42 protein-coding genes and 1 tRNA gene are annotated in these 44,966 nt (G+C 68.4%); 28 read left to right on the top strand and 15 right to left on the bottom strand.

The window, feature by feature from the left end; all coding sequences use genetic code 11:
- The first annotated feature begins 79 nt into the window (after nucleotides 1-79).
- Nucleotides 80-781, top strand: coding sequence for a CDP-alcohol phosphatidyltransferase family protein (locus FAB82_RS24610; RefSeq protein ID WP_136537213.1), 702 nt, complete (start codon nucleotides 80-82; stop codon nucleotides 779-781).
- Nucleotides 782-817: 36 nt separating this feature from the next.
- On the opposite strand, the gene FAB82_RS24605 is transcribed toward FAB82_RS24610, so the two are convergent.
- The gene (locus tag FAB82_RS24605) at nucleotides 818-1,978 is read right to left on the bottom strand and encodes a glycosyltransferase family 4 protein (protein ID WP_136537212.1); all 1,161 of its coding nucleotides are present in this window, start codon (nucleotides 1,976-1,978) and stop codon (nucleotides 818-820) included.
- Between the two features lie 357 nt (nucleotides 1,979-2,335).
- Here FAB82_RS24605 and FAB82_RS24600 point away from each other — a divergent pair, with 357 nt between their 5' ends.
- From FAB82_RS24600 to FAB82_RS24585, 4 genes are all read left to right on the top strand, one after another.
- Nucleotides 2,336-3,829, top strand: a complete 1,494-nt coding sequence (locus FAB82_RS24600) for a sugar transferase (protein ID WP_136537211.1) — start codon at nucleotides 2,336-2,338, stop codon at nucleotides 3,827-3,829.
- Nucleotides 3,830-3,889: 60 nt separating this feature from the next.
- On the top strand, nucleotides 3,890-4,873 hold the full coding sequence (locus tag FAB82_RS24595; RefSeq protein ID WP_136537210.1) for a UDP-glucuronic acid decarboxylase family protein: 984 nt from the start codon (nucleotides 3,890-3,892) through the stop codon (nucleotides 4,871-4,873).
- A gap of 69 nt (nucleotides 4,874-4,942) precedes the next feature.
- On the top strand, nucleotides 4,943-6,076 hold the full coding sequence (locus FAB82_RS24590) for an LCP family protein (RefSeq protein WP_136537209.1): 1,134 nt from the start codon (nucleotides 4,943-4,945) through the stop codon (nucleotides 6,074-6,076).
- Nucleotides 6,077-6,265: 189 nt separating this feature from the next.
- The gene (locus FAB82_RS24585; RefSeq protein WP_136537208.1) at nucleotides 6,266-7,108 is read left to right on the top strand and encodes an SAM-dependent methyltransferase; all 843 of its coding nucleotides are present in this window, start codon (nucleotides 6,266-6,268) and stop codon (nucleotides 7,106-7,108) included.
- A 130-nt stretch (nucleotides 7,109-7,238) separates the two neighbouring features.
- On the opposite strand, the gene FAB82_RS24580 is transcribed toward FAB82_RS24585, so the two are convergent.
- On the bottom strand, nucleotides 7,239-8,135 hold the full coding sequence (locus FAB82_RS24580) for a helix-turn-helix domain-containing protein (protein WP_136537207.1): 897 nt from the start codon (nucleotides 8,133-8,135) through the stop codon (nucleotides 7,239-7,241).
- Nucleotides 8,136-8,267: 132 nt separating this feature from the next.
- Nucleotides 8,268-8,510 (bottom strand): DUF397 domain-containing protein, encoded by a 243-nt coding sequence (locus FAB82_RS24575; protein WP_136537206.1) that lies wholly within the window; start codon nucleotides 8,508-8,510, stop codon nucleotides 8,268-8,270.
- 492 nt (nucleotides 8,511-9,002) lie between these two features.
- On the opposite strand from FAB82_RS24575, the gene FAB82_RS24570 reads away from it, so the two are divergent.
- Complete coding sequence (locus FAB82_RS24570) at nucleotides 9,003-9,317, top strand: hypothetical protein (protein WP_136537205.1); 315 nt, start codon at nucleotides 9,003-9,005, stop codon at nucleotides 9,315-9,317.
- 206 nt (nucleotides 9,318-9,523) lie between these two features.
- On the opposite strand, the gene FAB82_RS24565 is transcribed toward FAB82_RS24570, so the two are convergent.
- From FAB82_RS24565 to FAB82_RS24550, 4 genes are read right to left on the bottom strand one after another with little or no spacing between them, the layout of a single operon-like run.
- Complete coding sequence (locus tag FAB82_RS24565; protein WP_136537204.1) at nucleotides 9,524-9,946, bottom strand: hypothetical protein; 423 nt, start codon at nucleotides 9,944-9,946, stop codon at nucleotides 9,524-9,526.
- Entirely contained in the window at nucleotides 9,943-11,631 is a 1,689-nt protein-coding gene (locus tag FAB82_RS24560) for a hypothetical protein (RefSeq protein ID WP_136537203.1), read from the bottom strand. The genes FAB82_RS24565 and FAB82_RS24560 overlap by 4 nt, the downstream gene beginning before the upstream one ends.
- A gap of 17 nt (nucleotides 11,632-11,648) precedes the next feature.
- Nucleotides 11,649-13,697, bottom strand: coding sequence for a trypsin-like serine peptidase (locus FAB82_RS24555; RefSeq protein WP_136537202.1), 2,049 nt, complete (start codon nucleotides 13,695-13,697; stop codon nucleotides 11,649-11,651).
- A complete protein-coding gene (locus tag FAB82_RS24550) occupies nucleotides 13,694-14,668 on the bottom strand; it encodes a 5'-methylthioadenosine/S-adenosylhomocysteine nucleosidase family protein (RefSeq protein WP_168801757.1) in 975 nt (324 codons plus the stop codon). The genes FAB82_RS24555 and FAB82_RS24550 overlap by 4 nt, the downstream gene beginning before the upstream one ends.
- Nucleotides 14,669-14,845: 177 nt before the next feature.
- On the opposite strand from FAB82_RS24550, the gene FAB82_RS24545 reads away from it, so the two are divergent.
- Nucleotides 14,846-15,532, top strand: coding sequence for an NUDIX hydrolase (locus FAB82_RS24545; RefSeq protein ID WP_136537215.1), 687 nt, complete (start codon nucleotides 14,846-14,848; stop codon nucleotides 15,530-15,532).
- 65 nt (nucleotides 15,533-15,597) lie between these two features.
- Here the strand turns inward: FAB82_RS24545 and FAB82_RS24540 are convergent.
- Together FAB82_RS24540 and FAB82_RS24535 are read right to left on the bottom strand one after the other, a co-directional pair.
- A tRNA-Arg gene (locus FAB82_RS24540) sits at nucleotides 15,598-15,673 on the bottom strand.
- A 72-nt stretch (nucleotides 15,674-15,745) separates the two neighbouring features.
- A complete protein-coding gene (locus FAB82_RS24535) occupies nucleotides 15,746-17,503 on the bottom strand; it encodes a glycerol-3-phosphate dehydrogenase/oxidase (RefSeq protein ID WP_136537200.1) in 1,758 nt (585 codons plus the stop codon).
- Nucleotides 17,504-17,566: 63 nt separating this feature from the next.
- Here FAB82_RS24535 and FAB82_RS24530 point away from each other — a divergent pair, with 63 nt between their 5' ends.
- From FAB82_RS24530 to FAB82_RS24490, 9 genes are all read left to right on the top strand, one after another.
- Nucleotides 17,567-18,208, top strand: a complete 642-nt coding sequence (locus FAB82_RS24530; protein ID WP_136537199.1) for a hypothetical protein — start codon at nucleotides 17,567-17,569, stop codon at nucleotides 18,206-18,208.
- A 15-nt stretch (nucleotides 18,209-18,223) separates the two neighbouring features.
- Nucleotides 18,224-18,589: a dihydroneopterin aldolase gene (folB, locus tag FAB82_RS24525; RefSeq protein ID WP_136537198.1), complete on the top strand. Its 366-nt coding sequence runs from the start codon at nucleotides 18,224-18,226 to the stop codon at nucleotides 18,587-18,589.
- Nucleotides 18,586-19,104, top strand: a complete 519-nt coding sequence (folK, locus tag FAB82_RS24520) for a 2-amino-4-hydroxy-6-hydroxymethyldihydropteridine diphosphokinase (protein WP_136537197.1) — start codon at nucleotides 18,586-18,588, stop codon at nucleotides 19,102-19,104. The genes folB and folK overlap by 4 nt, the downstream gene beginning before the upstream one ends.
- A complete protein-coding gene (locus FAB82_RS24515; protein WP_168801756.1) occupies nucleotides 19,101-19,682 on the top strand; it encodes a DUF3180 domain-containing protein in 582 nt (193 codons plus the stop codon). The genes folK and FAB82_RS24515 overlap by 4 nt, the downstream gene beginning before the upstream one ends.
- 101 nt (nucleotides 19,683-19,783) lie before the next feature.
- Nucleotides 19,784-21,046 (top strand): hypothetical protein, encoded by a 1,263-nt coding sequence (locus FAB82_RS27310; RefSeq protein WP_168801755.1) that lies wholly within the window; start codon nucleotides 19,784-19,786, stop codon nucleotides 21,044-21,046.
- 42 nt (nucleotides 21,047-21,088) lie between these two features.
- Complete coding sequence (locus tag FAB82_RS24505; protein WP_136537195.1) at nucleotides 21,089-22,408, top strand: hypothetical protein; 1,320 nt, start codon at nucleotides 21,089-21,091, stop codon at nucleotides 22,406-22,408.
- 215 nt (nucleotides 22,409-22,623) lie between these two features.
- Nucleotides 22,624-23,088 (top strand): hypothetical protein, encoded by a 465-nt coding sequence (locus tag FAB82_RS24500; protein ID WP_136537194.1) that lies wholly within the window; start codon nucleotides 22,624-22,626, stop codon nucleotides 23,086-23,088.
- A 1-nt stretch (nucleotide 23,089) separates the two neighbouring features.
- On the top strand, nucleotides 23,090-24,307 hold the full coding sequence (locus FAB82_RS24495; RefSeq protein WP_136537193.1) for a hypothetical protein: 1,218 nt from the start codon (nucleotides 23,090-23,092) through the stop codon (nucleotides 24,305-24,307).
- Nucleotides 24,304-25,089, top strand: a complete 786-nt coding sequence (locus FAB82_RS24490; RefSeq protein WP_136537192.1) for a hypothetical protein — start codon at nucleotides 24,304-24,306, stop codon at nucleotides 25,087-25,089. The genes FAB82_RS24495 and FAB82_RS24490 overlap by 4 nt, the downstream gene beginning before the upstream one ends.
- Nucleotides 25,090-25,182: 93 nt before the next feature.
- Here the strand turns inward: FAB82_RS24490 and FAB82_RS24485 are convergent, their stop codons facing one another.
- The 3 genes from FAB82_RS24485 to FAB82_RS24475 all read right to left on the bottom strand — a co-directional run bounded on the left by FAB82_RS24485 (nucleotide 25,183) and on the right by FAB82_RS24475 (nucleotide 27,130).
- Complete coding sequence (locus tag FAB82_RS24485) at nucleotides 25,183-25,509, bottom strand: hypothetical protein (protein WP_136537191.1); 327 nt, start codon at nucleotides 25,507-25,509, stop codon at nucleotides 25,183-25,185.
- Nucleotides 25,506-26,114 (bottom strand): hypothetical protein, encoded by a 609-nt coding sequence (locus FAB82_RS24480; RefSeq protein ID WP_136537190.1) that lies wholly within the window; start codon nucleotides 26,112-26,114, stop codon nucleotides 25,506-25,508. The genes FAB82_RS24485 and FAB82_RS24480 overlap by 4 nt, the downstream gene beginning before the upstream one ends.
- Nucleotides 26,115-26,332: 218 nt before the next feature.
- Nucleotides 26,333-27,130, bottom strand: coding sequence for a DeoR/GlpR family DNA-binding transcription regulator (locus FAB82_RS24475; protein ID WP_136537189.1), 798 nt, complete (start codon nucleotides 27,128-27,130; stop codon nucleotides 26,333-26,335).
- A 140-nt stretch (nucleotides 27,131-27,270) separates the two neighbouring features.
- Here FAB82_RS24475 and nagA point away from each other — a divergent pair, with 140 nt between their 5' ends.
- Nucleotides 27,271-28,374, top strand: coding sequence for an N-acetylglucosamine-6-phosphate deacetylase (gene nagA / locus FAB82_RS24470; protein WP_136537214.1), 1,104 nt, complete (start codon nucleotides 27,271-27,273; stop codon nucleotides 28,372-28,374).
- Nucleotide 28,375: 1 nt separating this feature from the next.
- Here nagA and FAB82_RS24465 read toward each other — a convergent pair whose 3' ends face one another.
- Nucleotides 28,376-28,885: a DUF4190 domain-containing protein gene (locus tag FAB82_RS24465; RefSeq protein WP_136537188.1), complete on the bottom strand. Its 510-nt coding sequence runs from the start codon at nucleotides 28,883-28,885 to the stop codon at nucleotides 28,376-28,378.
- Between the two features lie 556 nt (nucleotides 28,886-29,441).
- On the opposite strand from FAB82_RS24465, the gene FAB82_RS24460 reads away from it, so the two are divergent.
- The 10 genes from FAB82_RS24460 (at nucleotide 29,442) to FAB82_RS28960 (ending at nucleotide 41,692) form a co-directional block, all read left to right on the top strand.
- Nucleotides 29,442-30,323: an RDD family protein gene (locus FAB82_RS24460; RefSeq protein ID WP_136537187.1), complete on the top strand. Its 882-nt coding sequence runs from the start codon at nucleotides 29,442-29,444 to the stop codon at nucleotides 30,321-30,323.
- Nucleotides 30,320-31,384: a histidinol-phosphate transaminase gene (locus FAB82_RS24455; protein ID WP_136537186.1), complete on the top strand. Its 1,065-nt coding sequence runs from the start codon at nucleotides 30,320-30,322 to the stop codon at nucleotides 31,382-31,384. Before FAB82_RS24460 ends, FAB82_RS24455 begins: the two co-directional genes overlap by 4 nt.
- 532 nt (nucleotides 31,385-31,916) lie before the next feature.
- The gene (locus tag FAB82_RS24445) at nucleotides 31,917-32,639 is read left to right on the top strand and encodes an FHA domain-containing protein (RefSeq protein WP_136537185.1); all 723 of its coding nucleotides are present in this window, start codon (nucleotides 31,917-31,919) and stop codon (nucleotides 32,637-32,639) included.
- 183 nt (nucleotides 32,640-32,822) lie between these two features.
- Nucleotides 32,823-33,308, top strand: a complete 486-nt coding sequence (locus tag FAB82_RS24440; protein WP_136537184.1) for an FHA domain-containing protein FhaB/FipA — start codon at nucleotides 32,823-32,825, stop codon at nucleotides 33,306-33,308.
- A 22-nt stretch (nucleotides 33,309-33,330) separates the two neighbouring features.
- Nucleotides 33,331-34,599, top strand: a complete 1,269-nt coding sequence (locus FAB82_RS24435; protein ID WP_168801754.1) for a PP2C family serine/threonine-protein phosphatase — start codon at nucleotides 33,331-33,333, stop codon at nucleotides 34,597-34,599.
- 57 nt (nucleotides 34,600-34,656) lie between these two features.
- Nucleotides 34,657-36,525 (top strand): FtsW/RodA/SpoVE family cell cycle protein, encoded by a 1,869-nt coding sequence (locus FAB82_RS24430; protein WP_136537182.1) that lies wholly within the window; start codon nucleotides 34,657-34,659, stop codon nucleotides 36,523-36,525.
- Entirely contained in the window at nucleotides 36,522-37,997 is a 1,476-nt protein-coding gene (locus FAB82_RS24425) for a penicillin-binding transpeptidase domain-containing protein (protein WP_136537181.1), read from the top strand. The genes FAB82_RS24430 and FAB82_RS24425 overlap by 4 nt, the downstream gene beginning before the upstream one ends.
- 96 nt (nucleotides 37,998-38,093) lie before the next feature.
- Complete coding sequence (locus FAB82_RS24420) at nucleotides 38,094-39,377, top strand: serine/threonine-protein kinase (RefSeq protein ID WP_136537180.1); 1,284 nt, start codon at nucleotides 38,094-38,096, stop codon at nucleotides 39,375-39,377.
- 69 nt (nucleotides 39,378-39,446) lie between these two features.
- On the top strand, nucleotides 39,447-41,360 hold the full coding sequence (gene pknB, locus FAB82_RS24415; protein ID WP_136537179.1) for a Stk1 family PASTA domain-containing Ser/Thr kinase: 1,914 nt from the start codon (nucleotides 39,447-39,449) through the stop codon (nucleotides 41,358-41,360).
- 47 nt (nucleotides 41,361-41,407) lie between these two features.
- Nucleotides 41,408-41,692 carry a hypothetical protein gene (locus FAB82_RS28960; RefSeq protein WP_136537178.1) on the top strand — a complete coding sequence of 95 codons (285 nt, stop codon included), beginning with the start codon at nucleotides 41,408-41,410 and terminating at the stop codon, nucleotides 41,690-41,692.
- 320 nt (nucleotides 41,693-42,012) lie between these two features.
- On the opposite strand, the gene FAB82_RS24405 is transcribed toward FAB82_RS28960, so the two are convergent.
- Both FAB82_RS24405 and FAB82_RS24400 read right to left on the bottom strand, forming a co-directional pair.
- Nucleotides 42,013-42,912, bottom strand: coding sequence for a phosphotransferase (locus FAB82_RS24405; RefSeq protein WP_136537177.1), 900 nt, complete (start codon nucleotides 42,910-42,912; stop codon nucleotides 42,013-42,015).
- 3 nt (nucleotides 42,913-42,915) lie between these two features.
- Nucleotides 42,916-43,392: a glycine-rich domain-containing protein gene (locus FAB82_RS24400; RefSeq protein WP_136537176.1), complete on the bottom strand. Its 477-nt coding sequence runs from the start codon at nucleotides 43,390-43,392 to the stop codon at nucleotides 42,916-42,918.
- Nucleotides 43,393-43,544: 152 nt separating this feature from the next.
- Here FAB82_RS24400 and FAB82_RS24395 point away from each other — a divergent pair, with 152 nt between their 5' ends.
- A complete protein-coding gene (locus FAB82_RS24395) occupies nucleotides 43,545-44,843 on the top strand; it encodes a helix-turn-helix domain-containing protein (RefSeq protein WP_136537175.1) in 1,299 nt (432 codons plus the stop codon).
- Nucleotides 44,844-44,966: the final 123 nt, after the last annotated feature.

Genomic DNA, 44,966 nt, shown 5'->3' with positions numbered 1-44,966 from the left:
GAACGCGCAAGCGAACCGCAAGCCGGGAATCCCCGCCCACAGCGGGGAGGAGGTCAACAGGTCGTAATAGGATCGGCGCGTGACCGAATCGAGCCCGAATCCGAGCCCCGCCGACTTCCTCGCCGCCCACCGCGGAGGCGGTCTGATCACGCTGATCGATCAGCGCGGCGGTGCGCGATTCGCCTACCTCGCATGGCGATCGGGCCTCAAGCCGACCCATCTGACGCTGCTGAACCTGCTCCTCGGGCTCGTCGCCTCGGCCGGTGTCATCGCTTACATTCCGTTCGCACAGGACGGCGCTGCGTGGTGGCCGGTGGCGCTCGCGGCCCTGATTCTGTGGCAGGTCGCCTACATGCTCGACTGCGCGGACGGACAGCTCGCCCGAGTCACCAAGACCGGCTCCGACGCCGGCGCGCGCGTCGACATCCTCTGCGACGTAGCCATTCAGGCTTCGGTCGTCGCCGTCGTCGTCGCGGTCCAGGCCGCCTACACGCCCGAGATCCCGGCCTGGTGCGGCGCGGCCTTCGCGGCACTGTGGATGACCAACCTGGTCACCGCCGTCATGGCCAAAGAGGACTCCGGCTCTTCCCTCGTCACCAGCACCGGCCTCATCGTGCGGCTCATCAAACTGGTGCGCGACTACGGATTCATCATCATCGTCATCGCGCTGGCGCTGCTGTGGCCTGAGTCGATGGCCTTCGTAATGCTGTTCTTCGGTGCGGTGAACGCCCTGTTCCTGCTCGCCAGCATCGTCGCCGCCGCGCGCATCACGCTCCGCTGATTCCCATAGGATATATCCTATAGGATTTTGATCTCATCAGGACGCGAGCAGTTCCTCGTAGATCTCGATGAGCCGCCGCAGGGTCACCTCGGGCGCGAAGGTCGATTCGTAACGGGCCCGGGCGTTCGCGGCATAGGACGGGTCCATCGCCACCGTCTCCAGGCCGTGCGCGAGGGCTGCGGGGGTCGGGTCGGTCGCCAGGCCCGCCGGCGCATCGGTCTCGACTCCGGCGATGAACGGCGCGCCGCCCATCTTCGTCACCACCACCGCCCGGCCGCTGGCCAGGGCCTCCAGGCCCGTGGTCGGCAGGATGTCCTGCCAGATCGAGGGGATGACCACGGCCGCCGAGGCGGCCACCGCCGCGTCCCGCTCGACCGGGCCGAGCTGGCCCAGGTATTCGACGCTCTCATCCGATGCCGCCGCTTCCTCCACAAGGGATCGAAGCGGGCCGTCCCCGGCGATCCGCAGCTTCTGGCCCGGCAGGTCCGCGAGCTTCCAAGCGTCCAGCAGCAGCTCGACGCCCTTCTCCGGAACCAGCCTGGCCCCGAACAGGAAGCCCTCGCCCAGCGGCACCGGGCCGGGGTCTGCCACCGCGTTCGGTTTGACGCGGATCCGCTCGTCCGCGATGCCGATGGAGCGCAGGTACCCGGCCATCGCATCGGTCAGCGCCACGAAGCGGTCCACCGTCTTCCACGTGCCCTGGTGCGTGCCCAGCGCCACGGCCATGATGGCGCTCTGCGGGCGCGAGCCCCGGTAGCAGGCGTGCAGGACTCCCGGTCCGTTCCACCGCTTCCCGTGGCAGTCGTGGCAGTCGTGACCGTCCCTGAAGTACAGCCCATTGACGCAGTCGTGCCGGTAATTGTGGATGGTCTGCACCACTTTCACCCCGTGCGAATGCGCGGTCCGAACCACCGAAGGCGACAGCAGCGGATAGGGATTGTGCAGATGCAGCAGGTCCGGCTTCTCCCTTTCCAGCACGGCCGCGAGCTCCCGCTGGGTCCGCCCGGCATGGATCGGCGACGTCACCAGTGCCGCCTTCTGATGCGGTGCGAGGGAAGCGATCTCGTCGGACGAACGCAGGAACGGCACCACCTTGATGCCCGCCTGTCGCAAGGCGTCGATCTCGTAATCGACGATTGTGTTCTCGCCCGAAGGCTGCGCCGACGAATACCGGTTGTGCGCTATGACGATCTTCATGCGCGATCCACCTCAGAGGTGCCGCAAAGGGCCGCATACCGCTTGCGGTCGATGACGATCTTCACAGGTTTTCCCTCACTAGGTCTCCGGGTGGCGCGCACGGCTTTCAGCTCGGCCGAAGATACCTCAGCCTGGGAATAGGTGTAGGTTGTCGGGTATCGTGTCGGCGGGCCGCCCGGCCCGGATCGGAAGCTATGACGCTTCGATCCGCCCCCGCAGACGCTCACCTCCACCGTAAGCTGACGACCGCAGGGATGTGCAGTGGCTACGAGCCTGGAACGCCCAGCAAAGGATCTCCACGGACGTGGAGGTGTTCCGCAGTACCCAGCCGGGGAGTTCGAACGGACGGGGACCTACGTGACCGGCACTCGCGAAGGCGGCGACCCCAAGCTCGTCACCAACGGCGTCACCCGCTCGGCGTGGCGCCGCCTCGTGCGCGCCTCCAACTGGCACCGCTACTACCAGGCGGCCGTCGTCGGCGTCGACCTGTTCGCGGCCCTGATGGCCTCGGTCATCGCTGTCAACCTCACCCCCACCCCCTACGCCGGGTTCCACTCGACCGACCAGATGAGCTTCTACTACCTCACGGTGTGGCTGCTCCTGCCGACCGCGTGGCTCCTCACCCTCTGGGGGACCGGCGCCTATGACCGCCGCTACTTCGGCCTCGGCAACGAGGAGTTCAAGCGCGTCATCCGGGCCTCCATGTTCATGCTCGCGCTCGTCTCCTTCCTCGCCCTGACATTCAAGGCCGACGTCTTGCGTGCCACCGTCGCCCTCCTCCTGCTCGCGGCCGCCGTCCTCATCATGAGCCTGCGCTTCGCCGCCCGCATCGGCCTGCACAAGATGCGCCAGGCCGGACGCGGCGTCCAGCGGGTCCTCCTCATCGGCGCCTACCCCGAGGCCCTGGAGGTCTACCGGACCGTCCGCCGCGCCCCCGCCGCCGGACTCGTCCCCGTCGGCATCTACGTCACGGAGGGCGCCTCCTCCGTCCGCAACCTCGACACCCCCGTGCCCGTCTTCGCCGGCACCGACGTCGTCACCTGCGCCGAACAGCTCGAAGCCGACACCCTCGCCGTCTGCGGCTCCGCCTCCGCCGCCTCCGCCGACCTGCGCCGCCTCGCCTGGCAGCTCGAAGGCACCGGCCGCGACCTGGTCGTCGCCCCCCAGCTCACCGACATCGCCGGCCCCCGCGTCCACATCCGGCCCGTCGAAGGACTCCCCCTCCTCCACGTCGAAGAGCCCAAGATCTCCGGCATCGGCTGGCTCATCAAGAACATCCTCGACATCACCTCCTCGGTGCTCGGTCTCGTCGTGCTCTCCCCGCTGCTGCTGGCCGTGGCCATCGCCATCAGGGTCGACAGCCCCGGCCCCGTGTTCTTCCGCCAGGCCCGCGTCGGCCGCGACGGCGAGACCTTCCGCTGCTGGAAGTTCCGCACCATGTACATCGACGCCGAAGAACGCCAGGCCGCGCTCATGATGCACAACGAGACCGACGGACTGCTGTTCAAGATGAAGGACGACCCCCGCATCACCCGCGTCGGCAAATTCCTCCGCCGCACCTCCATCGACGAGTTCGCCCAACTCATCAACGTCGTCCGGGGTGAGATGAGCCTCGTCGGGCCCCGCCCGCTCCCCGCCGAGAACGGCGACTTCCTCGGCGACGTCCGCCGCCGCCTGCTCGTGCGACCCGGCATCACCGGCCTCTGGCAGGTCTCCGGCCGCTCCGACCTCTCCTGGGACGACGCCGTCCGCCTGGACCTCTACTACGTCGACAACTGGTCATTGACGACCGACCTTCAGATCCTGTTCCGCACCGTCGCTGTAGTGTTGCGCCGAAAAGGCGCGTACTGAGGAAAAACACAGGCAACGCTCAGGTAAACGCCAGGCGAACCCTGATAATCTGGGGACTTAATGACTACTACGTACGGAACTGGCAGCCGGATTCTCGTTACGGGCGGCGCGGGCCTCGTTGGCTCCCACCTCGTAGACGCGTTCCTGGAACGCGGCTGCGACGTCACGGCCGTTGACAACTTCTCCACGGGCTCCCGCGAGAACCTGACAGAACACCCCAACCTGACACTCGTCGAGGCCGACGTCACCGAGGGACTCCCCGTCGGCGACGCCCCCTTCGACGCGGTCCTCCACTTCGCCTGCCCGGCCAGCCCGGTCGACTTCGCGACCCTCCCGGTCGAGATCCTGCGGGTCGACTCCGTCGGCACCCTGCACGCGCTCGACCGCGCACTCGCCGACGGCGCCCGCTTCCTCATGGCCTCCACCTCCGAGGTCTACGGCGACCCGCTGGTCCACCCGCAGCCGGAGTCCTACTGGGGCAACGTGAACCCCATCGGGATCCGCTCCTGCTACGACGAGGCCAAGCGCTTCTCCGAGGCCGCCGTGGCCGCCTACCACCGCCACAAGGGCCTGGACGCGGCGATCGTGCGGATCTTCAACACCTACGGCCCGCGCAACCGCCCCGACGACGGGCGCTTCGTGCCGACCTTCATCACGCAGGCGCTGGCCGGGGAGCCCCTGACCGTCCACGGCGACGGCTCCCAGACCCGCTCCCTGTGCTACGTCGACGACCTGGTGCGCGGCCTGATCATGCTGCTCGAATCGGGGGAGTACGGCCCGATCAACCTCGGCACCGAGTACGAGCTGACGATCCGCGAGACCGCCGAACTGGTCATCCGGCTCACCGGCTCGTCCTCGAAGATCGAGTACACCGACCGTCCGTCCGACGACCCCGAGCGCCGCCGCCCCGACCTCACCTTGGCCCGCGAACTGCTCGGCTACGAGCCGCAGATCCACTATGAGGCCGGTCTCAAGGCGACCATCGACTACTTCGCGGAACGGGTCAAACGGGACCAGGGCGCGAGTGAGCTCACCGCAGCCTGAGAGTTTTCCAAGACCCGCCGGGGCCTTCCGGGACGTGGGGTACGTGCACAGGCCACGTAAGCTTTGGCTATGACGTATTCCGGTTCCAACTACCGGGGCGCAGCCTCGGTACCCCCTGCCGGCGGCAGCGGCGGCGCCCGTGTCGCCGCGGCGGCCGGTGGCGGCCCGACCCGCCGCGGTCTCATCGGCTCGGCGATCGGCCTGGTCGCCTCCGTTGCGGCGGCCGGCGGCGGCTTCTCGGTGTGGAGCACCGCCAATGACGCCAACTCCGACCTCGATCGCGCGTTCGACCTGGGTGATCTCGAGGACCGCCCGGAGGACACCCCGGCGCTGAACGTCCTCATCCTCGGCTCCGACCACCGCGAGGGCAATGCCGAGGAGGACGCCCGTTCCGACACCGCGATGATCATGCACGTCAACGAGGGCGGGACCGAGGCGTACGCGATCTCGATCCCCCGCGACCTGTACGTGCCCATCCCCGAGGACCCCGACGCGGCCTACTACCCGGACTACACCGGGACGAACGCGAAGTTCAACGCGGCGTACGCCTGGGGCGGGGTGAACACCACGGTCAAGACCGTCGAGGCCCTGACCGGGGTGCGCATCGACCACATCGTGGAGATCGACTTCAACGGCCTGATCGAGGTGGTCGACGCCCTCGGCGGCATCGACATCGACGTGGAGGTCCCCGAGGGACAGGACACCGTCACCTCGATCCACGAGCCGTACCGCGAATTCTCCGAGGGCGTGAACCACCTCAACGGCGAGGAGGCGCTGGACTACGTGCGCCAGCGCAAGCAGTACGCCGACGGCGACTTCGCCCGCATGCGGCACCAGCAGGACCTCATCAAAGCCATCATGGACTCCGCGCTCACCGCCGGGGTCCTGACCGACCGGGGCAAGCTCACCGCCTTCATCGAGTCCACCTCGGACGCGATCAAGGTCGACACCGATTTCAACGTCGTGGGCACCGCGATCGAGCTGATGGGGCTGCGCAGCGACGACATCGTCTTCATGACGACCCCGAACCTCGGCACCGGCGATCAGGGCGGCGAGTCGGTCGTCATCTACGCGGACGACCCGGAGAACCCCGAGGCGAGCAACCCCGAGGCGGTCAGCCTCTGGGAGGCGCTGCGCGAGGACACCATGGCCGAGTGGGTCGAGGACAATCCCGAGGCGGCCGGACAGGACGAGGGCGAGTAGCGCCGCTCCCGCGACGACGAACCGTTCCTCTTAATCGCACAGTTGTTCCCCAAAGTGCTTGGTGGGCCCAATGATTCGTTTGCGGATCGTTGGGCCCTCTGTGGTTGGATGGCACGATACCGAAGGGCGCCACTGTGATCAGCGTCGTACGATGAGCGGCAACGTTCCTTCGACGAAGAGGTGGTGGCGATGAGCGAAGAAGCAGCCGTCGTGTCCGGTGAAGACCCCCCGTACAAGCCCGAATTCGACATCTCAAGGCCCACGATCGCGCGCGTCTACGACGCGATCCTCGGCGGCAAGGACAACTTCGCGGCCGACCGCGATGGTGCCGCCTCCTACATGAAGTTCGTGCCCGGCTCGCGCGAAGTCGCACTCGACAACCGGGCGGGGCTCGAAAAGGGCGTCGCCTACATGGCCCGCAAGGGGATCGACCAGTTCCTCGATGTCGGAGCCGGCCTCCCGACCATGCGGAACACCCACCAGGTGGCCCAGGAGATCAACCCTGACGCGACCGTCGTCTACGTCGACAACGACCCGATCGTGCTGGCCCACGGCCGCGCCCTGCTGGCGACCAACAAGTCGACCACGATCGTCACCGCCGACCTGCGCGACCCCGAGGGCATCCTGACCCACCCGGACGTCCTGAAGGCCATCGACTTCACCCGCCCCGTCGGGCTGATGATCGTCGGCCTGTTCATGCACTTCCACGACGACGAGCGGCCCGGCGAGTGGGTCCAGGCCCTGCTCGACGCCTGCCCGAGCGGGTCCTACCTGCTCATGACCGACTTCGCCGACACCGGTGACCCGGTCCAGAAGGAGATCGAGAAGGCCGGGCTGGAGAGCCTCGGCAACGGCTGGGTCCGCAAGCCCGAGAAGATCGAGGAGCACTTCTGCGGCCTGCCGCTGGTGCCTCCGGGGCTCGACTTCGTGTCGCGCTGGTTCCCCGAGGAGCCAGACAAGGAGGTCCCGGCGGTCGAGGACCTGGATCCGTCGCTGCGGATCATGATGGGCGCCATCGGCTACAAGGAATAGAAGCAACGGAATAGTTTCAGGCGCGCGGCTCGGCCGCGCGCCTGCTTTTGCTTCACTCTTTCGGGTGACTTTGGCTCGGTCGCACCGAATGGTGGAGCCGCATCCCGGGCCGCCTCGATGCGAGCGTTCGTCACTGAGAGTAGTGGTCGACCAGGATCTTGCGGATGAAGTCCGGCGTCTCGTTCGGCTGCAGGGCCTGGACGCACAGGTGCTCCATCGCGGCCTTGTAGGTGTCGACCTCGTCCTCGCGGTCGAGGTAGAGCCCGGAGGTGAGGTGCTCCAGGTAGACGACGTCGTTCAGTTCGGAGTCGTTGAAGCGCAGCCAGGTGAAGGCGCCGCCGGCGCCCGAGTGGCGCCCCGTGGAGAACGGGATGATCTGGATGAGCACATTGCGCATTTCGCAGGCCTCGATGAGGGCTTCGAGCTGCGCCCGCATGACCTCGCGGCCGCCGATGGGGCGGTGCAGGGCGGCCTCGTCGATGACCGTCCACAAGGTGGCTGGGTTCTTCTCCCTGGTGAGGATCTTCTTGCGGTCGGAGCGGACCTTGACGCGGTCGTCGATCTCCTGCAGCGTGATCGTGCCGAAGCCGATCATGAACACCGAGCGCGCGTAGTCCCGGGTCTGGAGCAGGCCGGGGATGAACTGGACGTCGTAGGAGCGGATGACCGAGGCCGCGCCCTCCAGGTCCAGGTAGGCGCTGAACCAGTCCGGCAGGGCCTCGCCGTAACGGTGCCACCAGCCGGGTTCGTTGGCCTCCACGACGAGGACCAGCAGCCGCTCGATCTCGGCATCGTCCCCGACGCCGTACATGACCAGCAGGTCCTTGATGTCACGGGGTTTGAAGCTGACTCGCCCCAGCTCCATGCGGCTGATCTTCGAGGCCGAGGCGCGGATCTCGAACGCCGCCTCTTCGCGGGTGACGTTCGCGCCTTCGCGCAGGCGCCTGAGGTAGCCGCCCATGATCATGCGCAGCGCTGTGGGACCGCCGGCGGAACCGCCGGCAGGGGGTGCATTCCTCTTGCTCATGCCGCGCACCTCCCGACGTTCGGCTCGGAGGCGGTTCTAAACGAAACGCTCACCCTGACAGCGTAACCGGAACGGCTGCCGTGCCAGGGTGAGCGTAGGTCCGGGTGATCCCCGGTACCGCTGAAATGCGGACTAGGCGATCAGGTTGTCGAAGTCGCCGTCCTGCGCGCCAGCGACGAGTGCACGGATCTCATCCACGGTGTAGATGAGGGCCGGGCCCTCGGGGTCGCGCGAGTTGCGGACCGCGATCTCCTCGCCGCCTGGCAGGGCGGCCATCTCGACGCAGGCTCCCTGAGAGTTGCTGCGTTCGGCCTTCTGCCAGACGATCGACGAGGGGAGTTCCCCCGTCAGGATTCCGTTACGTGCCTTGTTCATCGAAATTCCTTCCACCAGTGGCCGGGGGTCCGGCCGGTATCTCGATTTGCCGGTGACCGACGGTCTGAGGCCGCAGTCCTCCCCGGGCGAGGCGCCGGTCCTGCCGAATCAGCTGCCGCCCAGGGATTTCCCGACTTCCCGAACGAAGGTCCAAGACAGTGTCGCACATTACATTCTGTAATTGCACGCGAGCTTGCGCGCGCAAATGCACGTGCATCTGCCCGGTGCGCATGCATGCTACGATGAATGTGACAATGCACATAGACAGATCGCTCATCTCATGCGATCGTGGTTGAAGACTCGTTGTCGCTAACGGCGTTCGGTGACCACGACGGTGACCGTCCAGAGGGGCCTTGGTGGGATCTCTTGGGTGGAAACCGTCTTCGTGTACTGGCGACCTACATCTCACAACCGGATTCCGTACTTCGTTGAACAAGGCCGCACCGGTTCAACCGGTCGGCCAGACCGTCACCCGGAGAGGGGTTGGGTTGCATGATGGAACGTCTCGAGGCCCAGACGTTGCTACAGGCTGCCGCCGCAGGGAAGTTGCGGAGCTCAATGTGTCAGCAGGTCATGGCGATCGAGTACGACCGCAGCGGCCAGGCGATGTACCGGTGCGCGCCTTCCTGCGGCAAGCACACCGCCGACGCCGGGCAGGTCCAATCGGGCCTGCTGTGGCACTACCGGGGGCGCAGCGTCGGCAAGCTCTACGGCCTGCCGGATGCGGAGATCGTGGACGACATGTTCGCGGCGCTGCAACTCGCGTGGGTGCGCGACGGCGACATCTATACCGTGCGGTTCCGATAGGGACTACCGCACCGAGGACTTTGTTCTGTTTGGTGGGAAAGAGACTCGGGGAGGCCGGTGGGGGCCTCCCCGAGCTCACATTGGGCTAAGCCCGATTCGGCCGAGCAGCGGAGGTGGGGCCGCGCGCCCGACTTGACCGGCAAGTTTACCAGTTCTCATGGTCGTGCGATACCCCCAGGGCCGCACGGCTTCCCGTCGTGCCCGGATCAGGTGTTGCTCTTCTGCGTCAGCTCCCAGAGCTTGGTGATCAGCCCGACCAGGGTGTCGAAGGGCCGCAGCAGCGTCTCCAGCGTCCTGAGCTTCATCTGGATCTTGGCGGCGGGCCGCATTTCCTCTATCGACTCCTCGAGCTCGTCCAGGTTGGATTCGACCGTCTCGAAGAGCTGGTCGTCGAGGGCCTCGCGGTGGCCGGCGACGGCCTCGCGCAGCTCGTCGACCAGCGCCAGCAGCTTTGCGAACAACCGTTCCTCGGCGCCGTCGCGCCCGACGAAGACCAGGCCGCGGGAGTTCTCGCCGATGGCTCCGACGTTCGCCGAGGCCCCCGTGCCGATAACTCCGGTCTGGACTTCGCCGTGGAAGACGAATCCGCCCTCCCCGGGCTGGGGCGCGTCTTTCGCGCTCGTGTTCATTGCTTGGCTCCCTTCACAGTTCCGGTGCTGCCGGTGCCTACGGCGCCGATGTTTGCGGTGGCGCCGCGGCCGATGACTCCGGCGGTCAAGTTCCCATAGTTGATGACTCCGTGGTTGACGATGGTGTCCCGGCGGGCGCGCATCTCGTCCACGTCGACCCCGTGCTCCTCCAGGAAGACCAGCACCGCCTCCAGCGCCTGGCGCTCCAGGATCTCGGTGTACTTGACCGCGTCGCGGGACTGGGCGTGGCGGTCCTTGGCGGTGGACGCGCCGAGTTCGCGGAGGCCCACCTGCGCGCCCAGGTCGTCCTTGGCCTGCGCGCCCGGCTCGACGCTGGCGGAGGCCAGGCGTCGCAGCCCGCGCCGTGCCGCGCCCGCGGCGGCGTCGGCAAAGCCGAGCACGCTGTAGCCGGTCAGCGCCGGCATCAGGACCACCGCGCGGAGCCCGCCCCACCACCGGGTGGCCGAGCGCGGGAGACGGCGCCGCCCGAAGACGTGGTACTCCGATCGGGTCGGCGCGAGCACGTAGCTGGAGAACTCCAGGTACAGCGTCCCGCCTTGGAAGGCCGAGTGGACGAACACCGTGGTGACCAGCTCCCCGTCCCAGGAGGCGACCTGGCAGCGGAGGTAGTGGCGGGCGGGGTGCACCGGGTTCGTCTGGACGTCCTCGACCGAGTCGACCGGGAGGCCGGTGGCGCCGCTGAGCTCGGCGATGTCCAGGATCTTGCCGGTGACGTCGAGTCCGGAGACGAACACCTGGTCGCGGATCGTCAGCCCGGGCAGGTGGACCGTCTGCTCGGTGTCGTGCGCGAGCTCGGCGAGTTCGGTCTTGAGGTGCCGGTTCAGCGTCACCGCGTCGAGGTCGTCCCACGAGCCGGATTCGGGCTCCGCCTCCCCGGGCACGTCCGGCCCGGGCTTGAGCAGCAGGGCGATCTGCCAGGTGGCGACGTTGTCGCCGAATCCGACGAACGGGGGTGCGCCGGACGCGTAGCTGATGACCGGGCTGTCGGCCGCGGCGGCGATCTCCGTCAGCCGCGGGGTCTCCTCCTGCGGCGGGGGCCGTCCGTCCCGGATCGCCAGGATCCGCGCCACCCTGACGAGTCCGAACAGGAGGTTGACTGTGAGCAGGATGAGCAGCGGCACCCAGATCGGCACGCCCTCGTCGCTCGCGGCACCGGAGTCGACCCGGAACCCGAATTGGTCGTACTGCGGGCCGGCGAAGACGGTCTCGTAGAAGGCCAGGACCGCGACCGCCGCACCAAGGACGCCGACCCCGGCCGCGAGCTTCCGGATGCGGCGGGCCCGCTCCCTAGCGGACAGGCCGGCCGAGCCCCAGCTCGCCACCACGGCGGTGGTGGCCGCGCCCCACACCAGGAGCACGGTCAGCAGGGTGCCCCGGCCCGATCCGGCGATGAGGATGCACACGATGAACAGCACCGCGGTCACGGCGTATTCGATGCTGGTCGCCGAGCGCGCGAACAGCATGTGCCGAAGCACCGGCGCGGTGTCGATGCCGGGGTTCGGGGCGACGGCCAGCTCGGGCCGGTCGTAGACCTCGCCGAGCACCCGGTTGCGGAACCGGTCGTCGATGTGGGCCCCCGCGCACAGGTGGCGGGTGGCGGCATTGAGCCGCTCGGTCGCGGGCCCGGACGGCGTCCGGGCGGGCGGTCGATTCGTATCGGTCATCTCGGTTCCTTTCCCGCCTAACGGAAGCGGTAGATCCACATGCCGTCGCCGTGGAAGCAGGCCAGACGGCTGTCGGAGGCGGTGCAGTTCTCGGCGTCCAGCTCGTCGGTGAGGGTCGTCTGCTCGCCGTCGTGGACGCCGAGGCCGATGAGCGGTCCGCTCATGCCCTGGGTGCCCAGCAGCGCGCTGCCGCCGTCGATGGGATAGGCGAAGCCGTCGATCGCCTCGCCCACGGGATCGAAGTCGTGGTCGTAGATGCGGGTGGTGTTCGCCTGGCCTCCCTCGTCCCAGACCAGGAGGTGCCGGCCGGCCGGGACCGCCCCGCCGTAGTCGTCGAGTTCGAAGACGACCTCTTGGTCGTCGAAGTCGTAGACCGTGAGGTGGTGGGGGACGCCGTCCTCGTAGTCGGGGTAGGTGTCGACGCAGATCCGGGTCTCGCCGCAGACGTACAGGTAGCCGTACTCGTCCACGGCGGCGTCGGCGAGCTCATGCTCGTGGTCGAACTCCAGGGTGTCCAGGTCGTAGACGCCGATGGCGCCGCCGTCAAGCGTGAACAGCCGGTCCTCGTAGAGGAGGTAGTCATCGGTGGGAATCTGCCCGGAGGCCAGCGGCTCGGACGAGCCGACCTCGTAGAGCTCGACCCGGTCGTCCTCGGAGGCGACCAGGACCCGGCCGTCGGTGAAGCCGAAGTCGGCGTCGAGGTAGGCGTCCCAGGTCCGGGCCGGGTTGAGACTCACGACCCCTTCGTCGGAGGGCGCGGCCCACTGCTGAAGCTCGCTGCCCCGGTTGTCGTACACGGAGACGGTGGTATCCGCGGCGTCGGTGGTGACCAGTCGGTCCCCGACCGGCCACCCCTGGGACGAGGCGCCGTCGACGGTCCCGATCCCGCGACCCGTGTCCCAGTCGAAGAAATGCCATACGTACTCGGTGGGGGAGTAGCCCTCGTAGTCCTTGTATTCGGAGGAGTCGTCGGACCGGTCTTCGACGGCGACGGCGATGAGACCGTCCGAGACCACCGTCGAGAAATAGGGGCGAGACTCGTCGTCTTCGTAGTAGTCGTCGTCGAAGTCGGGGCTCGCGGCGATCTCGGCGGGGCGGCTCCAGATCGACTCGCCGCTGTCGGCGTCGACGCCGTGGAGGTAGACCGTGGAGTCCGATCCGGTGTAGACGAACAGGGCGTGGTCCTGCGCCAGGTATATCTCTTCGAATCCGGGGTCGTCGTCGGCGTAATCGATCCCGGTCGCGACGGACTCCAGCTCATCGAACGGACGCTGGCGGTACGGGTCGAGGAAGAACTTCCAGACCAGCGGCACGGCCACCGCCACCGCGGCGGCGGCCGCGAGCAGCACGACGAGCGTGCGGCGCGTCGGGCGCCAGGTATGTGCGGGCGGGGCGCCCGGAGTCCAGCCGCCCGGAGGCAGGGTGACCGGGGACCCGAGTTCCGTAGCCCTGGGGAGGTGCGGTCCCAGATCCGCGGTGGCGTCCGCGTCGAGCGCGCCGAGCCGGTCGAAGCCGGGGAGGTGGTCGAGGGGGATCGCGAGGGCGTGTTCGCGGCGGTCGTCGATCTCGGTGATCTGGCCGATGACTCGGCGGCTTCGCTTGTCCCACACCGGACCGCCGACGGCGCCGGCGTCGACGTCCCAGTCGCGGACGCCGGCCGGGCGCAGCCGCATCCGGTCCACCGCGTCGGCCGGTCCCGCTTCGGCCTCCCCGGTCGCGAGGTCCGCCGCCTCGCCCGCGGTGAAGCCCAGCAGGCGCACCGCGCGGCCGTCAAGGTGCCCGGACCTGCCCAAGGGGGCCGGTGCGGAGGGGCCGGTCAGGCCGGGAACGGGTTGGGCGAGTCGCAGCAGCGCCGCCGGGCGAGGCCCGGCGCCGAGGAGTTCGGCGATCTCGGCTTCGATCGTGACCGGCTCCGGCAGGAACGGGAATTCGACGCGGACGGGGCCGTGGGGCCGGTTCTCGCCGATGCGGGTGAGGACGTGCTCGGCATCGACGGCGATGCCGGTGCCGGCGGTGCGGCCGTCCGCGTCGAGGACGCGGGCGAGCCAGGGCGGCTGGAGTTTCATGGCTGGTCTCCTTCAATGCGCTCGCGGTCGTTCCGAGAGGCGCGGGGCGGGGACTGGCGGTACTGGCCTGCGACGACACGGCCGTTGGAGTTCGGCCCCATCGCGCCGACGGTGATGTCGGCTCCGTCGCCGATGGCACCGATGTAGTTGATCGTGGTCTGCGCGGGGCCGGAAGGTTCCCGCTTGCCCGGCGCCGGCGGGTCGAGGAAGGGGCCGGGGCCCGGGTCGAGGCGTTCGACGAGGGCGAGGGCGAAGGCGGCCGCGTTGCGGGCGGCCCGGGGCTGCCGTTCCTGGTCGGCGGCCGGGTTCTTGTCGTCGAGGAGGTCGGAGACGCCGCGGATGACCATCGCCTCGACGCCCGCGTTGGGCCAGGCGGCGGCGAGCGCGCCGAAGCCCTCGGTTTCGACGCCGTGCGCGTCTCCGGCGTGCGTCTCGATGAGCGCCGCGGTGTCCGACTTCGAGCCGGTGACCACTTGGGACCCGGCGGCGATGGGCCGGTGGAAGACCCGGGGCGGCGTCTCGCCCGGGGCGAGGCCGAGCCGTCCGGCCCACTCGTCCTTGATGAGCTGGGCCTGCTGGCTGAGGCCGTGGGAGGCGCGCAGGGTCTCGACGCGGGTGAACCGCCCGGCGTCGGTGTCCTGGCCCGGTTCGTAGTGGTAGACGCTCGAGGCGGCGATGACGTCGCCGATCGACACACCGCGCAGGCCCCCGGCGATCCCCACGAGCAGTAGGACCTGGGGTCTCCAGGTGGCGATGGCGCGTTCGGCGGCGACTGCGGTGTCGGCGTTGCGCCGCCCGGACAGCGTGAGCACGAGGCGCCAGTCGCTATGGCGCCCTTGCAGTTCGGTGACCGCGAAGGCGGTGCCCCGTTCGGTGCGCTCGGTGAAGCGGTGCCGGGGCAGCAGGTCGCGCAGCGCCCAGTACTCGAGGTCGAGCGGGGTGCAGATCGCGGCGGTCGGGAGTTCGGTCATGGGATAGTCCGTGATTCGGTGCGTTCGGATACGGGATGTGAACGTATGGGGTACATCAGGCAGGACCATTTATTGTGAGCCTGATAAAAAGCAGGCCTTCACTTTAAGGGCGAGGTGGTTTATTGTCAAGTCATCAATAAGGGGGTTTCGGTGAGTGACGGGGTGGTTCCGGTGGCGATGGCGGTCGATGTGGCGATCCTGACCATCCGGCGCGGTGAGTTCGAGGTCCTGCTGATCCGGCGCGGCAAGGCCCCGTTCGAGGGGCGGCTGGCGCTGCCCGGCGGGTTCCTAGAGGTCGACGAGACCCTGCATCAGGCCGCCGAGCGGGAGCTGCTGGAGGAGACCGGGACCTGGGCCGAGGGCGGGCGGCTCGAACGGGTCGGGGTGTACTCGCGGCCCGAACGCGATCCGCGCCGCCGGGTCGTGAGCGTCTCGTACGTCGCGATGGTCCCCGATCCCCCGCGCGAGAAGGCCGGCGGCGACGCGGCTGCGACCGAGTGGATGCCGGTCGACAAGGCACTTGGGGAGCAGTTGGCGTTCGACCACTGGCAGATCCTGTCCGACGCCGTCGAACACGCCCGCCAGCAGTTGGAGCGCACCAACGCGGCCACCGCGTTCTGCCGGGAGGCGTTCACCGTGGCGGAACTGCGGCGGGTGTACGAGATCGTGTGGCAGACCCCGCTGGATGCGGGCAACTTCCACCGCAAGGTCACCCGCATCGAAGCGTTCCTGGAGCCGACCGGCGAGACCACGACCAGGGACGGCGGGAGGCCTGCGGCGCTGTACCGGGCGGGCCGGACGAGGAGGATCCAGTTGCCGCTGGCGCGGCCCGAGCCGGTCGGTGCAAAAGGGACGGATGCCTGAGCGGAGCGATCGGAGCGAAGCCCCGCGGCCCCCGGTCGAGGAACTCGCTCGCGGGCCGTCAAAGATGGTGCCCCAGGCAGGAATCGAACCTGCGACCTGCGGTTTAGGAAACCGTTGCTCTATCCCCTGAGCTACTGGGGCGACGACAGCGATCCGTCGAGAGCAGAGTCTAGCCGATCGGCCAGCGCGGCTTTGATCACGGCCTTGCCGAGGTCACCGCGCCGTTCGGGCGTCGGTGAGGGGCTGGATCTTGCGCAGTTCGGTCGCGGCCAGGCGGGCCGCTTCTGCGGCGTCGTCGTCGGGTTGGCGCTGGGAGCGGCGTTCGGCGTCGACCCGGCGGAGGTAGGCCTCCACCTCTTGGACGCGGCGGGCGTCGTCCCAGCCGAGGACCTCTCCGGCGAGGCCGGCGGCGTCCATGGCGGCGCGGGTGCCGCGGTCGGCGGTCTCGATGGAGATTCGCAGGCGGCGGGTGAGGATGTCGTCCAGGTGGAGGGCGCCTTCGGCTCGGGCGGCGAAGACGACCTCGGCGCGGAGGTAGTCCTCGGTGCCGGGGAGGGCGCGGCGCAGCTGGGGCTGTTCGGCGGCGAGGCGCAGCAGCTCGGGGGTGAGGTTGCCGTACCGGTGCAGGAGGTGTTCGACGAGGTGGAGCGGGGCTTTGAAGCGTTTGGCGAGCATGTTCCTGCGCGCCCAGTAGGAGTCGTAGCCGTCGGCGCCGAGGAGGGGGAGCAGGTGGGTGCCGCTGGCGGGGACGTCGGGGCCGATGCGGTTCGCGGCCGCGTCGACGGCGTCCTTGGCCATGACGCGGTAGGTCGTGAGCTTGCCGCCGGCGACGAAGAACAGGCCCGCCTCGGGTTCGACCACGGCGTGGGTGCGGCTGAGCTTGGAGGTCTCCTCGGTCTCGCCGCGCAATAGCGGCCGCAGCCCGGCGTAGACGCCCTCGACCTGGCTGACGTCGAGCCGTTTGCGGAGCACCTCGCTGGCCTGCTGCAGGAGGTAGGCGACGTCGCCGGCCGAGGCCGCCGGGTGGGCGAGGTCGAGCTTCCAGTCGGTGTCGGTGGTGCCGATGATCCAGTGGCGGCCCCACGGGATGATGAACAGGACGCTCCACTTGGTCCTGGTGATGATCCCGCAGCTGCCGTCGATCGCCCCCCGCGGCAGGACCAGGTGCACGCCCTTCGAGGCCTGCACGGCCATGCCGGTGCGTTCGGGCAGGACCCGCATGAGCTCGTCGCTCCACACCCCGGCCGCGCAGATCACCGTCTTCGCGCGGACGCGGTGGCGTTCGCCGCTCTCGACGTCCAGGATCTCGACGCCGGCGATGCGCCCGCCCTCGCGAATGAACCCGACCGCCTCGGCCGAGGGCACCACGGCCGCGCCGAGCGAGGCGGCGGTGCGTGCCAGCGTGACCACCAGTCGCGCGTCGTCGACCTGGGCGTCGAAGTAGCGGATCGCGCCGCTGAATCCGGGGGAGAGGTCCCCGAATGCCGCCTGAGTCGCGGCCCTGCCGAGGTGCCGGTGCCACGGCATGCCCCGACCGGAGCCGAGCGCCGAGGCGAGCACGTCGTAGGTCGCGACGCCCGCGCCGTAGTAGAGCCGCTCCCAGGTGTTCTTGAGCGGCAACAGGAACGGGAGCGGGCGCACCAGGTGCGGGGCGAGGTGTCCGGTCAGGAGTCCGCGTTCGGTCAGCGCCTCGTGGACCAGTCCGATCTCCAGCTGCTCCAGGTACCGCAGTCCGCCGTGGACGAGTTTGCTTGAGCGCGAAGAGGTTCCCGACGCGAAGTCGCGAGCCTCCACCAGGGCCGTTCGCAGTCCCCGGCCCGCCGCGTCCACCGCCGCGCCGGTGCCGGTCGCCCCGCCGCCGATGATCAGCACGTCGAACGGTTCGCTGCCCAGTCGCTCCAGATCGGAGCGTCGCCGCTGCGGCGAGAGCCGGCCCGCTTGCGAGCGGGTCCAAGTGGTGAGCGTACGCATACGCTTACGCTACTGAACGGGGCCTGGGCGCGGGTGGTTTATGAGCGGCATTAACTTATATGTGTGCCCCCTACCCCCCGTTGGAGTCCCCGGCGGCTCACCGCGCTGGCCAGGTACGCCCAGCACCGGCTGCACCTTCCGGTGATCATCGCGGTGCTCATCTCCATCCCCGCGGTGTTCCTCACCGTGTGGACCGACGGCGGTTTCGCCGTGGCGGGCAAGGTCATCGGCTGGGTATCGGGGGCCGTGCTGTGGTTCGAGGCGGTCATCCTCCTCATGGCCGCCGAGCACAAGCGCGAATGGCTGTGGCGGCACAAGTGGATGATCCTCGTCTGCGTCCTCACCGTCTTCACCCTCGCCTTCGCCGCCGGCGGCGCCCAGCTGCTGCGCTTCATCTACGTCATCGGCTCGCTCAGGGTCCTGCGCGCCAAGCGCATCATCACCGCCGCGCAGGTCCTGGACCGCCGCTTCGGTCTCGGCGTCTGGTGGCGCTCGGCGCTGTTCACCATCGCCGGGCTCATCGCGGCCGTGTTCGTCGCCGTCGTCCTGGCCGACCCCACCTCCGAGTACATGAGCCTCATAACGTGGTTCGACCACAATCTGCGGCTCGTCCCGATCCTCATCGCCGGCCTCATCCTCGCGGGGGCCACGTGGCTGGTGGTGCGGGTGCGCACCGAAGAACAACTGGACGAAGAAGAGGAATGACGTAGGGTCGGGTGCGTGGATACCGACCTGATCACCTTGTCCGGCCTGCGCGTGCACGGCAGGCACGGCGTGTTCGACCACGAACGCGAATCCGGGCAGGACTTCATCATCGACGTCGCGCTCGCCGCCGACACCGCCCAGGCCGCGGCCACCGACGACCTCAAGTACACCGTCGACTACGGGACGCTCGCCGACACGCTCGCCGACATCGTCGCCGGGGAACCGGTGAACCTCATCGAGACCCTCGCCGACCGCCTCGCCCAGGCCTGCCTGGCCGACTCCCGCGTCCACCGCGCCAAGGTCACCGTCCACAAACCGCAGGCGCCCATCGCCCAGCAGTTCAGCGACGTGTCGATCACGATCGAGAGGTCCCGCACATGAGCCGCGTCGTATTCAGCCTGGGTTCCAACCTCGGCGACCGCGAGGCCCACCTGGTCTCCGCGATCGAGAAGATCGATCCCGAGGCCGTCTCCGAGGTCTACGAGACCCCACCGTGGGGCGACGATGAACAGCCCACCTACTACAACATCGCCGCGATCGCCGACGACCCCGACCGCGGCCCCGAGGAATGGCTCCAACTGGCCCAGCGCCTCGAAACCGAGGCCGGGCGCATTCGCGACCCGCAGCGGCGCTGGGGCCCCCGCACCCTCGACGTCGACCTCGTCGCCGTGTGGGACGAGGCGGGCGATCCCGTCCTCAGCGAGGACGCCCGCCTGATGCTGCCGCACCCGCTCGCCCACCAGCGGGCGTTCGTCCTGGTGCCCTGGCACGCCATCGACGCGGACGCCGAACTCCCAGGCCGGGGGCGAGTAAGGGAGCTGCTACGCGACGAAGGCCTGGCCGCGGACGCGCGCGCGCTGCGCCGCCTGCACCCGATATGGTCGAAGCCATCATGAAGGAGAGTGACGACAAGCACGGTCCGCGGCCGACCCTGCGGCCGACCGCACCGTCGACCATCGCGGTGGCCGCCCTCGCGGGTGCCGCCCTGACGCTGCTGCTCGTCGCCCGCTACTACCAGCAGGCCCCCGATCTGGCCTGGTACAACTCGGCGGTCATCTTCGCGCTGGCGATCCTGCTGGCGTGGATGGCCTGGAACACCAAGCGCACCCTGCAACCGAGCGAGCGGCAGGTGCGGGCTCAGGCGACCCAGGCCGACAGCGCCGCCACCCGACCCGGGCTGCTGAACGGGCCCGAGCACGCGCTCCAGATCGCCCGGTTCGCGGTCCTGGCCAAGGCCGCCATCATCGCCGGCTCGGCCTTCTTCGGCGCCTACCTGGGCTTCACCGTCTGGCTCGCCGTCCAGTCCGACCGGCTCACCGCCGCCGCCAGCGACCTCCCGTCCGCGATCCTGGGCACCATCGCCTGCGCCGCCCTGACCGCCGCCGGACTGTGGCTCGAGCACTCCTGCCGCATCCCCCCGTCATCGGAGGACTCCGACTCCCCCCGGCCCGATGACGACCGAAACCGATCCTGAACCAACCCCCCGAACCGAATCGGAACCGAGACCGCTGAACCCGACCCGGTTCCTCCCCATCCGGTACATCCCCAATATTTCGCGCGTTACGAGGTGCGCCCATGAAGTTTGACTCCCCAAGCCGCAACGACGACTCGACGTCGTCGCACGATGCTCTCTCCGCCGACCCGCCGGTCGACCGCATGGCCGTCCACGTGGTCTGGGAGATCGGCCTGCTGCTGCTCGGCGGCGGCGTCCTGTTCGCCGTCACCCAGTCCGACACCGGGCCCTTCGCCGCGGAATCGTGGGCCGGATTCATGTCCGCGCTCGTCCCCGTCGTGCTCCTGGCCTCGGCCGTGTCGATCTCGCTGCGCGTCGGCGCCGTCAACCTGGCGGTCGGACCCATCGCGCTGGTGTCCGCGTGGATGTTCGTCGACGCCTCCTCCTCGGGGGCCGCCATGGCCCTTGGCATGGGACTCGGCGTCGCCGGCTTCGCCGGCATCGTCCTGGCGACCTTCTGCGCGTGGCTGCGGGTGCCCGGCTGGGCCGCCGCGGGCGCCGCCGGCGGCGCGATCGTGCTGTGGGCCGGATCGGCCGGCGAACCGGCCGCGTTCCAGCTCGCCGAACTGCCCTCCACCGGGGTCCTCATGGCCCTGGCCGGAGCGGCGGGCCTGTCCATCTTCCTGGGCCTGATCGGCTCCTTCTCCGGTGTGCGCGAACGCCTCGCGCCCATCCGCGACACCCCCGCGGGCGAGCGGCACGGCCGCAGCGGCCTGGTGTTCTTCGGGCTGCTGCTGTCCTCGGTGCTGGCCGGCGGGGCCGGCGTGGTCGTCGCCTGGACCGGCGTCACCGATACCGGGGCCACCGCAATGCCCGACCCGATCCTGCTGTCGGTCATGGCGATCGGCGCCGCACTGCTGGGCGGGACGAGCCTCATGGGCCGCCGCGGCGGCGTCTGCGGCACCGTCTTCGCCTCGGCCCTGCTGCTGTCGCTGACGTGGCTGGCCGAATCGCGCGGCTGGGGCTTCGACGCGGGCTGGGTGGCGCTCGGCGCCATCATCGCCGGATTCCTGGTCACGCGCCTGGTCGAGGCCATGAACACCGCCGAGGACGCGGCGCTGCCGCAGAGCGGCAAGGCCGGCACGGTCGACGACCTGCGCGAGGACGAATCGTTCGACGCGGGCCAGGACACCGGGGCCTACGGTGAATACGACGAGGACTTCGCGAACGTCGGATCCGGCGGCGACCCCTGGGCGACCACGAGCGGCATTCCCAAGCAGGGGAACGACCCGTTCGGCGCGTCCGGGGTGTTCGACGACCTGCGCGGAGCCGGCGACGGCTTCGGCCGCGACCAGCGCGGCACCGAACACCGCCACGGCAGGTAGTCCCTCTCGACCGACACTCTCTATCCCTCAGAGGAATCGATCATGACCTACATTCCCCCTGAACGCGATGAACCCGCGCTGGACCAGACCCAGAAGCTGGACGCCACCGCCCTCCCGGCGGTGGGCAACGGCGTCGACGTCGCCGGCCCGCCCTCGCCGTTCCAGCCCGCCTCGGCCTCCGACCAGCCGATCGACCCGTTCATCGCGGCGGTCGGCGAGATTGACACCGGAGGGGGCGAGGCGGGCCCGCCAAGGGACCGCCTGACGTTCCAGTTCCTGTGGGAGGCGATCCTGCTGGTGCTGGCCGCCGGAGCGGTGTTCCTCGTCTACCTCGAACGCGAGTCGATATTCGGGACCGAGTTCCCGACGCTGTGGGACGCGGCCTCCGCGCACACGCTGGCATTGGTGCCCATCCTGCTCGGGGTGCTGGCACTGGGGCTGTCGCTGCGCATCGGCGCCGTGAACCTGGCCGTCCCCGCGGCCGTTTACATGGTGACGTCCGCGCGGCCGCTCTCGGTGGACCCGTGGATGAACCTGGCCTGGACGGCGGGGGCCGCCGCCGCGGCGGCGCTGGTGTTCGCGCTACTGGTGCTGGTGATCAGAACGCCGCCGTGGTTCGCGGGGATCGTGACCGCGCTGGCGATCTGGGCGACCCTGCCGCTGCTGCCGCGCCTCGGCCCGGAACTCGAGGGCAACCCCGAGGTCTGGGAGTCGTCGCTGTTCCAGATCGGCGTGGTGGCCGGCGCCGTGGTGTTGGCGATCGGCGGCGGACTGCTGGGCCTGCTCCCGGCCGTGCGCGACCGGTTCAGCTCGGTGAAGTCCATGATCGACGGCACCGGGGGGCGAAGCGCCCCGGCGGTGTGGACGTTCCTGGCCTGCGTGCTCGGATCGATGCTGCTGGCGTTCGGCGCCGGATTCCTGATGTCGATGCTGAACGTGATGGTGCGGGAAGAGGAGTCGTCGCTGAACTTCGGCGTCTACGCCTTCACCGGCCAGTCGGCGATCGGTCTGGAGGCCTTCGTGTTCATCGCGGTGCTGCTGGCCGGGACGAGCCTGTGGGGCCGCCGCGGCGGCGTCCTCGGCGCGGTGCTGGCGACGGTGCTGCTGTGGGCGGGCCTGCTGCTGTGGGAGAACCTTGTGGCGCCGTCCGACGACCAGGAGCTGTACGCCTCCATCGGGTCGGCGGTGTTCGTGGGCGCCCTGGTGCTCGCCGTGCTGATCTCGCTCGGCCTGGACCGGCTCGGCCGTCCGAAGGACCGATCCTCCGAGACCGGTCCGGCCCCGGTGGAGCCGCAGCCGTTCGGGCCGAACGGCACCGGCCTGTTCGAGCCGGCCAGGCCGGAGCAGAACACGACCGCCTGATCGGGATTTCGATTGATCGACTCGCGCCGCCTGGCCGCACTGCGGCCGGGCGGTTCGCATTCCGCCGAAGCCTGTGGCCCCACTGTCCGTCAGGAGTGCGATACGGTGGTCTCCGCATATGAGAACAACCCTCATCGAAAGGTCGAAAGTGCGCTTTTCACCCCCCTCCCCCCTGAGGGCTTTCCCTTCAACGCCTCCGCCCCACGGAGGTTCTGATGGGTGACCGGAGTTTCGATTCAGAAGAGACGCAACGGATCGGCGAAGCGGTGGTCCCGCCGCTGGCGAGCGCCTACGCGGATCTGGCGGGCCTGATCAGTTCCTCGGGCAAAGGACTCGACGGCAACCTGTCACCGGAGCTGTCCGAGACCTATCTCGACTACCACCGCCTTCAGCACAACGCCTCGCAGGAGACCTCCCAGACGCTGGGCAGGCTCGGGCCGACCCTGGTCCAGATAGCCGAGGACGACAGACTGGTGGAGAATGAGATCAACCAGGCCTTCGAGCAGGCCGCTGATGAGATCCAGTCGGACGCATATGGGGGCGAGGGCGGCTATACCCCGATGTCCGAAGGTGAGAAGCCCGAGGAGATGGACGAGACTCCGGGCTCCTACGACGACGATCTGGACGGTCGAACCCCCAACCCGACGGAGAATCCGAACAGCGCGGGGGAGGACGACTGACATGGGTTTCGGAGACTGGCTCGCGCACGAGGCCGGTGAAGCGGTCGATGCGTTCTCCGGCGGTGTGGACAGTACCGTGGACTACATCGAGGAACAGGTCGACACCGCGGTCGATGTCATCGCCCCAGACCCCCCGCAAGCTGAGTTCAGGCCCGCGCCCACGGGCGAGTACGACATCAAGCCCGTGCCGACCAAGGACGAGATTTTCAGTCTCCTGGAGCAGCTTGAGGGGCCGATCCGGAAGGCGATCACTCGGGAGCTCGCGGGAGAACACTACCCGGACTCCAAGGCGTACATCGCCATGTCGCTTGAGGAGTTCGAACGGGACGGTACTCCTGGACGTAGCGAACTGTATTACTGGGATGACAGCATCGAATGTGTCCTACCGACGAAGTACGCGGTGGATTCGTGGGCGGCTTCGCTGGGCAAGATGTACCCGTATCCGGACGCGGTGGCCCCGCAGGTCGCCAACGACTCCGCGCGCGACTCCGCCAGCGCGATCGCGAGCCTCTACAGCGCCTTCGAAGACGCGTTCGGGAGTATCGACCTCGCGGCGCTGGCCGACGAGGCGGAGCTTCAGGCCAAGATCGCCAAGGGCTTCGGCGCCCTGATCGAGCAGTACCAGGGCAACTTGGACGAGATCGAGGCCCTTGGAACGGACTGGGAAGGTGCTGACGCGCAGGAGTACTGGGACCAGTTTGGAAAATATGTCAGTGAAGCTATCAGTAAGCACGATTCGATGGCGGCAAACCTGCATGCCGCTATCGACCTGGAACTCGGCATTCAATCCAGCTTGCAGTGGTCGCTGTACGCATCGGTGCTCGCCACGGCACATCGGTTGGGGGAGCTCACCAAGGAGTCCGAATTCGAACCCGGCGAGATCAAGGCGATTGCCGGAGGGGGGATCTTGATAGGCGCAGTCTCTCTCATCCCGTTGTCCGGGCCGGCGGCGCTCATTGTCGGACTTGCGGGACTCGCTGCGGGCATAGCCGGGTACGCGGGCATAGAAATCACGATCGACCCGAAGATCGAGACGATCCCGAACCTCGAAAAGGTGAACGAAATCGTAGATGCCGTAGTCGCGGGCGCGGCCACAGCGGCTGAAGATGCTTCAAGCGGGCGGACAGGGGTCCTCGACCAGCTTGCGAGCAATTTCGGCGACCACCAGGGTGCGATAGGCACCCCTGGTCTTGTGCCGGGATGTGACTATTTCGGATGAAAACGAAGATGTTCAAGATAATGAGCGATATCCGCTACGTGCTGGCAGGGGCGACTATAACGCTTGGGCTCATTACATTCGGGTGCATTCCCGAACGGGACCAGGGGGATCCTGAGGTTATTGATCCGTCTGAATCTGCAACAACGCCCGAAAGCACATCGCCTACTCCTCCGTCGGTTGACTTCTCTGCCGAGGCGGAATCGATGAGAGGATGGGATGATCTTTGCGAAACAGCGGATTATGAGACTGTTTCCGGGCAGTTTGCGGATGTGATCGATGATGTTCGGTCAATTAATGACTCAGGGGCGGAAGGAAGCAGCCTGATCCAATGCATTGACGACCTGGAGTTGCCGAGGCAGGTTCCCATAGGAGGATTCAAGCTGTGGCTTAAGCCGTATGATTCGAATGTTGCGGCGTGGGAGGCATACACATCAGAGCACAGGACTATCATCCATAATTTTCACGACGTGGATATAGATCCCGATGTGTCATTCGATGTCAGTGGTGATGGGACGTGGGCTCAGGGCGAGGTCGGCGCATTTGAGACTCCTACAACCAAGTCCGAGGGAAACAAATCGGCGCTCGCTGTCGCACAAGGCGATTTCTATATAGTTGAAGTACTCATGCGGTTCGACGATGATGAGGAAGTGCTCCGCTCCGATTGCGAGCCGAACTCTACCGATAATTGCGTCATGACTGCGGCGTATATGGCCGAGTTTCTTGCAGACGAGTATCTTCCCGGCCTGTATCAGAGGATCGAGGACCGCCTGGCGGAGTCCTGAGCTCTGTGGGGCCGTTCGGTTTTACGAAGCCGAACGGCCCCACCTGGCCTTTTCCGTGTCACGGAGGCGCGGCACCGTTGTGCGGGTCCGAAGTCAGCCTTCGCAGTAGCGGATGGTGGACGTCGGTGAGGAGCGGATGATCCCGGCCGCAGTCCAGATGCGGACGGCTTCGGTGGTGATGTGTTCGCGTTTGGCGCGGGCCCACTCGGCGTGCAGTGGCGCGGAGATACGGAGGGTCGGAGCGCTGGTGTCGAGTCCGGTGACAGAGCCGAGGGCGATGGTGTTGTCCTCTTCTCCTTGGGGCTGCCAGGGCGGGTTGCCGCAGAAGGTGATTCGGAGGCGGTCCTGGTGGGGGAGAGACTGGTAGCGCAGGAACCGGCCGTCGATCTCGGCGATGCCTGAGATGTGGAGATCGGTCATGAGACGCCCACTCCTGCCAGGTTGAGGCCGAGGTTCGAGTCGAAGGCGTGCTCCCATGCGGCGATGTAGGACCGGGTCGGGCTCGGTCTGGTACGGCGTGAGGGCGGTGGCGTGGTGAATTGGAGTGCGGGTTGCCGGTCCGGGGTGATGAGTCCGGCAGCGCCTGGGTTCCAGCCGTTGCCGGTGTAGGGGCCGGTCGGCAGCGGCGGGGTCGGGGCCGGCTTGGGCGGTGTCGCCGGGATCGGTGCTCGGTCGATGAACCGGGTCGGAGCCGAGGCCGTGCCTCGGATCGGTGCGTTGATGCGGTGGGAGCCTCGGTAGACCGGGGCGCGGCCGGTGGCCGGTCGGTGTTTTCGGGTCTTGACGGGTCGGTTGATCAGGGCGACAACGGTGCCGAGGAAGCTCTTGAGCGCCAGGTCGATCCGTTCGCGCACCGAGAGGCGCTGCTCGTAGTGGGCCTGGTGGAGGGGCTGGGAGTCTTGGAGGAAGTGGTGCCAGGCGTCCTCGCGGAGCTTCCCGAAACCGTGGTCGGGTTCGGGGCTGGACGCTGGCGAGTTTCGGTCTGGCCCGCAGGGCAGGTGTGAAGGTACGCTGAGGCTAACCACGGGAGGGCTTCCTTCCTGGAGGTGAGTGGTGGGTCGCCAACTTGTTTGGTAGACGGTGAGGCGACCCACCGCGGTCTATTCATTTGGGCGCGCGCTCAAGACGCGTCTTCGCAACTATGACACGGCATGAGCCGGTTTCGGCAGATCTGATCCGTGCGTGTCTCGGTTTCGGTTCTTACGTGTCTAGAAGAATCGGGTTACGTCGATAGTCGTCCCGTTCATCGACCGTTTAAGACCACGATGACGCGGATGCCGGCCTCTTCGAAGGCCCGCAGCTGATCCTTCGAGGCGTTCTGGTCGGTCACCAGGGTGTGGATCCGGTCGGTGGGGCAGATTCTCGCGAAGGCGTGGCCGCCGATCTTGGAGCCGTCGGCGATGACCACGACCTTCCTGGCCCGGGCGGCCATGAGGGCGTTTATCGCGGCCTCGCCCTCGTGGTGGCTGGTCGCGCCGAGCTTGATGTCGACGGCGTCGACGCCCAGGAACGCGATGTCCAAAGTGATCTCGCGCAGGATCGGCGCGGCGAGCGGACCGATGAGCTCATAGGACTGGGGCCGGACGACGCCTCCGACGACCACCACTTTCAAGTGCGGGCGCACGATCAGCTCATTGGCGATGTTCAGCGCGTTCGTGACGATCGTCAGGCCGGTCGATCCGGGCGTCGCCACCAGGTCGGTGCGGGTGGCGAGGGCCCGTGCCACCTCGGTGATGGTGGTGCCGCCATTGAGGGCGATGACCTGGCCGGGGCTGACCAGTCCCGCTGCGGCCGTGCCGATCCGGTGCTTCTCCTCGACGTGGCGGGCGGTCTTGTACCGCAGCGGCAGATCGTAGGAGATGCCGCCGGCGACGGCCCCGCCCCTGGTGCGGGTGATCATCTGCTGCTGGGACAGCTGGTCGAAGTCGCGCCGGATGGTCGCCTGAGAGACGCCGAGCCGTTCCGCGGCGTCCTCCACGGTGATGCGACCGGTCTCCGCGAGGATTTCCAGCAGGGTGTTCCACCGGGCATAGCGGTCCACGTCTCTCCTCGGGTCGATATCGCGGCGGGCCGCCGCTGGCTGCAAGATACTGTGCAAAACATGGTCGCACGCGCTCACGGCGTGCGCGCTCATGCCCATCTTGCCCCATCGCACTGGAGGAGCGTCAGTTGGAAGGCGTCATGCTGCCCGAGATCGGCCGGATCGTCACGCCCGACGGCGTGGTCAACGGGACGATCATTGTGGAGGACGACCGGTTCGAAGGGGTCATCGAGCGCGACGGGAAGCCGTCCGGCTGGGTCCTGCCCGGTTTCGTCGACGCGCACTGCCACGGCGGCGGCGGGCACTCCCTGGCCACCGGTGATGCGGACGCGGCCAGGGCCGCGGCGGCGTTCCACGCCTCGCGCGGGACCACCACGCTCTGCGCCTCGCTCGTGTCCTCGACCCATGAGTTCCTGCTGGAGGCGACCAGGGCCCTGCGTCCGGTGGTCGAAGACGGGACGCTCGCGGGCGTCCACTTCGAGGGTCCGTACCTCTCCAAGTCCAAATGCGGCGCGCACGACACCGAGGTCCTGCGCGACCCCGACACCGCCGAGCTCGCCGAGCTCATCGACGCCGGCGGGGGCGCCGTCAAGATGGTGACCATCGCGCCGGAACTGCCGGGCGCGATCGAGGCCATCGAGTTCCTGGACGCCAAGGGCATCGTCGCCTCCATCGGGCACACCGACGCCGGCTACGAGCAGACAATGGCCGGGATCGACGCGGGCGCCCAGTCCGCCACCCACCTGTTCAACGCCATGCGCCGCTTCGACCACCGCGAACCGGGCCCGATCCCGGCGCTGCTGGACGACGAGCGGATCTTCTCCGAGATCATCGCCGACCCGGCCCACCTGCACCCGGGCACGATGCGCTTCGCCTTCGACGTGTCGCTGCCGGGCTGGACCCTGCTCGTGTCGGACGCGATGGAAGCGGCCGGTCTGTCCGACGGCACCTATCGGCTCGGCCGCCACGAGATCGCCGTCAAGGGCGGCCTCGCCACCGTCGCCGGGACCGACACCATCGCCGGTTCGACCATCACCCTGCTCGACGCCGTCCGCAATGCGGTGAACCTGGCCGGCCAGTCGGTCGAGGCGGCCTCGCAGATGGCCTCGGCGACGCCCGCGGAGTTGTTGAAGCTCAACGATGTCGGCGCGATCGAGTCGGGGAAGTTCGCCGACGCGGTCGTGCTGGACGACGACCTTAACCTGGTATCGGTGATGCGCCGCGGCGTCTGGCTGAAGGTTTGAGCTAGAACTTCGGCGCCGCGTCGGAGTACATGCTCTCGCCTGCTGACAGCAGCACATAGACCAGGCAGAACGTCAGGAACGAGGCGATGCCAAGCACTAGCCCGGTGACGGCCATAGTCTTATTCGTGGCCTGTCTGCGGTTGGTCCGAGTCCAGCCGATGGCGCCGAAGACGATTGCCAGGACGCCCAGTGGCCACGTGAACAGGTTGACCCCAGGGACGAACGACACCGCCACCGCGACGATTCCGCAAACCAGAGCGGCCGTGCCCAATCCGTTGCGCGCCTGGTGCCCGTACTGCGGGCCGCCGCGGTTGTAGTCCGGCGGGAGCGGAGGCGGCGGTGGGATCGACGAGCCCGCGTATGGTCCGCTCTCAGATGGCTCGTAGCTGGGGCGCGAGGAGCCGGAGCTCGGCCCCTGGTCGCCCCGGCGCTGCTCGGGGCCCGACCCGGAGCCCTCCTCGTCCGGGCGCTCGGGTTCGGACGGTCCGGGGGTCGGCGGGTAGGTGGTCATGGCGTCCTCCTCAGCAGCAGCGCCGCAGCGCTCATGTCCCGCAACGTAGTCCAATGCGAAGCTGTGGGACGCCTGTTTCTGGAGATCGACTCGGACACTGATGAGGCCAATGAGGTCTCTTGGGCGCCCCGTCTCGATCAATCGCGACGCGAACTCGGATTTTTTGCCGATAGGTCTTTACTACCCGTCAGTAGACGAGTAGAAATGAGTTACGGATTCGGAGGGACTTCCGGGGGACAGGTTCTCCAAAGACCCGAAGAATTCGTGCGCAGCCGCCGAGCACCCACGTGCGACACGAGCCGTCGGGAGGCACAGCGGGCCACCGCACCTAGGGGCAGGGCACCGCGAATGCAGACTTCACGCTTGGTAACTCGGTACGGATGCGCATAGCAAGTGAGAGCGGCCCAGTCGAGGCAAGACACCGACTGGGCCGTATCGCTGCGCTCATCGAATCCCAGCGCACCGGGGCCTGACCGGACCGGTACCGCATCGCTCCCAACTGCCTGTGTCCTAACTCCCTGGTTCCCTTCAGGGCGGGCTGCAACAATGGGCGACGATGACCATGATCGAACCGGGCTGGTACAAAGATCCCGCCGACCCAGCCACGCAACGCTATTGGGACGGCTCGGCCTGGGTGGGCAAGCCCGTCCCCGCCACCGCCGAACCCCCCGAGCGGCCCGAACCGCTGGATCCGGAACCCGAACCGCCCGCGGCCAAACCATCCGCACCGGAGCGGGGCGACCAGACCAGCCTGTACGCCAAGGGATTCGGCGATGACGACCCGCCGAAACTCGTCCAGCGCACCCCCGGCGCGGTCCAGCCGCCCGACTCCATCCCCATCCGCTCCCTCGGCGTCACCGTCGGCTGGATCTCCCGCCGCGACATCGCCCGCATCCTCTCCGGCCGCACCCTCGCCCACCCCGGGCAGCGCTTCGTCGCCCGCCTGGTCGACTTCCTCCTGATCCTGGCCCTCAACGCCGTCATCAACGGCTACTTCATCTATCAGATGGTCCGGGACGCCTGGCCTCACATACGCGATTACATGGAGGCCTACACCGCCGACCCGGACTCAGGCGCGCAGCTCGAAATGCCGGCGTCCGTCTCCGAGCAGTGGTGGATCGTCCTGCTCATCGCCCTCGGGCTGTGGTTCGCCTACGAGGTCCCCTCGACCCGCGACACCGGGCAGACGCTCGGCAAGCGGCTCATGGGCATCAAGGTCGTCTCCCTCGCCCCCAAGATCGAACTCGGCTGGGGCCGGCTGATCCTGCGCTGGTCCTACGCCGCACTGCCGCTGATCTGCTTCCCGTTCGGCGCGATCCTGTGGTTCCTCGACGCGATATGGTGCATCCGGGACCGCCCGTTCCGCCAGTGCCTCCACGACAAATCCCCAGGTACCGCCGTCGTCGAGGTCACCCGAGAGAAGGAGCCGACAGCATGAGTGAGCCCATCCGCGCCGATCTGGACGCCATCCCGCTCTACGTCCCCGGCAAGGCTGCGCCCGACGCCCTCAAGCTGTCCAGCAACGAGGTCCCGTACGGCCCGCTCCCCGGCGTGGTCGACGCGATCACCGCCACCGCGACCGAGGTCCACCGCTACCCCGACCTGGCCGCCACCGCTTTGACGCAGCGGCTCTCGGAGCGGCTCGCGGTCGGTCCCGAGCGGATCGCCACCGGCACCGGATCGGTCGCCCTGATCGGCCACCTCATGCAGGCGCTCGCCAGCCCCGGCAGCGAGGTCGTCTACTCGTGGCGGTCCTTCGAGGCCTACCCGATCGCCGCCACCGTCGCCGGACTCACGAGCGTCCAGGTGCCGAACGCGCCCGACCACCGGCACGACCTCCACGCGATGGCCAAGGCCGTCGGACCCGACACCCGCGCGATCGTGGTGTGCAGCCCCAACAACCCCACCGGGCCCGTCGCCACCGCCGATGAACTGGACGAACTCTTCGACTCGGTCCCCGAATCGGTCCTCATCGTCATCGACGAGGCCTACCGGGAATTCGTCACCGACCCGGCCTCACCGGATGCGCTCGAGCGCTACGGGGACCGGCCCAACGCCGTCGTCTTCCGGACCTTCTCCAAGGCCTGGGGCCTCGCCGGCCTCCGCGTCGGCTATATGGTCGCGAGCCCCGAAGTGGCTGCGGCCGTGCGCAAGTGCGTGATCCCGTTCGCGGTCAACGTGGCCGCGCAGTCCGCCGCGCTGGCGGCCTTGGACGCGGAGGAGGAGATGCGCCGCCGCGTGGCCCTGGTCGTCGCCGAGCGCGAACGCACCATCGCGGCGGCACGCGAGATCATGCCGGGCATCCCCGACTCGCAGGCGAACTTCTTCTGGCTTCCGCTGGCGGGCGGCGCGGTGGACTTCGCCGCTCACTGCCAGCGGTTGGGGATCCTGGTGCGCCCCTTCGCGGGTGACGGCGTCAGGGTCACGTTCGGGCGGCCCGAGGATAACGACCGGATGCTGGAGGCGCTGCGCTCGTTCTCGCCGACGAACGAGTCGTAGATCTCGGTCAGCGTCTGCTTCTGCTTCGCGGTCAACTCGCGGTCGGTGGCGATGGCCAGCGGGGTGGCCGAGCCGTCGTCCTGACCGATGCCGGCGCGGAGGTACATGACGGGGGTGGCCACGCGCAGTGCCAGCGCCATCTGACGCAGTACGGCACCGGAGGAGCGGCGCACGCCGCGCTCGCCGTTGAGGTAGGGGTTGGAGACCCCGGCCTGATCGGAGAGTTCGCGGAGCGAGACGTGCGCTCGTTTGCGCACGTCGCGGATCAATGAACCAAAGTCGCGATCTGTCACCCGCGTCACCATACGCGCCCTGGCGGGTCCCCGCCACCCGACCCAGGCCTGGACAAGTGGGAAACGGTACGCGAGAAGGACTCGCACCTCACCCGAACAGTGGACCCGAGCGTGACTCTGGGAACGGTTGCGTCTCAACCGCTCGCCGTGGCTCGACGCCAGCCGATACCATCGGATACCGACGCAGATATTCAGGCCAGCGTCACCGCCCGTTCGGCGTCAGATGAGGAGGAGAGCCGGTGAGCGTTCTGCAACGCTTGGAAAAACAATTGGAGGGCCTGTTCGAGGGCACCTTCAACAAGATGTTCAAGGGCGTTGTGCACCCGGTTGAGATCGCCAGCGCCATGCAGCGTGAGGCGGAGACCCACAAGGCCGTGCTGGCCGGTGGGCGCGTCCTGGTGCCGAACCGCTATGTCATCGACCTCTCCCCGCCCGACCACGACCGGCTCGCCCCGTATGCGGCCGCTCTGGCTCAGGAGCTCGCCCAGTCGCAGGCCGAGTTCATCGGTGAGAACGGCTGGACCGTGTACGGCGACGTGATCGTGGAGATCGAGCGCGGCGAGGGCCTGGACACGGGCATGTTCCGCGTGACGGCCGAGGTCGCGGCGCTGAACGAGGGCGCCGAGCAGCCGGTTTCCGGCGGCGGCGGCGGTGGCTACGGCCCGGCGCAGCAGCAGGCCCCGACGGGTCCGGTGCTGGTGGCGGCCGACGGTCGCCAGTTCACCGTCGCGCACGGCTCGACCACCATCGGCCGCGGCGAGCAGGCCCAGATCCGGCTTCCCGACGTGGGCATCTCGCGCCGCCATGTGCGCGTGGATTTCGACGGCCGCCAGGTGTCGGTCACGGATCTCGGTTCGACGAACGGGACGCTGGTCAACGGCCAGCGGATCACCACCGTCTCCATGCAGCCCGGTGACGTGGTGCAGATCGGCACCACCTCCCTGACGCTTCAGGCGGGTTAACGGTTCGGCGGGGCGGCGTCTTTGCCGCACCGCCTTTTCCACGCTTCAGGCTCCAGCCTCGGCCCCCGTCGCCGGTGGTTCGGCTTGCTTTGCGGCACTGCCCGATCACCAACACCCCGGCTGTGGCGTGCCGCCGTGGGCTAACGTGTCTGGGACTGAGCAATTGTCCATTGGGAGCGTCGCATGCCTGAGTTGGTCCAGACCGTTGCCCGCTTCGGGCTCCTCGTGCTGCTGTGGCTGTTCGTGTTCGCCGCGGCCCGGACGGTCACCAAGGACCTGTTCGCGCAGCGCCGTCCCGCCGCGGCCGGCGGCCCGCCCGCCGGTCCCGTCTCGGCTCCGCCCGCCCCGGGCGGGGGCGGTCGCCAGCGGCCCGCTCAGACAGCACAGTGGTTGGTGGTGACGACCGGTGAGCTGGCCGGGAGGCGTTTCGTGCTCTCCGGTCAGACGATCACCATCGGTCGCGCCCCCGACTCGACGATCGTGATCAGGGACGACTTCGCGTCGAACCGGCACGCCCGCGTCGCGCCGGTCGACGGGCAGTGGATGGTCGAGGACATGGGCTCCACGAATGGGACGTACCTGGGGCGCGCTAGAGTCACCAGACCTACGCCGGTTCCACTGGGAGTCCCGATTCGGATCGGGCGTTCATCTTTCGAACTGCGGGCCTGACCTGCGCGACGGCGGTAGATTTATGAGTTTGTATCTGGAGTACGCGGCGATTTCCGACCGCGGCGTGGTCAGGCAAGGCAATCAGGACTCGGTGTACGCCGGGGCCCATTTCATTGCGGTGGCCGACGGCATGGGCGGCATGGCCGCCGGTGACCTCGCGTCGGCGATCGTCATCAACACCGTGGCCCGGCTGGACACCCCGCCGCCGGCGGAGTCGGTGGCCGATGAGCTGGCCGACGCCGTCGCCGAGGCCAATCGCGCGATCCGGCGGCTCGTCGCGGAGGACCCCCAGAAAGAAGGCATGGGGACCACCCTGACCGCGCTGTGGTTCGACGGCGAGTGGTTCAACATGGTCCACATCGGCGACTCGCGGGCGTACCGGATGCGCGACGGCGGCTTCGAGCAGATCACCGTCGACGACACGTACGTGCAGATGCTGGTCGACGAGGGCCGCATCACCGCCGAGGAGGCCGAACGGCACCCGCAGCGTTCGCTCCTGTTGCGCGCCTTGGGCGCCGCGGAGGTCGAGCCGGCGTTCCAGACGCTCAAGGGCGTCCCCGGCGACCGGCTGCTGCTGTGCTCGGACGGGCTTTCCGGCCCCGTCTCCGACGCGGACATCGCCGCCACGCTCCAGAACGCCGCGACCCCCGCCGAGGCGGCCGAGTCCCTGGTGGGCCAGGCGATCGAGGCCGGCGCGCCCGACAATGTGACCGTCCTGGTCGCCGACGTGGTCGAGACCGAGCCGACCGACCTGCACCCGATCATCGCCGGGGCCGCCGCCGACGCGCGCCTGGCCGAGTCGGACACGGCGGTGCTGCGAGCGGTCAAGCGCGAGAACGAGAACGAGGCCGAGTCGGTGGCCGCCGAGGACGAGCCCGAGAAGCCGAAGAAGCGCCGCGGGGCCCGGGTGTGGCGGACCGTCCTGGCGTCGGTCATCGTGCTGTCGCTGCTCGCCGGGGGCGGGCTGTGGTGGGTCCGCGAGCAGTACTTCATAGGAGTCACGGGCGAGGGCGATATCGCCGTCTACCGCGGCCTGCCGGTGGAAGTGGCCGGATACCAGGCCGCGTGGGTCGAGGTCCGGTCCGAGCGCAGCGCCGAGGACGCCGTCGACGAGGTCCGGTCGGATCTGGACGAGGGCATCGTGGTGGAAGACCTCGCCGCGGCCGAGTCGGAACTGGAGGAGTTGACCGACTCTTCCTCGGGGAACGAGCATCTCGTTCCCCTGTGCTCCTCAGGGGACAGCGTCACTGACCCTGTTCCTGCAGCTTCGCAGGACTGCCGAGAGTCATAAGCGGGCCCGATGTAGGCTCACTTCGTCATTCCGAGACGCGAGGGGGACTGAGGACTGATGGCCCAGCCGATGTCGGCCACTGCCAAACCGGCCGGCCCGTCCGAGCCGCCGCTGACGCCCCTGTCGGGAATGCCCAAGCGCGTAGGGCGCCAGATCACGATGCTGATCATCGCCTACATCGCGACCCTGAGCTTCCAGATCACGATCGACCTGGCACTGATCTCGAAGACCAACTCGGTCACGTTCATGCTGCCGACGATCATCTTCCTCGCTTCGCTCGGCGCCTGGACGATCACCCGGTTCCTCGCCCCCTACGCAGACCCGCTGCTCATCCCGATCGCCTCCTTCATCACCGGCATCGGCATCGTCTTCATCCGCCGCCTCGACCGATCGGCGACCACCGTCGACCCGCTCCCGGCCGACGCGGGCATCTTCGCCGGCCAGGGCGGTCGGCAGCTGATGTACTTCATCGCCGGGGTGGTCCTGCTCGGGATCCTGCTGGCGGTGGTGCGCGACCACCGCGTCCTGCGCAGCTATTCCTACATCCTGTTGTTCACCGGTATCTTCATCGCGGCGCTGCCGGGCTTTCTGCCGTACTCCATCTCCGGTTCGGACGGTTCGAAGAACTGGATCCGCTTGGGCGGCTTCTCGATCCAGCCCTCGGAGTTCGCGAAGCTGATGCTGCTCATCTTCTTCGCCGTCTATCTGGTGCGAAAGCGCGACATGCTGGCGGTGGCCGGACCGAAGTTCCTCGGCATGCAGTTCCCACGGATGAAGGACCTGGGTCCCATCCTCATCGTGTGGGCCGCCAGTATCGGCCTGCTGGTGCTGGAGAAGGACCTCGGGACGTCGCTGCTGCTGTTCGGCATGTTCCTGTCCATGCTGTACATGGCGACGCGGCGGGCCTCGTGGATCCTCATCGGCCTGACGCTGTTCATGGGCGCCTGCATCGCGATCTACCCGTTCATGGGCCACCTCCAGACCCGAGTGCTCATCTGGCTCGACCCGTGGAATCCGACCTACGTATGGCCGCCGCCGGAGGGCGGGCCGTCCTCCTATCAGCTGGTCCAGGGCCTGTCGGCGCTGAACGCGGGGGGACTGCTCGGCAACGGGCCGGGCGCGGGCAACCCCAACCTCATCCCGGCTTCCGAATCCGACTTCATCCTGGCGGCGTTCGGTGAGGAGACCGGCCTGGTCGGCCTCCTCGGGCTGCTCCTGCTGTACGCGATCCTGGTCGAGCGCTCGTTCAAGACCGGGATCATGTGCCGCGATCTGTTCGGCAAGCTCATGGCCGGCGGTATCGCCTTCCTGATTGCGCTGCAGCTGTTCGTGGTGGCGGGCGGCGTCACCGGCCTCATTCCCATGACGGGTCTGACCACTGTTTTCATGGCAGCCGGCGGTTCCTCGCTGGTCGCCAGCTGGCTCATGCTGGGCCTGTTGATCCGCGTTTCGAACGACGCCCGCAAGCCCTGGCAGGTCTCCTACGGCCTCCAGAAGACCGAGGCGCCGGCGGAGTTCCTGGCCGAGCAGGCCGCCCGCAAGGCCGCCGAGGAGGCCGCCACCGCGGGCGTCGCGGCCGACGGGCCGCTGCCCGGCGGCGACCAGCCCACCGAGCTCATCATCCCGGCCGCGATGCAGGGCGGCGGCACCGTCGCCCCCACGAGTGGACCCCCGGCCCCCAATGGCGGGCCGACGCTGCAGAGCCCGCCGAACGGGCCGCCACCCGGCCCGCCGCACCCGAACGGCGGACCGCCGCCCGGGCCCGGCGGCCCGACCACTCAGCAACCGAACCAGCCCGGCCAGGCCCCCGGAAATCCGGGAAGCACGGCGCAGGCCCCTTCGCCGCCGCCTCCGCCGCTGTCGGCCTTCGAATACCGGCCCCAGCCCCCGGCATACGGTCCCGACAAGAAGGAGGGGGAGCAGTGAACCCGTCTCTCAGGCGCACCGGCCTCATCGCGCTCATCCTGCTCGGAGCCCTGCTCGTGCAGGTCACCTGGGTGCAGTTCTTCCACCACGACGACTACGACGCGCTCAGCGCCGGGCGCACCGTCATCACCGAGTACGAGGTCCCGCGCGGGGAGATCCTCGCCGGCGACGTCCCTTGGGCGTTCTCGGTCGAGACCGACGAGGAGTCGACCTACGACTACGAGCGCGCGTACGCCGAGGGCAACTACTTCGCCAACCTCACCGGCTACAAGTCGATGCAATACGGCGCCACCGGCATTGAGGCCGCCGAGAACGAACTCCTCAACGGGACCAGCTCGCTGTTGGCCTTCGACGACGTCCTGGGCACCATCTCGGGCGAGTCCAAGCCGGGCGGCAATGTCGTCCTCACCGTCGACGACGACCTCCAGCGGGCCGCCTACGACGCCCTCGCCGAGACCGGTGTCAAGGGCGGCGCGGTCGTCATCGACCCGAAGACCGGGCAGATCCTCGCCCAGGCCACCCACCCGGGCTGGAATCCCGCCGGCGTCTCCTCGAACAGCTCCGAGACGCGGGAGGAGGCCTGGGCCGAGGTCAACAACGACGACAACCCGGCACAGGACCGCACCCGCAGCGATTTCTACCCGCCCGGTTCGACGTTCAAGACGATCGTGGCCTCCGCGTTCATCGAGAACGGCCTCGGCGACGCCGACACGATGGTCCCGGCCGGGAACTCCTACACCGCCCCGAACACCGACCACGTCATCACCAACTCCTCCGACCAGTGCCCGAACGCGCAGTACACCCTCAAGGAGGCGTTCGCGAAGTCCTGCAACACCACCTTCGCGGCCCTGTGCGCGGAGGACGACTTCCTGACGCAGGAGCAGATCGCCGACATGGCCGACGCCTACGGCTTCGGCGAGGCGTTCGAGACCCCGCTGAACTCGGTGGCCTCCCAGACCGGTGACCTCTCCGAGGACGCCTTCCGGGCCCAGGCCTGCATCGGACAGCAGGAGGTCCGCGAGACGGTCCTGCAGAACACGATCATCGCCGGCACCATCGCCAACGGCGGCGAGCGCATGGACCCGCAGCTGATCGCCGAGCTCACCGACTCCGAGGGCAACACCCTCCAGCGGGGCGACGAAGACTCCGCCGGGGACTCCATCTCCTCGGGCACCGCCGACGAGATGCAGAAGCTCATGGAGTCCGTGGTCACCGACGGCACCGGCTCCGCCTCGGCGGTCGACGGCTACACCGTCGGCGGCAAGACCGGCACCGCCGAGCACTCCGCGGACGCCGACGGATCCGAGGCCGACCACGGCTGGTTTCACGGCTGGGCGATGGACGAGGACGGCGAACCGGCCGTCGCGGTCTGCGTGTTCCTCGAGTCGTACGGCGAGCAGGCCTCCGCCACCGCCGCCGGCATCGCCGGGGACCTGATGGAGCAGGTACTCGAGGGTAAATCGGAGGAATGAGATGCGCTCCCCGCGGCACGCAACGGGGACGGGCCACTGAGCGTGTGGTCAGTAGACTAAGGCCCCTACCGTCCCCGGAGAAATAAGGAGCACGCCGTGTTGAGCCCCGAAATGCTGCTCGGGCAACGCTACCGCTTGCTCGAGCGCATCGCCGTGGGCGGCATGGGCGAGGTCTGGCGGGCCAGCGACACCGTTCTGGAGCGCGAGGTCGCCGTCAAGGCGATGCTCCCCGCCCTGCTTTCAGAGCCCGGTTTCGCCAAGCGGTTCGTCGTCGAGGCCAAGACCGTCGCCGCGCTCACCCACCCCGCCATCGTCAGCGTCCACGACTACGGCGAGGCCCCGCTGCCCAGCGGCGACACCACCGCCTACCTGGTCATGGAGTACGTCCAGGGCCAGTCCCTGGCCGACATCCTGTCGCAGCGCGGCGCCCTGCCCGCGAACGAGCTGATGCCGATCATCGCCTCCATCGCCGACGCCCTCCAGCACGCCCACGACCGCGGCATCATCCACCGCGACATCAAGCCCGGCAATATCCTCGTCCGCACCAGCGACGGCCAGGCCGTCCTGACCGACTTCGGGATCGCCCGCTCGGGCTCCGCCGGGGACCTGACGGCCACCGGCGCGGTCATGGGCACCGCCTCCTACCTCGCGCCCGAGCAGGCCGAGGGCACCGGAGTGCTGCCCGCCTCCGACATGTACTCGCTCGGCGTGGTCGCCTTCCACGGCCTCACCGGCCGCCGCCCCTTCGACGCCGAGAATCCCATCGAGCTCGCGCTCCACCACGTGCGCACGCCGACGCCGCCGCTGCCGCCCCAGCTCCAGCCCGGCGTGCGGGCGTTCGTAGAGCGCGCCATGACCAAGGACCCGTCGCAGCGGTTCGGCTCCTGCACCGACATGGCCGCGGCCGCTCGCGCCTCGCTCACCGACAACCCGCCCACCTCGATCATGGCGAACGCGCTGCCGCAGCGCAGCCCCGGCGCGGGCGTCGTGCCCGTCGGCGGCCCGCTCGCGGGCGTCGCCGAGCCCTCCCCGGTCACCGGGCCCTCCCCTGCCCACCAGGTGAACCTCGGCGCCCCGCTCCCGCCTGGGCCCGCGCCCCGGCAGGGCGTGAACAAGGCCCTGCTCGCTACGCTCGCGGGGATCGTCGCACTGGTCATCGTCGGCGGTATGGTGATCCTGCTGATGCAGGGCTTCGGCGACGGCGGCGACGGCGCGGACGACGATCCGACGGGCGACACCGAGTCCGAGCAGACCAGCGAAGAGGTTACGGACGAGCAGGAAAGCCCCGAACCGTCCGAGACAGAGGATCCCGACAACCAGCAGACCGACGACGGCGGCGGACCGGGTGGGTGCCTGGATCCGGCCCTGTGCGACCGATAGGGGCCTGGCGGGCCGCCCGCTGCGATTAGAATCATCCGCGATGAACGGAACACGAGGACGTAAACGGCGATGACGACAGAGCCCCGCCTGCTCGGCGGCAGATACGAGATCGGCGAGGTCATCGGCTACGGGGGGATGGCTGAAGTCCACCGTGGTCGCGACCTGCGTCTCGGCCGAGACGTGGCGGTCAAGCTCCTGCGCGCAGACCTGTCCCGCGACGAATCGTTCCTCATTCGCTTCCGGCGCGAGGCCCAGAACTCGGCCTCGCTCAACCACCCCAATATCGTCGCCGTCTTCGACACCGGGGAAGAGAATGGCATCCCCTATATGGTGATGGAGTTCGTCAACGGGCGCACGCTCAAAGAGGTGCTGCTCGCCGAGGGCCGCTTCGAGTACTCCGGTGCCTGCGAGATCGTCGCCGACATGTGCTCGGCGCTGGACTTCAGCCACAAGCACCACATCATCCACCGGGACGTCAAGCCCGGCAACGTGATGCTGTCGGAGACCCAGCAGGTCAAGGTCATGGACTTCGGCATCGCCCGGGCCCTGGCCAGCGGCCAGGCCACCATGACGCAGACGTCAGCGGTCATAGGCACCGCCCAGTACCTCTCCCCGGAGCAGGCCCGCGGCGAGACCGTCGACGGACGGTCCGATGTGTACGCCGTCGGCTGCGTCCTCTACGAACTGCTCGTCGGACACCCGCCCTTCACCGGCGACAACCCCGTTTCCGTTGCCTACCAGCACGTCCGCGAGGAAGCCCGCCCACCCTCGGAGCTCAACCCCGCCGTGCCCCCCTCGGTCGACGCCGTCGTCATGAAGGCCCTGGCGAAGAACCCCGACAACCGCTACCAGTCGGCCGGGGAGATGCGCGAGGACCTCATCCGCGCCGCCCGCGGCGAGGCCGTGATGGCCCCGGCGGTCATGGGCGCCGACGACCGCACCCAGATGATCGGCGGTGCCGACTCGACCGCCCCGATCACGCCCATCCAGACCCGCGCCGGCAAGCGCCGCCCGTGGCTGATCGCGCTGGGCATCATCCTCGCCTTGGCGGTGGTCGGCGCGGGCGCGTGGGCCATCATGAAGGCGCTGGAAACCGATCCGATGGTCACGGTGCCGACGGTGATCGGGGAAACCGAAGAGGATGCGATCCAGATATTGGAGGACGCGAACCTCGTGGCGGTGCCGGTGGACCAGACCGCAGATTCCTCGGACGACGGCGACATCGACAATGTCATTGACCAGACCCCGGCCGCCGACGACGAGGTCGAGCAGGGCACCGAAGTCGAGATCACCGTCCTCCGGGCGCCCGAGCAGATCGAGATGCCCAATGCCGTGGGCGAGCAGTACGACGAGGTGGAACCCGAGCTCACCGAGCAGGGCTTCAAGGTCGAGCGGGAGTCGCAGGACTCCGCCTTGCCGGAAGGCGAGGTCATCGGCCAGAGCCTCGACGCGGGGGACATGTTCGACCCGGGCACCGAGCTGACGTTGACGGTCTCCGGCGGCGGCGTCGGAAGGGTCCCCAATGTGACCGGCATGACCGAGGAGCGGGCGATCGAGGCGCTGTCCGCCGAGGGCTTCAACGCGGACGTCAGCTACGTCGCCGACGGCAGTACCTTGGGCACGGTCTTCAGCCAGGACCCGTCCGAAGGAGCCGAACTCGACGAGGGCGAGACGGTCGAAATCCAGGTCACCGGCGTCGTCGTCACCTGGGATGCGACGACCGTGCCGACGGACCTCCAGGCGACGCTCCAGAGCGAGGGCCTGAACGTGACGCTCGACCCCGAGGACGGCGAGGCCATCGAATCGGTGACCGGCCCGGACGGCGACCTCACCAGCGGCCAAGCGGTCAAGCCGGGCTCCGACGTCACGATCCGCACCACCGAGGACAACGGCGGTGGCGGCGGAGGCAACGACCCTCCGACGGACGGCGCGACGGCGACCTGCCAGCCGCTCGACCCGACCTGCGACGAGGACGCCGAATAGATCAGCGACGAGGGCCCCGTCCGCGAATGCGGATGGGGCCCTTTTTCATGCTGTTCGGTGGCGGTGAAGTCGATCGGGCGCGGCCCTCAGTGGATGCAGAACTCGTTGCCTTCGGGGTCGCGCATGACGTAGGTCGTGGGGCCGCGGTCGGCGGTGGTGTCGTAGTGCTCGGCGCCGAGGGCGATCAGCCGATCGACCTCTGCGAGCTTCTGGTCCTCCTCGACGTGGAAGTCGATATGGCACCGGTTCTTGGCGGTCTTGCCCTCCGGGAAGTTGCCTTAAGTCACAACCAAAAATTAGGCACTATCGGTACAAATCAACCTCCGCGCTGAATGCGGTCACCGCCATCCTAAGTTTCTAGTGACCGGCACTACTACCAGGCGACAATTCGGCCGCCAGCACGGTCGCCCGGGGCGTGCCGGGCGGCTTCCTCGGAGAAGAGCGGCCATCCGCGCTGGTCGATGACCGTCTAGAACTAGGCAAGGTTGTCCTCGTTGATCTGGCGTATCTCGTCATGAAGCGGGTCATTCCACGAGACCACGCCTCGCTCGCGTTCAGCGTCAATGAGACGGTGCCGGATCTCCTGGTCGGCGTTCGCCCTTGGGGGTCAGTTCTGCCGCCAGCTCAGTGTCTGTCTCGGAGGGCATGATGGTTATTCAGTTCGGTGTTGGTGGAGGTGCTGGGCCCAGCGCAATGCGTGCGCGCTGGATTCTTTGAGCATGTCGCGTGAGGGTTGGCGTTCTGATAGGTAGAGCCAGGTTCCGAGCATCTCGATGGCGAAGGCGCTGCGGATTTCGGGTGCGAGGTGGGGGTGTGGAAGGTGGTGGAGTCGCCAATGGTTGGCTGCATTGCAGGTGTGGCCAGCGGCAACGAGTCGGAAGGCGATTAGCTCGGCATCGATCCACGCCACGCCGGGCCGCGCCCAGGCCCAGTCGATCAGGTGCGCTCTGGAGTGCTGGTTGTCGATGAGGACGTTGTGGGGGTGCACATCCGTGTGGACCAAGTGGTTTCCGACGAGGATCTGGAGTGCGTCGTATTCGGTTTCAGCAAAGGTATTGAGGTGGGACTTGACCCAGGGGTCGAGTTGTGCGGGTGGATCGGCCGCCAATCGCCGCCAGGGCTGCATCCGCTCCCAGCGGTGTGATTCGGCGGCGAGGATGGTCGTCGAGGCAAGTGGCGGAAGGGCGTCGAGATCCCAGAGGGCGGCGGCGATGAGATCGAGATCCGGTGAACCCGGCGCCAGGTCGGCATGGCGACCCCGAACGTGCTTCCAACCGATCAGGACCCAACCTTCGACGTCGATGTTCCAGAGCTGCCGTGGCCCGGGGGCTCCGGCTCCAGCGGCGGCAACCTCGTTGCGGTACATCCATGCCCGGGGATCGTCCGCTGGGATGCCCTTGACGAAGACGGCGCCGTCGCCCGCGTCGATGACGCAAGCGACGGCGTTGTTGATGCCCGCGTTGACGGGCGTGACCTGCCTCAGTTCGCCGCAGTGTTGCCCCACCGCATCGCGCACGGCGGCGGGCAGTTCGTTCCAGTCAACGCGTTGCATCATCTATCCCTCGTGGAACGGCGGCACGGGCGCCGGGTCGTCGTGGCATCCGGAGTGGCAGCCGTTGCACTTGCCCGCTCCGCCGTCCGCGCGCCACAGCTCTGTGTCGACCTGGTAGCCGGCCTTGCGAATCGCCGCGGACGACCGGTCGAGGATGGCCTGAACATCCTCTGTGCTCTGTTCCGCAGGCTCGTCGTGGGGGACGTGGTGGATGAAGCGTCCGGCGACCTGCTCACAGAAGTCAGCGTAATCGCGGGTGTGGAGGATGAACATGTGCCACCCGATGTCGGCGGCCATCGACGGCGAGAGTGGCGCGGTCGAGCTCGCGCACGCCGCAAGGTAGGCCGCGGCCTGGTCCACGCAGCGCGCTGCCATGTCGGCATCGAAGTGGTGCTCGGCCTCGATGCGCGTGACGAGCTTCGCGAACACCTCGTCAGGGATGAGGTTGCGGCCCTTCTTCAGGGCTTTCGTCGTGTCCATTGAGTTCTCCCCTCCTCGTGGCGGTGCCGTTTGGCCCGCCTGGACCTATTCCACCTCCGAGTAGCCTCCGAGCGAAGCGACCATGCAGTGTCGGCAATCCGATTGCATGGTGCGCAAACGGCGTGCACGCTAGGTTCCGGAGGTGCGCGTCCATGAACAACCCCCCGGAATGGACCCAACTGCCGCAGCTCAGCGCCGCGACGATCGGCAAGGTACTCAAGGCCGCCCGAGTTGCGGCCGGGATGGACCTGGTCGAGGCCGGCGTCCGATGCGGCTACTCGGCCTCGACGGTCTCCAGATGGGAGACCGGCAAACGCCGCTGGAGCGTCGAAGACCTCGGCGGCATTGCCGCCCTCTTGGGCGTCCCAGTCCATCTCGTCGGACTGGCCGAGTCGGCAACAGCGGCGTCGGTGATGCCGGTGCCGACAACGGCGCCGGTGGGGAATGATGGGCCTATGAAGCGACGCACACTCATCGCCGCGTCCCTGTCCGCCGTCACCGGCGCCACGCTCGGCGCGAACGCCGCAGCCGCGGACGGGATCGAGCGGGCCCTGTTCACTCCCCGCCAGGTAGCCCGGGTCGGGATGCGGTCCCTTGCCGGCCGCGTCGCCTCGGCCGAGCAGGACCTGAACGCCGCCCGGCTGCACGAGCTGGATCGGCGCCTCCCGAGCCTGCTGGAGACCGCACAGGCCACCTGGACGAACGCGGAAGGGGCCACCCGCGACCGCGCCGCCGGGCTGCTCTCCCGGGCACTTGCGGTCTGCGGGCAGCAGCAGCTCCGACTCTCGCGTGAACCGGTCGCCTCGGTCGCAGCCGACCGCGCCGCTCGGTACGCCGACCTCGCCCACGACCCGGTAGCCGCCGCCGATGCCGCACGGGTCCAAGCCACCGTCCTGCGCCGTACCGGTTCCGTGGTCGCCGACCAAGTGATGATCGCCGCCGCCGAACGACTCCGCGCCGACACCGGCCTTTCGGATGCGGCCTCAGCGGGCATGCACGCGAAAGTCCTCAGCGCCGCGGCCTACACCGCGGCAGGCCGCGACGACCGCGACCTGTCAGCCGAATGCCTCGCCGCGGCCAGAGGCGGCCTCGAACCCTGGGGAGACACCCCGTACCTGGCACAGTCTGATCTGGACGTCTTCACCGTCTCGTGCGACCGGGTCCTCGGCGACTTCGGAGCAGCGCTGCACCACGCCCGCCACGTCGACCTCGACACCGTTCCCGATGCGCACGAGCGAGGCCGGTACTGGCAGGAAGTCGCCATCGCCGCCTACGGCCGCGGACGAATCGACCTGTCTATCGATGCGCTGGCCGAACTCGACGCCGCCGCACCGCAGTATCTGCGCCACCGGTCCTGGGCGGTCGAACTCGTAGACGATCTGCTCCACACCCGGCCAGGCGGGTCCTCGCCCCTGCTGCATCGTCTCGCCGGACAAGCAGCGACTACCTAGCCGGCACCCAGCCCGCGTCGATACGGGTGGGGTGCCCTGTGTTCCCGGTGCCCGTGGTCTCCGCCCCGGGATCTTCTGTCCCGTACCCGTCTGGTGTGCAGGCGGGTTCGGTCGTGGAAGCTC

This window comes from Glycomyces buryatensis, from assembly GCF_004912275.1.
Classification (GTDB): domain Bacteria; phylum Actinomycetota; class Actinomycetes; order Mycobacteriales; family Micromonosporaceae; genus Glycomyces; species Glycomyces buryatensis.
The sequence above is the reverse complement of the archived record's forward strand: the minus strand, read 5'-3'. Positions and strand labels throughout refer to the sequence as shown.

Bases quoted from the DNA above. Each gene is read 5' to 3' on its own strand.
- FAB82_RS24570 (WP_136537205.1), top strand. From the start codon at position 9,003: ATGATGGAACGTCTCGAGGCCCAGACGTTGCTACAGGCTGCCGCCGCA.
- FAB82_RS24460 (WP_136537187.1), top strand. From the start codon at position 29,442: ATGACCATGATCGAACCGGGCTGGTACAAAGATCCCGCCGACCCAGCC.
- FAB82_RS24435 (WP_168801754.1), top strand. From the start codon at position 33,331: ATGAGTTTGTATCTGGAGTACGCGGCGATTTCCGACCGCGGCGTGGTC.
- FAB82_RS24565 (WP_136537204.1), bottom strand. From the start codon at position 9,946: ATGAACACGAGCGCGAAAGACGCGCCCCAGCCCGGGGAGGGCGGATTC.
- FAB82_RS28960 (WP_136537178.1), top strand. From the start codon at position 41,408: ATGCTGTTCGGTGGCGGTGAAGTCGATCGGGCGCGGCCCTCAGTGGAT.
- FAB82_RS24595 (WP_136537210.1), top strand. From the start codon at position 3,890: ATGACTACTACGTACGGAACTGGCAGCCGGATTCTCGTTACGGGCGGC.
- FAB82_RS24585 (WP_136537208.1), top strand. From the start codon at position 6,266: ATGAGCGAAGAAGCAGCCGTCGTGTCCGGTGAAGACCCCCCGTACAAG.
- FAB82_RS24555 (WP_136537202.1), bottom strand. From the start codon at position 13,697: ATGAAACTCCAGCCGCCCTGGCTCGCCCGCGTCCTCGACGCGGACGGC.
- FAB82_RS24495 (WP_136537193.1), top strand. From the start codon at position 23,090: ATGGGTTTCGGAGACTGGCTCGCGCACGAGGCCGGTGAAGCGGTCGAT.
- FAB82_RS24395 (WP_136537175.1), top strand. From the start codon at position 43,545: ATGAACAACCCCCCGGAATGGACCCAACTGCCGCAGCTCAGCGCCGCG.
- FAB82_RS24490 (WP_136537192.1), top strand. From the start codon at position 24,304: ATGAAAACGAAGATGTTCAAGATAATGAGCGATATCCGCTACGTGCTG.
- FAB82_RS24405 (WP_136537177.1), bottom strand. From the start codon at position 42,912: ATGCAACGCGTTGACTGGAACGAACTGCCCGCCGCCGTGCGCGATGCG.
- FAB82_RS24440 (WP_136537184.1), top strand. From the start codon at position 32,823: ATGCCTGAGTTGGTCCAGACCGTTGCCCGCTTCGGGCTCCTCGTGCTG.
- FAB82_RS24430 (WP_136537182.1), top strand. From the start codon at position 34,657: ATGGCCCAGCCGATGTCGGCCACTGCCAAACCGGCCGGCCCGTCCGAG.
- FAB82_RS24400 (WP_136537176.1), bottom strand. From the start codon at position 43,392: ATGGACACGACGAAAGCCCTGAAGAAGGGCCGCAACCTCATCCCTGAC.
- FAB82_RS24560 (WP_136537203.1), bottom strand. From the start codon at position 11,631: ATGACCGATACGAATCGACCGCCCGCCCGGACGCCGTCCGGGCCCGCG.
- FAB82_RS24590 (WP_136537209.1), top strand. From the start codon at position 4,943: ATGACGTATTCCGGTTCCAACTACCGGGGCGCAGCCTCGGTACCCCCT.
- FAB82_RS24455 (WP_136537186.1), top strand. From the start codon at position 30,320: ATGAGTGAGCCCATCCGCGCCGATCTGGACGCCATCCCGCTCTACGTC.
- pknB (WP_136537179.1), top strand. From the start codon at position 39,447: ATGACGACAGAGCCCCGCCTGCTCGGCGGCAGATACGAGATCGGCGAG.
- FAB82_RS27310 (WP_168801755.1), top strand. From the start codon at position 19,784: ATGAAGTTTGACTCCCCAAGCCGCAACGACGACTCGACGTCGTCGCAC.
- FAB82_RS24535 (WP_136537200.1), bottom strand. From the start codon at position 17,503: ATGCGTACGCTCACCACTTGGACCCGCTCGCAAGCGGGCCGGCTCTCG.
- nagA (WP_136537214.1), top strand. From the start codon at position 27,271: ATGCTGCCCGAGATCGGCCGGATCGTCACGCCCGACGGCGTGGTCAAC.
- FAB82_RS24485 (WP_136537191.1), bottom strand. From the start codon at position 25,509: ATGACCGATCTCCACATCTCAGGCATCGCCGAGATCGACGGCCGGTTC.
- FAB82_RS24575 (WP_136537206.1), bottom strand. From the start codon at position 8,510: ATGAACAAGGCACGTAACGGAATCCTGACGGGGGAACTCCCCTCGTCG.
- FAB82_RS24500 (WP_136537194.1), top strand. From the start codon at position 22,624: ATGGGTGACCGGAGTTTCGATTCAGAAGAGACGCAACGGATCGGCGAA.
- FAB82_RS24515 (WP_168801756.1), top strand. From the start codon at position 19,101: ATGAAGGAGAGTGACGACAAGCACGGTCCGCGGCCGACCCTGCGGCCG.
- folK (WP_136537197.1), top strand. From the start codon at position 18,586: ATGAGCCGCGTCGTATTCAGCCTGGGTTCCAACCTCGGCGACCGCGAG.
- FAB82_RS24580 (WP_136537207.1), bottom strand. From the start codon at position 8,135: ATGAGCAAGAGGAATGCACCCCCTGCCGGCGGTTCCGCCGGCGGTCCC.
- FAB82_RS24465 (WP_136537188.1), bottom strand. From the start codon at position 28,885: ATGACCACCTACCCGCCGACCCCCGGACCGTCCGAACCCGAGCGCCCG.
- FAB82_RS24550 (WP_168801757.1), bottom strand. From the start codon at position 14,668: ATGACCGAACTCCCGACCGCCGCGATCTGCACCCCGCTCGACCTCGAG.
- FAB82_RS24545 (WP_136537215.1), top strand. From the start codon at position 14,846: ATGGCGGTCGATGTGGCGATCCTGACCATCCGGCGCGGTGAGTTCGAG.
- FAB82_RS24605 (WP_136537212.1), bottom strand. From the start codon at position 1,978: ATGAAGATCGTCATAGCGCACAACCGGTATTCGTCGGCGCAGCCTTCG.
- FAB82_RS24505 (WP_136537195.1), top strand. From the start codon at position 21,089: ATGACCTACATTCCCCCTGAACGCGATGAACCCGCGCTGGACCAGACC.